The following is a 57671-nucleotide window of genomic DNA, read 5'->3' on the forward strand; positions in this document are numbered from 1 at the left end:
CGGTTCCCGGAAGGTGTCGGGTGAGGAGGACGGCAGTTACAACTGGGGTGCCCGGGACGCGCTGCGCAGCGCGATCAATCGCTGGGAATGGCCGTTGGACTGGTCCAACACCCGACCCGAACGTTTCAGCGGGGTGGTCCTGCCCCGCATCGGTGAACTGGCCGACGAGCGGATGCGCCTGAAGCACGGCGTCACCCGCGAGTCGGATCCGGCCCGCGCCCGCGCCCTGCTGGGCGACCGGCTCTGGACGTTCCTGGAGACCCCGCCTCGCCGCACCCTGTCGCCGCGCGACCTCGCGGTGATCGTCGCCGAACTGGAGAAGATCTGATGAACGACGTGGACCGGACCATTGCCCCCGCCGAGGTCGGCCATCTGGCTCGGGCGGTCCTGGACGCGGTCGGCACCGTCGTGGTCGGTAAGCGGGACGCGTTGGAGCTGGTCCTCGCCGGCATCCTCGCGGGCGGGCACGTGCTCCTGGAAGACCTGCCGGGGCTGGGCAAGACGCTGACCGCGCGCTCGTTCGCCCAGGCGCTCGGGTTGGACTTCCGCCGGTTGCAGTTCACCCCCGACCTGCTGCCCGCCGACGTCACCGGCTCGTTCCTGTACGACCAGCGCAACGGGGACTTCACCTTCCGGGCCGGCCCGGTCTTCACCAACCTGCTCCTCGCCGACGAGATCAACCGGACGCCGCCGAAGACGCAGTCCGCGCTGCTGGAGGCGATGCAGGAGAAGCAGGTCTCGGTGGAGGGTGTGACCTACAAGCTGGACGAACCGTTCCACGTGCTGGCCACTGCCAACCCGATCGAGTACGAGGGCACGTACCCGCTGCCCGAGGCCCAGCTCGACCGGTTCCTGCTGCGGGTCTCCTTCGGTTACCCGCAGCACGAAGAGGAGTGGGAGGTGCTGCGCCGTCGGATGAGCCGTCGCCGCGAGGAGGCGGAGATCAAGGCGGTCGTCGACGCGGCAACGCTGCGGGCCATGCAGGCCGCCCTGGAGGACGTGGTGGTGGAGGACTCCATCGGCCACTACATCGTGTCCCTCACCGCGGCGACCCGGGAGCACCCGTCGGTGCTGGTCGGCGCTTCGCCTCGCGGATCGTTGGCGCTGCTGCTGCTGGCCCGGGTGCGTGCGGTGTTCGGCGGACGCGACTACGTGGTGCCGGAGGACGTCAAGGATGTCGCGGCACCTGCCCTGGCCCACCGGATCACCCTGCGCCCGGAGATGTGGTTGCGCCGGGTCGACCCGGCGTTCGTGGTCGGCGAGGTGCTGGAAGCGACCCCCGCCCCGGCCAGCGGCGCCCTGCCCAGCTACGCCGCCGGTGGGCCCCGGAACTGATGACCGGACCGACCGTGCCGACATCCACCGAGCCGGAACCGGCTGCCGGCTGGGCACCCACCCCGGCGCTCGGCCGGGCGGTCCTGGTCGCCGGCCTGCTGCTGGTGGCGGGGGTGCTGCTGGGGCGGGTCGACCTGATCGTGCTGGCTGCCCCGTTCGCGCTGGGGACCGCGTACGCGCTGCGCCGACGCCCCACGGCGCTGCCGCAGGTGTGGATCAGTCAGGGGGACGACGGGCCGCTGGTCGAGGGCGGCGACGTGACGGCGGCGGTGAGCGTCGGCAACCCGGACACTGTCGACTACGACCTGGTCGTGCTGCGTACCCGCGTGTCGCCGTGGCTGCGGATCTTTCGGGCCGGTTTCGCCCGGGACGGGGTCGCCGCCGACGTGCCACCCGCGGCGACGACGCCGACCGGCAGCCAGGGTCCGGCCAGCGGCGCGAGTCGTTCGGCCGCCGATCGGCCGTTCGTGACGTCGGTGCCCACCGGGTCGGCGGTGGACCTGGAACTGGTCGGCCGTGCCCTGCGGTGGGGCCGGCATCCGGTCGGTCCGGCCGGTGCCCGGGTCGCGACGGCGGGCGGGCTGCTGGTCTCCCGCGCGGTGATCATCGAGCCGGTCCGCGTGCGGGTGTACCCGCGTACCGAACCGTTCGAGGCGGTGGAGGCGATGCCCCGCGCCGCCGGCCTGGTCGGGGCGCACCACTCACGGCGGCCCGGTGAGGGTGGCGAGCTGGCGGGCGTACGCAGATTCGGTCCCGGGGACCGGCTGCGCCGTATCGACTGGCGGGTGTCGTTACGGGCCCGGCAGTTGCACGTGGCGGCCACCCTCTCCGACCGTGACGCGGAGGTGGTGGTGCTGCTCGACGTGCTCGCCGAGGCCGGCCGTTCCGGTGGGGTGAACGGCGCCGCCTCGGTGCTGGACACCACCGTCCGGGCCACCGCTGCGATCGCCGAGCACTACCTGCACCGCGGCGACCGGGTCTCCCTGCTGGAGTACGGCCCGTCAGCCCGTCGGCTGCGACCGGCGGCCGGGCGACGGCAGTACCTGACCGTCCTGGAGTGGCTGCTCGACGTACGCGTGACGTCGTCCTCCCATGAGCCGTACGACCAGGTGTTCGGCCCGCAACTGCTCTCCTCGGACGCGTTGGTGGTGGTGCTCACCCCGCTGCTGGACGAACGGTCGGCGCAGATGCTCGCCCGGCTGACTCGGGCCGGCCGGTTCGTGGTGGCTGTCGACACGTTGCCTACCGACCTGTCGTCACCGAAGGACCGGGGCTGGGCCGAGGTGGCGTACCGGCTGTGGCGTCTGGACCGGGAGATCATGATCGGGCAGCTCCGGGAGCACGGCGTCCCCGTGGTGCGCTGGGCCGGCGCCGGCAGCCTGGACCAGGTGCTGCGGGACGTGGCCCGGCTGGCGACGGCCCCAAGGGTGGGTGGCCGGTGAGCGAGCTCGCGAGCCCCGCGGTCGCGAACGAGCGGAGGCGCAGATGATCGACGTTGTCGCCGGGCGGGTCCGGTCCTTTCAGAATGCGGTCAGCCGGATCAGCGCCGCTCCACTGCTGGTTCGGGCCGCGATCTTCGTCACTGTGCTTGCCGGGTTCGTCCTCGCCTTCCCCGCTGAGGTGCTGCCCGGTCGACCGATCCTGTTCCTGACTGTCGCCGCACTGTTGCCGGCTTTCGGCCCGCGCCGGGTCTGGGCGACGTTCACGGCGCTGGTCACGATTGGTGGCTGGTTGGTCGCCACCGATGGGTACGGCCGCCCGGTCGCCCTCTGGCGTCTTCTTGCCCTCGCGGCCCTGCTCTATCTGGCGCACACCCTCTGCGCGCTGGCCGCGCTGTTGCCCTACGACGCGGTGGTGGACCCGGAGATGATCACCCGTTGGTTGTTGCGGACGGCGGCCGTCCTGCTGGGCACCGCCGTGCTGGGGGTGCTGTTGTTGCAGGCCGGGGACACCGGTGGGGAGGCCGGATACCAGTGGGTCACGGTGCTTGGCCTGCTGCTGGCGGTGGGTACGGCAGCGTTGCTGGGCTGGCTCCTGCGACGGCGGTGACTGCTGCGACCTGAGGGTTACGCATGTCACATGGGTTGTGCTCCGTCACAGATGGGGGCCGCGAGCGGGATTACCTGAGCCGGCCGGGGAAAGATAGACAACGTGAATCCGAAGCGGATCCTTGTGGTGGGTGCCGGGCACGTCGGTCTGTACGCGGCGCTGCGCCTGTCGAAGAAGCTCAGCTCCCGTGAGGCTGAGGTCATGGTGGTGGATCCCCAGCCACACATGACCTATCAGCCGTTCCTGCCCGAGGCGGCGGCGGGCAACATCTCCCCGCGGCACTCCGTGGTGCCCCTGCGGCGGGAGTTGCGTCGCTGCAAGATGGTGGCCGGCACTGTCACGCGGATCGAGCACGGCCGCAAGGTGGCCACCGTGCAGCCGATCAGCGGCCCGGCCCGGGAGATCACCTACGACCACGTGATCGTGGCGCCGGGTTCGGTCTCCCGCACTCTGCCGATCCCCGGCCTGCACGAGCAGGGCATCGGATTCAAGACCATCGGCGAGGCGATCTACCTGCGCAACCACGTACTGGACCGGCTCGACGTGGCTGCGGCCACGCCGGATCCGGACGTCCGTCGTGCGGCGCTGACCTTCACCTTCGTGGGCGGTGGGTACGCCGGCATCGAGGCGCTCGCCGAGATGGAGGACATGGCTCGCGACGCCCTGCGTTACTACCCGGAGCTCAAGCAGGACGAGGTTCGCTGGGTGCTGGTCGAGGCCACCCAGCGGGTGCTGCCCGAGGTCGACCGGGACATGGGCGCGTACACCGTCCAGCAGTTGATGAAGCGGAACATGGACATCCGGCTGGACACCCGGCTCGAGTCCTGCGTCGACGGGGTGGTCAAGCTCTCCGACGGTGACAGCTTCCGGTCCGACACGATCGTGTGGACGGCCGGCGTGAAGCCGTCGCCGATGCTGGACTCGACCGACTTCCCGCGCGACGACCGTCGGCGGATCACCTGCCTGCCCACTCTCCAGGTGGTCGACGGCGACCAGGTGGTCGAGGGCGCGTGGAGCGCCGGCGACTGCGCCGCTGTGCCGGACCTCACCAAGGAGCCGGGCAACTTCTGCTCGCCGAGCGCCCAGCACGCGGTGCGCCAGGCCGCCAGGATGGCCGACAACATCACGGCCGTGATCCGGGGCCGCGAGCCGGTCAACTACAAGCACAAGCACGTCGGCAGCGTCGCGAGCCTCGGCCTGCACAAGGGCGTCGCCCAGGTGTACGGGATCAAGATGACCGGCTGGCCGGCGTGGGTCATGCACCGGACGTACCACATGAGCCGGATCCCGTCGTTCAACCGCAAGGTCCGGGTTGTCGTGGACTGGTCGTTGGCGTTCTTCCTCAAGCGTGAGGTGGTGGCCCTCGGGCAGCTGCACGACCCGCGCGAGGAGTTCGTCGAGGCGTCGCAGCCGGTCGGCGCGCCGCGCGTCTGATCTCAGGTCTGCGAAAGGGCCCCTCCCAGTCGGGAGGGGCCCTTTCGTGCTGCGGTGCCGAAAGCACCCAGCCGATCATGGAGTTGTGGTGCCGGTTTGGTTCCACAGCGGGCGCTTTGTCACCCCCCCAACTGCATGATCGACCCGGGCGGGGCGGGGCGGGGTGCGGGTGGGGGTGGGGCGGGTGGCGTCAGACTCGCCAGATCCAGGCGTCGGCGATCCGGGTGGCGGGTCCGTAGAGCTGTTCCAGGGTCGCGCGCAGACTCTCGGCGTGCGGGGCGTCGTCGGCCAATGCGATGCAGGAGGCACCCCAGAACTGGGCGTCCCGTGCGGCCTGGCGGCGCTGCTCGTCGCCGATGGCTGGTTGGTCACCGCGCCGGGCGACGTCCGCCAGCAGCGCGGAGGTGGGCTGCTTGAAGGTGCCCATCGCCGCGGTGCCACCCCGCCCGTACGGGCCGATGAAGAACCCTTCCGGCAGACCGAAGGCGGCGTCGGCAGCGGTCGCCCAGCGCATCGGCCAGGGCTCTTTCGGCGTGGGCAACGGCACCGGGACGAGCACCCCGCCGGGGCGTACGCACTGCCGCCAGTGGCCGCCGCTGACGAATTCCGGCACGGCGGGTCGTTCGGCGGTCGGCAGCGGGGTCGGGAAGATCGGCAGCAGTGCCGCGCCAACGGCCAGGGGCACGAACCGTCGCGCCCGTCCGGTGCTGCGCAGAGCCCGGTCGACGGCCAGCACCACCAGCGTCGCGATGATCGGCAGCAGCGCCAGCGCGAACCGCATCGGCAACGCGCCGTCCACCACCGGCAGCCCGCCGATCAGGGCGTACGGGCCGGGCAGCGCTGTCCTGGTGCCGCCGAGCACCACCTCCGGGCCGAGCGAGAGCGCACCCATCACGAGGCCCGCCGCCACGCAGGCGAGGACCAGTCGGTGTCGCCCGGCCCAGATCGCGCAGATCGCGGCGACCAGCAGCAGGGGCCAGCCGAGGAAGGTGTTGTACTCGGCCGGGCCGGTGGTCAGCCGGGCGGACTGGTCGCTGCCGGCAACCGACAGGGGAGAGATCGTCCACCAGCTGCTCAGGTCGGCGGAGAAGTAGGCCGGCGTGAACATCCCGTCGGCGACCCCCTGCGGGCCGGCGAACTGGAACCACAGCGGGTAGCCGAGCACCAGTAGGGCGAGCCCGGCGGCGACCGCCAGCCCGCCGGCGAAGCCGGGCAGCGCCCGCCGGGCCAGGTCCCGGTCCGCCACGGCGTAGCTGATCGCCATCACCAGCAGCGTGACGGCGGCGAGGAAGAGCACCTCCTCGCCGATGAAGACCTGCGCGGTGACCGCGGCGGCCAGTCCCGCCGCCGAGGTGAGCATCCGCCGGCGATCCGGCCCGGGCGACCGGTCGCGACCGGTCCGGTCGAGAGTCGTGGGCCCCGGGTCGGATGCCCGCAGCAGTCGGGCCACCAGCCAGACGATCACCGGCACCAGCCACTGGGCGGTCATGTGCAGGTGGCTGTTGGTCTGCGAGATCATGCCCGGGCCGAACCCGCAGAGCCCTCCGCCGAGCGCGGCGGCGAGCCGGCGGGCGCGCAGCGTCCGGTGGAACAGCAGGTACCAGGCGAAGGCCGTACCAGCGAGGTTGGCGGCGGCGAGCAACGCGAAGGTGACCGGCGCGCCCAGCAGCAGGGTGACCGGCGCGAAGACGATGCCCAGCGCGATCACAGTGGTGTTGGCCATCAGGTTGACGCCGTCGGGGGCGTTGAGACGGTCGGTGAGCAGGCCGAAGTCACCGAGCAGCGCGCGGGCGTCGACGGCCAGGAACCACTCGTAGAGGGCCTGGTCCTCCGGATTGAGGGCCAGCGTGCGGCCAGCCGGGTCGGGCCACAACCCGTGGGTGACCCAGCCGGCCAGCACCGCGCAGACCAGAGCGGCCAGCAGATCCAGCCGGTGCCGACGGACGGCGGCCAGGAGCCGAACGGCCCGGGGCCGGCGGTTGACCTGATCGGCGAGGCGGAAGGCCTGCTCAGGGGCGGCGTCGGGGGCCGTGGGGGCTGCGCTGCTCACGGCATCGACCCTAATGTGACCGGCCCCACGGGGTACGTCGGGTCGCCGCAGACCCGCTACGGTGACATTGCATCGTGCGTGTCGGCGCGCCGGTGCCACCCGCCCGGGTGGTGGAAAGGCAGACACGGCCGCCTTAAAAGCGGCTGCCGAAAGGCGTGCGGGTTCGACCCCCGCCCCGGGCACCGGTCGGCTCCCACGCATTCTCATTCGTGATCACCAGGACTTGGCTGCGCCGTTTACTCTTGGAGGGCACGTTCACGTGCAAACGACCCCCTGAGGGAGGCCAGACAGTGAAGACCTCGAACCCGGTGCTCGCCCGGCTCGGCCAAGCGGCCGAGCGGGAGCGCTCCGCCGGGTACGCCCCGGCCGGGCCGTACGGACAGCCCGGCATTCCCCAGCAGTACCCGTCCCAGGCCGGTTACCCGGCTGCGCCGCCCACCGTGGCGCCCATGACCGTCGACGACGTGGTCGTCAAGACGGTCGCTCTGCTCGGCATCCTCGGCATCACCGCCGCGGCCGCCTGGGTGCTCGTGCCCGACTCGCTGGTCAGCACCGCCTGGATCGGCGCTGCGGTGGTCGGCCTGGTCCTTGGCCTGATCATCTCGTTCTCCCGGATGGCCAACCCGGCACTCGTCATCGCGTACGCGCTCGTCGAGGGCGTTTTCGTCGGCATGGTGAGCAAGGCCTTCGAGACGCGCTACGACGGCATCGTGCTCCAGGCCGCCGTGGCCAGCTTCGGCATCTTCTTCCTGATGGCGATGCTCTACAAGGCGAAGGTCATCCGGGCCACCCCGGCCTTCGTCAAGGGCATGATCGCGGTGATGGTCGGCCTCTTCGCCGTCATGCTGATCAACTTCGTGCTGGCCATGTTCGACGTCAACACGGGCCTGCGTGACGGCAGCCCGCTGGCGATCGGTTTCAGCCTGGTCTGCATCGTGGTCGCCTCGTTGAGCTTCGTGCTCAGCTTCAAGGAGATCGAGGACGGCGTCCGGATGGGCCTGCCGCAGCGCTACTCCTGGGTGGCCGCGTTCGGCATCCTGGTCAGCCTGGTCTGGCTCTACATCGAGATCCTGCGCCTGCTGAGCTACTTCCAGGGCGACGACTGACCTCGTCCGCTCTGCCGACCGGCGCCCGCTCCCGCTCTTGCGGGGGCGGGCGCCGTCGTTCGCACCGGGCCCGCCGTTTCGCCGCCAGCACCGGGCCGCCCGGGGCAGAGTGACTGCAAGGGCGTGTGTCAAAGCCTCGGTCGAGCCGAGGCGGAGTCCCAACGCGGCCGGTCGTCGTCTGGGCCCGTCGCAGGCCGGCCAGGGGCTTTGACACACGCCCTGGGGGTACGCGGGCGAAGGAGGCGGCGGTGCGCAGCAACAACCCGGTGCTCAACCGGCTGGACGAGACCGGCCGGGTGGAGGCCCGGGTGCTCGGCTCCCGCGACGTCGAGCCGATGACTGTCGACGACGTGGTGGTCCGTACCGTCGGACTGCTGGTCGTCACCGGCGCGACCGCGGCGGTGTCCTGGGTGGTGATCCCCGACGTGGCCTGGTTGGGTGCCGCACTGGCCGGCAGCGCCCTCGCCTCGATCGCGTTGGTCCTGGTCATCTCGCTGCGGGGGATCACCAACCCGGTGCCGATCGTCGGCTACGCCCTGCTCCAGGGCCTGCTGCTGGGGGTGGCGAGCCGCGCGTTCGAGCAGGTCTATCCGGGCATCGTGGTGCAGGCGGTGGCCGGCACCTTCGGCGTCTTCCTCGGCATGGCGGCGCTCTACCGGGCCCGGGTGATCCGGGCGACGCCCCGGCTGGCTCGCCTGGTGATCGGCACGTTGCTCGGCATCGCCGTGCTCAGCGTCGTCAACCTGGTGTCGTACCTGATCTCCGGGCGACCGGGGCTGGAGGTCTACAGCGTCAGCGGGGAGGTCGGCTGGCTGCCGTACGCCTTCTCGGTGGTGGCCATCATCGCCGGGGCGTTCAGCTTCATCCTCGACTTCGATCTCGTCGAGCGTTCGGTGCTCGACGGTCGACCCCGCCGGTACGCGTGGCTGAGCGCGTTCGGCCTACTCACCGGGTTGGTCTTCCTCTACTGGCAGCTGCTGCGGCTGCTCAGTTACCTGCGCCGCTGACCGGCCCGAACAGGCGCGGTCGGTGTCGGCCGTAGACTCGGCGGCGATGAGCGCAGCGGAGTTGGACAAGGCCATGCAGTTGCTGGTCCGTCAGATCGTGCACTGGCAGCAGCCGCGCTGGTCGGCCATCGCGACCGCCGGCAACGTGTCCCGCGCCGACCTGGTGCACCGTCTGGTGCAGGAGATCGCCAACCTGGCCGCCGACGCCGAGGGAGAGCCGCGTCGGGTCGTGCCCCGGCTCGACAACGACCTTGCCCTGCCCGATCAGCTACGGGTGGTGACAGCGGACCTGCTGGCCGCCGACCCGGGGGCCGAGGCGTTGGCCCGGGCCGCCGCCGAGGTGGCGGCGACCCGCAGCGCGCTCTGAGGTCAGTTCAACCGTTCGAGCACCATGGCCATGCCCTGGCCGCCGCCGACGCACATCGTCTCCAGACCAATGGTCTTGTCGTGCCACTCCAGGGCGTTGAGCAGGGTGCCGGTGATCCGGGCGCCGGTCATGCCGAACGGGTGACCGACCGCGATCGCGCCGCCCATCACGTTCAGCTTCTCCTCCGGGATGCCCAACTGGCGGTAGGAGGGGATGACCTGCGCGGCGAACGCTTCGTTGATCTCCACGAGGTCGACGTCGTCGATGGTCATGCCGGCCCGCTTCAGAGCCTGCCGGGACGCCTCGACGGGGCCGAGGCCCATGATCTCCGGCGACAGGGCGGTCACACCGGTGGAGACGATCCGGGCCAGCGGGGTGAGCCCGAGCTCCTCGGCCCGCTGGGCGCTCATCACCACCACGGCGGCCGCGCCGTCGTTGAGCGGGCAGCAGTTGCCCGCGGTGATCCGGCCGTCCGGGCGGAACACCGGCTTGAGACCGGAGACCGCGTCGAGCGTGACGCCGGCACGGGGACCGTCGTCGGTGCTCACCACGGTGCCGTTCGGCGTGGTGACCGGGGTGATCTCCCGGGCCCAGAAGCCGTCGGCGATGGCCTTCTCGGCGAGGTTCTGGCTGCGTACGCCGAACTCGTCCATGTCGGCGCGGCTCACGTCGTGCACCTGGGCCAGGTTTTCCGCGGTCTGCCCCATGGTCAGGTAGATGTCGGGCAGCTCACCGGCCTCACGCGGATCGGTCCACACCTCGGCGCCGCCCTGTGCGCGGCGCTTCGAGCGCTCGGCCGCCGCGCCGAAGCGCGGGTTTTCCCAGCCGCCGCCGACGAGGGCCTGCGCCTCGGGAGGCAGCCCGTCGGAGCTGCCCCGGGCGTAGCTGGAGACCATCTCCACGCCGGCGGAGACGAACACGTCGCCCTCGCCGGCCCGGATCGCGTGCATCGCCATCCGGGTGGTCTGCAACGACGAGGCGCAGTAGCGGGTCAGCGTGGCGCCGGGCACAGTGTCCAGACCGAGCAGTGTGGACACCACCCGGGCCATGTTGAAGCCCTGCTCGCCACCGGGCAGGCCACACCCGAGGTAGAGGTCGTCGATCGTGGTCGGGTCGAGCTGGGGGATCTTGTCCAGGGCGGCCTGGACGATGGTCGCGGCGAGGTCGTCGGAACGAACGTCGCGCAGGGACCCCTTGTGCGCCCGGCCGATGGGGGAGCGGGCGGTGGCGACGATGACGGCGTCGCGGGACGACTCAATCGGCATGGACCAACGTTAACCCGCCGGTAACATGCGCGGAAGAAGCCGGCGCGGCGGGAAATGTCACCCTGACCGGGAACGATCTAGCGCCGGGTGGCGACCGTCGCGGCGGCGGCGACGGCGGGCAGCAGCGCGTGCGCCCACACCCGGTAACCGTCGGCGGAGGGGTGGAAGCCGTCGTGGCACAGCGTCCCCGCGTCAGCCCGGAACACCGGCCCGGTCTCGGTGCCCAGGTCGACCACCGAGCCGCCAGCGTCCAGCACGGCCGTGGTCTGCGCACGGGCCATCCGCCGCCCGGACCAGCCGACCACCTGGCGCAGCGGAGGCGCGATGGCACGCACCGCGCCGAGATCGGGGCACGTGCCCACCACCACCTCGACCCGCGCCTCCCGCAGGCGGTGCACCGCGGCAGCGAGATAGGCCGCGGAGTCGACCGGCCGGCGCAGCCCGGTGGCGTCGTTCGCGCCGATCAGGATCAGCGCCACGTCGGGCCGCTCACCGAGCAGGGCCCGGGCGACCTGGGTGGCCAGGTCGGTCGAACGGGACCCGGAGACGCCGACGCTGGACAGGTGCACCCGCCGGCCCGTCGGGCCCTCGGCGAGCAGGTTGGCCAACTGCCCGCCGATGGTGTCCTCAAGCCGGTCGACGCCCACGCCCAGCGCTGACGAGTCACCGAGCAGCACCAGCCGCAACGGCGGAGCGCCAGCCCGGCCGATCGTGGCCCGCAGGGCCAGCCCCAGTTCCGGTTGGGCGTACCGCCGGTGCCGGGCCACGAACGCCTCGCCGGCCAGGACGGCGGCACCGCCCACGGTGCCGGTGAGCAGCGAGAACGCCGCCGCCCGACCCAGTCGGCCGGCGAGGCCGGAGATCACGCCCCGCTCGCTGCGCTCGTTCATGCCAGTCCCTCCACTGTCGAGGTGTCCGAGGCGGACCCGTGCGGCACCGCACCGACACCGAAGAACGCCCGCCGGCGCAACTGCGCCCACCGGCCCGCCGGCCCTCGGTCGCGGCCCCGGACCTGGGTGCCGCTGACCTCCGTGCCGGCGTGCCGGGCCGCCTGCTGCGCGGCCTCCGGCAGCGACCGTACGCCCTCGCCCCGGGTCGGTGTGGCCCGTCGTTCCTGCCCAGCGCCGAGCGCGGAGAGCATCGTCGGCAGGAGCGCCGCAGCGGCCATCGCGTACCCCTCGGCGGAGGGATGGAACCGGTCCCAGGCGAACATCCGGGTCGGCTCGGCGGTGAACCGGGGGCCGAGCAGATCACCGAGGGAGACCGTCCAACCGCCGGCCTCGACCACCGCGACCGTCTGGGCCGCGGCGAGTTGACGGCTCCACCGGTGCGCCAGCCACCGCAGCGGCGGTTGGATCGGGCGGATCGCGCCCAGGTCGGGACAGGTGCCGACGACCACCTCGCAGCCGGCGTCGCGCAGCGTGTGCACCGCCTCGACGAGGTAGCGCACCGCCAGCCCACGCGGGGTGCGGTTGGTGATGTCGTTGCCGCCGATGAGGATCACCGCGATGTCGGGTCGGCACTCCAGCGCCGCCTCGACCTGGTGCCGCAGCGCCGAGGAGATGGCACCGACCACCGCGAAGCGGTGCAGTCGCACCGGTCGGTGCAGCCGACGGGACAGGCCGGTGGCGAGCAGTGCGCCAGGTGTCTCCCTGCGACGGTGCACCCCGTAGCCGGCCGCCGAGGAGTCACCGAGCACGACCATGGTGAGCGCGGGACCAGGGAACTTCGCGCCGTACGTCCCGTCGCAGCGTGGCGGCGGTGCCTCTGCCATCGGGATGGTGCGTCGGGCCTGCCGGGCCTGGCCGAGCAGCACGCCGCCGGTCGCCACCGCGGCCGCCGCGGTGGCACCCGTCCCGATGGCCGCCAGGCGGGCGAACCGCCGGGCCTGCCGCCAGTGCTCTCCGCCGGGTACGACGGAATCAGCCACCCCCATACCACGACATTATCGCGCCGGTCCGACACGCCGCTGTCGTCGCGACGCCACTCCGGTGCCTGGAAACCGACGCGACGGGGTATCTGTCCAGGAGAGGCCGGCCGACTTGCGCCGACCCGCCACGCTGATCCGGCGGAGAGGAGCGCGACGATGGGGAAGACACTGAAGCGCAGCGCGGCGTTCACGGCCCTCGCGCGGGCACTGGCGGCTGGGGCCCGTGGTGGGCCGTCGTTGGGCACGCGGTTGGCCGCGCTGCCCCGGATGATCCGGGCCACCACCAAGGGGGAGTACGACGGCGGCCTGCGACTGGCCCTGATGACCGCCGCCACGGCGTACATCGTCTCGCCGATCGACCTGCTGCCGGAGATCCCGCTGGCGATCTTCGGGCTCGCCGACGACGCGGTCATGATCACCTGGCTGGCTGGCAGCGTGCTCGCCGAGACCGATCGCTTCCTGGAGTGGGAAGCCCGCCGCAGCTCGGTCATCCCCGGGGGGCTGGTGCCCTGACGGCACGTACGCTGGACGCGAGGAAACGTCTGCCCGGCCGCGGTCGCCGGCGCCGCAACGAAGGGCACACCGTGCAGTACTACGACAACGTCGTCGACATGATCGGCAACACCCCGCTGGTACGTCTGCGTAACGTCACCGAGGGCATCCAGGCCACCGTGCTGGCCAAGGTGGAGTACGTCAACCCGGGCGGCTCGGTGAAGGACCGGATCGCGCTGCGGATGGTGGAGGACGCCGAGGCCGCCGGCCTGCTCAAGCCCGGCGGCACCATCGTCGAGCCGACCAGCGGCAACACCGGCGTCGGGCTGGCCCTGGTGGCCCAGCTCAAGGGCTACAAGTGCGTCTTCGTCTGCCCCGACAAGGTCAGCCAGGACAAGCAGGACGTGCTCCGGGCATACGGCGCCGAGGTGGTGGTCTGCCCGACCGCTGTCGCTCCGGAGGACCCGCGCTCGTACTACAACGTCTCCGACCGGCTGACCCGGGAGATCCCCGGCGCCTGGAAGCCCAACCAGTACAGCAACCCGGCCAACCCGCGCTCGCACTACGAGACCACCGGCCCGGAGTTGTGGAAGCAGACCGAGGGCGGGCTCACCCACTTCGTGACCGGCGTGGGCACCGGTGGCACGATCTCCGGCATCGGGCGCTACCTCAAGGAGGCCTCCGAGGGTCGGGTGCGCATCATCGGAGCCGACCCGGAAGGTTCGGTCTACTCCGGGGGCACCGGCCGTCCGTACCTGGTGGAGGGCGTCGGCGAGGACTTCTGGCCGGAGACGTACGACCAGGGTGTCGCCGACGAGATCGTCGAGGTGTCCGACAAGGCGTCCTTCGAGATGACCCGGCGGTTGGCCCGCGAGGAAGGGCTGCTGGTCGGTGGCTCCTGCGGGATGGCGGTGGTCGCCGCGCTGGAGGTCGCCCGCAAGGCCGGCCCGGACGACGTGGTGGTGGTGCTGCTGCCGGACGGCGGCCGGGGCTACCTCTCGAAGATCTTCAACGACTCGTGGATGGCCCGGTACGGCTTCCTCGACAACTCCGGCGCCGAGCCGACAGTGGCCGACGCGCTGGCCAGCAAGCCTGGCGGGCTGCCCGAGCTGGTGCACGTGCACCCGACCGAGACGGTCCGTGACGCGATCGACTACATGCGGGAGTACGGCGTCTCGCAGCTGCCGGTGCTCAAGGCCGAGCCGCCGGTGGTGACCGGTGAGGTCGCCGGCTCGATCGCCGAGCGGGACCTGCTCGACGCGCTCTTCACCGGCCAGGCCCACCTGCACGACACCATCGAGCGGCACATGGGCGATCCGCTGCCGATGATCGGTGGCGGTCAGCCGGTCAGCGAGGCCGTTGGCCTGCTGGAGAAGTCCGACGCCGCGCTCGTCCTGGTGGACGGCAAGCCCAAGGGCGTCCTGACCCGCCAGGATCTCCTGGCCCACCTCGGCGCCCACTGAGCCCCGTCCCCGGTGCCCCGCCTGCGGGCGGGGCACCGGGCCACCCTGTCGCGCCCTTTGCTCTGCATACGCATACGCACCACCACCCACCGTCACGGTCACGGCCACCGCTGGTGCCTATTGGTAAGCAGAGCAAAGGCGCCGGCGAGGACTGCTCAGAGAGGGCGGGCGTAGCGCAGTTGGAGGGTGGGGGCAAGGCCGATCTGCTCCTCACGCTCCGCTCCGGTCGGGGTCCAGCCGCCGCGCTGGTAGAAGGCGCGGGCGTGGGCGTTGTCCCGGAGCACCCAGAGCACCGCCCGCTGCCATCCTCGCGCCCGCATGGCGTCCAGCGCGTCCACCATCAGCGCGCGGCCGACGCCCCGGCCCTGCTCACCGGGGTCGAGATGGATCGCGTTGAGCAGCCCGGTGGCCGGGTCGTCCTCGTCGTCCGGGCCCAGGTAGCTGAACCCGGCCAGCGTCCCGGCCCGTTCGGCCACGAACATCCGGTGGGTGTCCCGCTCCCATTGCCACCGCTCGACCCAGTAGCGCCCCATCGCCTCCGGCGTCGGGTCGGCCAGCGCCTCGGCCGGCAGGAACGAGGAGTACGTGGCGACCCGGGAGCGTTGGTGCAGGGCGCCCACCGCCATCAGGTCGTCACCGGTTGCTGGGCGGAGCGTGACGGTCATCCGGCCGAGGCTACCCGGCGGGGTGGGAGCTGCACCACGGTCAGGTCCTCGGCGACGATCAGATCACCGTCGAAGTGCGCGCGTGCCTCGTCGTGGAACCGGCGCGGGTCGGAGTAGCGCTGGGAGAAGTGGGTGAGCACGAGCCGGCGTACACCGGACTCGGTCGCCACCCGGGCGGCCTGCGCCGCGGTCAGGTGGCCGACCTCGGCGGCGAGCGCGGCTTCCGACTCCAGGAAGGTCGACTCGATGACCAGCAGGTCGGCGTGCTCGGCGAGGGCGTACACCCCGTCGCAGAGGCCGGTGTCCATCACGAACGCGAACCGCTGCCCCGGCCGGGGCTCGCTCACCTCGTCGCGGGTGACGCGACGTCCGTCGAGGTCCAGGTGCCCGACCCGGATCAGCTCGCCGACAGCCGGCCCGGCGATGCCGTACGCGGTCAGCTTCTCCGGCAGCATCCGGTGGCCGTCCGGCTCGACCAGCCGGTAGCCGTACGTCTCGATGGGGTGCCGCAGTCGGCGTGCCTCCAACGTGCCGCAGCTCAGCGCGATCCGTTGCCCGTCCGTCTCGATCGGGGTGACCTGGAGTTCGGCGGTCTCGTAGAAGGAGGTCGCGTGCCGGAGCCGGCCGAAGTATTCGGCCCCGCCGGCCGGGAAGTGCACGGCGACCGGGTGTGGCACCCGGTCCAGGGAGAGTCGCTGGATGGTGCCGGGCAGGCCGAGGCAGTGGTCGCCGTGGAAGTGGGTGATGCAGATCCGGGTCAGGTCGGTGGCGGTGACAGTGGTGTGCAGGAGCTGACGCTGGCTGCCCTCACCCGGGTCGAAGAGGATCACCTCGTCGTCCCAGCGCAACACGTACCCGTTGTGGTTGCGCTGACGGGTCGGCGCCTGGCTGGCCGTCCCGAGCACCACCAGCTCGCGCATGGACATCGCCGGTCCTCCGGATATATCGCCGGTCCTCCGGATATGGAGCGACCCCCGGGGCGCTCCGCGCTGTTGCGCGGGCCGGCTGGACTTGGCCGGCACCCCGGGGGTCGGGTGGCTGTCGTGGATTCGCCGCACCGCTGCCACACGGTCTCGACGATGGTGCTGTTGCCCACCTCGCGGCGAGCCGATCACTGTCGAGGACAGCGGCTAGCTGACAGCCACCTCACGAGTCCGATTGCTATACAAGTCTGGACCACCTCCCTTCACGTGTACGGCCACGTTATCGAGTTCCCGGCGGGCTCGGCAACGGATTTCGATCACACGGTCAGATGGGAATGCCCGGCCACCTCATCGGCGGCCGGGCATCACGCTGGTGCAGGTGGCGGTGGTCAGCCGGCGACTCGAGCCACGCCGACCGGGCAGCTCAGCCCGTTCGGGCCGTGGTTGCAGTAGCCGTTCGGGTTCTTGGTCGGCGCCAGATACTGCTGGTGGTAGTCCTCGGCGAAGTAGTAGCTGCCGAGCGGGGCGATCTCGGTGGTGATCTCACCCTTGCCGGCGCGCGTCACGATCGGCTGGAACGCGTCCCGGGACGACTCCGCGATGGCCCGCTGCTCGTCGGTGGTCGTGTAGATCGCCGACCGGTACTGGGTGCCCACGTCGTTGCCCTGGCGCATGCCCTGGGTCGGGTCGTGGTTCTCCCAGAAGACCTTCAGCAGGTCCTCATAAGTGATCTTGCTGGGGTCGTACACCACCTGGACGACCTCGGCGTGCCCGGTCCGGCCGGAACACGTCTCCTCGTACGTCGGGTTCCTGGTGACGCCACCCGCGTAGCCGGCGGAGGTGGTGTAGACACCGGGCAGCGTCCAGAACAGCCGCTCGGCGCCCCAGAAACAGCCCATGCCGAAGACCGCGACCTGCAGGCCCTCCGGGAACGGGCCCTTCAGCGGGGTGCCCAGCACCTCGTGGCGGTCGGCGACCGGCATGGCGATCGGACGGCCCGGCAGGGCCTGGTCGGGCGAAACCATCTCGGCGTTCATACGGCGCAAAAACACGTGGGGATCTCCTCTCGTACCTCTCCCAGCGTGTAACACCGGTGGGTCCACCTTCCTTACCCGCGCCGGTGTGAGTCAGGCCCCGCCCGGGAGTGCGGCGGCGACCCGGTCCGCGTGCGTCCGGGCGTCGGCGTCGTCCTCGTAGCGGGTACGTGGCCAGAAGAAGCCCCGCAGCCCGTCGCCCTTGGTCCGTGGAACCACGTGGGTGTGCAGATGCGGGACGGACTGGGACACCTTGTTGTTCATCGCCACGAACGTCCCACCGGCCCCCAGGCCGGTCTCCACCGCCACCGCCAGGCGCTGGACCAGCGCGAAGTAGCCGGGCAGCAGGTTGGACGGCAACTCGGCGAGGGTCACCAGATGAACCCGGGGCACCACCAGCACATGCCCCTTGAACACCGGCCGAGTGTCCAGGAACGCCACCCCGTCCGGGGTGTCGGCGACCTTGAAGGCCGACACCTCACCCGCCACGATCCCGCAGAACACGCACCCGCTCATCCGCCCAGGCTAGGTGGCGGGGCCGGCGACGCGCGGGCCCCCACGCCCGCACCGCCTGTGGTACTCATCTATCGAAATAAATCAGTGCAGGTGTGACCTGCGCTCCGAAAGGATGAACCTTGCAGATCAGAAGAGGCGCCACCGTGGCCCTGGCGGCACTGACCGCCGGGCTGCTCACCGGCGCGTTCCCGGGCCCCGCCGTGGCGGCTGCCACGCCGACCGCCACCCCGCTGCCGCTGACCCAGGTGGCCGACGTGGTGTCCGCCGGCGACCGGGTCTTCGTCAGCGGTGGCCGCTCCTCCACCGACGTCGTGGTGGCCAGCGCGACCGGCGCTCTCGTCGGCACCCTGGCCGACCTGCCCGGCCCCACCGACCTGCTGCTCAGCGCCGACCGGCAGACCCTCTACGTGGCGCTGCCCAGCGCCAACGCCATCGCCGCCTTCGACACCGGCTCCCTGATCGAGTCGGCCCGCTACGACACCGGCGTGGGCGAGTGCCCGTCGTCACTGGCGTTGACCGGCCGGTACCTGTGGTTCGGCTACGGCTGCGACCAGTGGGGTGGCAACATCGGCCGGATCGACCTGGGACGCCAGCCGGCCCGGGTGACCACGGGGATGGCCACCACCCAGGACTTCTACGGCGCTCCGCTGCTGGCCGCTGCCAGCCAGAACCGTTCGGTGCTGCTGGCCGGGCAGGCGGGGTTGAGCCCGGCGTCGGTCTACGCGTACGCGATCGGAGCGGGGGGAGCACTGACCCTGCTGCGGGCGAACGACTGGACGGCGATCGGCAGCAACCTGCAGGACATCGCCCTCGACCCGACCGGTACCACCCTCTACACCGCCTCCGGTGCCCCGTACGAGGTGCAGGCGTTCCCGTTCGCCGACATCAGCATCCCCTCGGCGACCTACCAGACCGGTGCGTACCCGAATGCCGTCGAGGTGTCCCGCGACGGCAGCCGGATCGCCGCCGGAGCGGACGCCACCTACGCGCCGGACGTGTTCCTCTTCCGGTCGGACGGCACCGCGTTGGCCCAGTTCGAGCTGGGCGACGAACTCAGCCCGGGCGCGTTGGCCTGGGCGCCCAACGGAGCCCGGGTCTATGCGGTCTCCTACGACTGGACCGGGGCCAACCCGGCCACCCTGCACGTCCTGCCCGTTCCGGCCACCTGACCGGGCCTCGGAAGCACGGGGGCCGGGCCGGTTGGTCCGGCCCCCGCCTGGGAGCGCGGGTTCCGTTCCAGTCCTCGGGACGGGGGATTAGCCTCACGAGCATGAACCACGGCTTCGAGACGCTCGCCATCCATGCCGGCCAGGACCCTGAGGCCCGTACCGGCGCGGTGATCCCACCGATCTACCAGACCAGCACGTACGCGCAGGACGCCGTCGGCGCGCCCCGGCTCGGCTACGAGTACAGCCGCTCGGGCAACCCGACCCGCGACGCGCTCCAGGAGTGCCTGGCAGCGCTGGAAGGCGGGCCGGTCGGCCTCGCCTTCGCCAGCGGCCTGGCGGCGGAGGACACCCTGCTGCGCGCCGTGTGCCAGCCGGGCGACCACGTGGTGATCCCGGACGACGCGTACGGCGGCACGTACCGGCTCTTCGCCCGGGTCGCCCAGCGCTGGGGCCTGGAGTTCACCCCGGCCAAGGTCTCCGACCCGGACGCGATCCGGGCGGCGGTCCAGCCCGGCCGCACGAAGATCGTCTGGCTGGAGACGCCGACCAACCCGCTGCTCGGCATCGCCGACATCGCCGCCCTGGCCGGTGTCGCGCACGACGCGGGCGCGCTGCTGGTGGTCGACAACACCTTCGCCTCGCCGTACCTCCAGCAGCCGATCGCGCACGGCGCGGACGTCGTGGTGCACTCCACCACCAAGTACATCGGCGGGCACTCCGACGTCGTCGGTGGCGCGCTCATCGTCGCCGACGCCGCACTCGGCGAGGAGCTGCGCTACCACCAGAACGCGATGGGCGCGATCAACGGCCCGTTCGACGCCTGGCTCACACTGCGCGGCATCAAGACCCTCGGGGTACGGATGGACCGGCACTGCGACAACGCCGAGCGGCTCGCCGCGTACCTCGACGGGCACGCCAAGGTTGCCCAGGTGATCTACCCGGGGCTGCCCTCGCACCCCGGTCACGAGGTGGCCGCGAAGCAGATGCGCCGGTTCGGCGGCATGATCTCGTTCCGCGCCGCGGGTGGTGAGGACCACGCCGTCGAGATCTGCAACCGCACCAAGCTCTTCGTGCTCGCCGAGTCGCTGGGTGGCGTGGAGTCCCTGATCGAGCACCCGGGTCGGATGACACACGCAAGTGCTGCCGGCTCGCCGCTTGAAGTTCCCGGCGATCTCGTGCGACTGTCTGTCGGCATCGAGACGGTCGACGACCTGCTCGCCGATCTGGAGCAGGCGCTGGGCTGACCGCTGGGGAGGATGGCCGTGCAGGACATCAAGGCGACCTGGGTCGGGACGACCGCCAAGCAGATCGCCCGGGGCGTACGCCGGGGTGACGTCTCGGCCACCCAGGTCGTCGCCGACCACCTCGAGTACATCTCCCGAGCCGACCGCGAACTGGCCGCGTTCCGCGCCGTTCGCGGCGGCGAGGCGATCACCGAGGCGGAGAAGGTCGACGAGCAGGAGGACCTGGCGAACCTGCCGCTGGCCGGGGTGCCGGTGGCGGTCAAGGAGAACACTCCGGTCGCCGGCCTGCCCACCTGGAACGGGTCGGCGGCCGCCCGCAGCGACGTCGCCGAGGCCGACCACGAGGTGGTGCGTCGGCTGCGTGGGGCCGGCGCGGTCATCCTCGGCGTGACCCGCATGCCGGAGCTGGGGCTGTGGGCACTCACCGACGACGACAGCGCGGTGACCCGTAACCCGTGGGACAGCACGCGTACTCCCGGGGGGTCCTCCGGCGGCGCGGCCGCCGCGGTGGCGGCGGGGCTGGTGCCGATCGCGCACGGCAACGACGGCCTCGGTTCGATCCGGATCCCCGCGGCCTGTTGCGGCCTGGTCGGGCTCAAGCCCGGTCGCGGCGTGGTTCCCTGCCAGCTCGGCGCGGACGACTGGTTCGGTCTCACCGAGCACGGCATGCTGACCAGCACCGTCGCCGACGCGGCGGTCGGCTTCTCGGTGCTCGCTGGTCGGCGTCCCGAGAAGCTGGTCCCGCCGCAGCGGCTGCGGGTGGGCGTCTCGCTGCGCTCGCCGGTGCGCGGTGTCGCACCCGACGCGCCGAACCGGGACGCGGTCGCCGCCGCCGGCCGGCTTCTCGCCGCCGCCGGGCACGACACGGTCCCCGCCGACCCGGTCTACCCCACCGCGCTCGGCCTTCAGGGCATCGCCACCTGGTTCGCCGCCGCCGCCACCGACGTCCGGGCCTCCGGGCTGGACCGGCGTGGCCTGCAACGGCGTACCCGGAGGCACGTCGCGCTGGGTGAGTGGGCGCAGCGCCGCGGCTACGTGCGGGAGGCCGACCGTGCCGCGTGGCGGCAACGGTCGGTCGACTTCTTCACCGACCACTCGGTCGACCTGCTGCTCACCCCGGCGCTGGCCACCGCGCCGCCCGAGGCGGCCCGCTGGTCGGAGAGGTCCTGGCGGGCGAACATGACAGCCAACATCCGGTACGCCCCGTACGCCGCTCCGTGGAACATCGCCGGCCTGCCGGCGGTCGTGGTGCCGGTGGGTCGACGCCCGGACGGCCTGCCGGTCGCCGTGCAACTGGTCGGTCCGCCCGGTTCGGAGCTGCTGCTGCTCGGTGTGGCCGGCCAGTTCGAGATGGCCGCCCCGTGGGCGCGCCACGCCCCCGGCTATCCCCGCGTCGGAACGGGGTCGCCGGCGACCGCATGATCGTCTACGGTGTGCGCGCATCGACGCGCGGACCCGGGGGCTCTCATGCACTGCCAGACCTGTGGGGGCGCCACGTCCCCCGAGCACAACGAATGCCAGCGGTGCTACACACCGCTGGGCCAGCCCGCCGTCACTCCCGGGCTGCCGACCTACCGGGTGCGCGGGCTCGGTCTGGCCGCCCGCATCGCGGTCGGCGCGACCACCGTGCTGTACCTGGCGGTGGCGCTCTCCCCGCTGGTGGGGATGGCTCTGGCTCGGCAGGCCCGGGTCGACAACGAGCATGAGCTGCTGCTCGCCGCGTTGATCGTGCAGGTGGTGCTGTCGCTGCCCATGGTGGCCGCGTACCTCACCGCCGCCGTGCTTGTGATCATCTGGACCTGGCGGGCGCGGAAGAACATCGAGGCGTTCCCAGGTGCGCTGCCGACGCTCGGTGCAGGGTGGGCGATCGCCGGTTGGCTGGTGCCCTTCGCGAACCTCGTGATGCCGGTCCGGGTGATCGCCAACGTGGCGCGGGACAGCCTCTGGCGGCGCTTCACCCCAACCCTGGTGACCGTCTGGTGGAGTGCCTGGCTGGTCTTCAGCATCGGCGAGCGGGTGGTCAGCCGCCTCGACAGCCGGGCGTACGACAAGCTGCCGGAGACACCATCCACCAACGGCGACTACCAGGCGTACGGCGACTACTACCGCGACTCGCTCCTGCGCAACGCCGTGCCCGCGGTGGCCTGCGTGATCGCCGCGGTGGCGCTGTACCTGCTGATCCAGCGGATCTCCGCAGCCCAGGAGGCCCGCATCGCCCGCGCGACGCCAGCGTGGCCGAACGGCCCGGTCTGGCCGAACGCCCCGGTCTGGCCGGCCGGGTCGGTCCCGGCGGGGTTCGCCCCGGGGACGGTCCCGCCCGCCTCGGTCCCTGCCGCCTCGGTTCCGCCAGCCTCGGAGCACCAGTCGAGGCCGGTGTCGCCGCAAAGGACTCCGGAGGCGGGTGGCACGATCGGGGCATGACGGAACTGGTCAGTCTCGACGACGTGCGGGCCGCACGGGAGTTGCTCGCCGGCGTCATCCGGACCACTCCGCTGGAGCCCTCCCGTCCGCTCAGCGCGGCACTGGGCGGGCCGACCTGGCTCAAGTGCGAGAACGTGCAGCGTGCCGGCTCGTACAAGGTGCGGGGCGCGTACGTGCGGATCTCCCGGCTGTCGGCCGAGGAGCGGGAGCGGGGCGTGGTCGCGGCCAGCGCTGGCAACCACGCGCAGGGCGTGGCCCTCGCCGCCGGCCTGGTCGGCACGCACGCCACCGTCTTCATGCCGGTCAACGCGCCGCTGCCGAAGGTGGCCGCCACCAAGGGGTACGGCGCGCAGGTCGAGCTGGCCGGCAACACCGTCGACGAGTCGCTGGTCGCCGCGCACACGTACGCCGAGCGCACCGGCGCGGTGCTGATCCACCCGTTCGACCACGCCGACGTGATCGCCGGTCAGGGGACGGTGGCGCTGGAGATCCTCGAACAGTGCCCGGAAGTGAAGACGATCATCACCGGGGTGGGTGGCGGCGGGCTGATCTCGGGCATGGCGGTGGCCGCGAAGGCGTTGCGACCGGACGTCCGGATCATCGGCGTCCAGGCCGCCGGTGCGGCGGCGTTCCCGCCCTCGCTGGTGGCCGGGGAGCCGGTCCGGCTGCCCACCTTCTCCACCATCGCCGACGGCATCGCGGTCGGTCGGCCGGGGGAGATCACCTTCAACCACGTGCGGAAACTCGTCGACGAGATCGTCACGGTCTCCGAGGAGGACATCTCCCGGGCCCTGCTGATGCTGTTGGAACGCGGTAAGCAGGTCGTCGAGCCGGCCGGGGCGGTCGGCGTCGCCGCGTTGCTGGCGGGCGTGGTCGAGGTGGAGACGCCGGTGGTCGCGGTGCTGTCCGGCGGTAACATCGACCCGTTGCTGATGCTGCGGGTGATCGAGCACGGGTTGGCCGCCGCGGGTCGCTACCTGCGGGTGACAGTGCGCTGCTCGGACCGGCCGGGACAACTCGCGTCGCTGCTCAGCCAGATCGCCGAGCACCGGGCCAACGTCGTGGACGTGGAGCACCAGCGGGCCAACCCACACCTCGGCCTCGGCGAGGTGGAGGTGGCGCTGTCGGTCGAGACCCGGGGCGTGGAGCACTCGGACACGCTGATCAGCGCCCTGCGGGCCAGCGGCTACCAGGTGGTTTTCGCCGCCGAGGCGTGACACCGGTGGGTGCCACGCCTCGAAAGCGGTGCTGGGGAGCTGCTCGTAGGGCCGCCGCCGATCAGCCGGAGAACGGCTCGAAGCTGACCACTGTCACCTTGATGTCGGCGCCGCTCGGCGCCGTGTAGGTGCAGGTCTGCCCGGGCCGACCACCCAGGATGGCCTTGCCGAGCGCCGACTCGGGGCTGTAGACGGTCAGGTCGGTGGTGGCCGCGATCTCCCGCGAACCGAGCAGGAAGGTCTCGGTGTCGTCGGCGTCGTCATCGAAGTAGATCGTCACGACCATGCCGGGCGAGACCGCGTCCGCCGTCGGCGCCTCGCCGACCTTCGCAGTGCGCAGCAGCTCCTGGAGGTAGCGGATGCGACCTTCGGCCTTGCCCTGCTCCTCGCGGGCGGCGTGGTAGCCGCCGTTCTCCCGCAGGTCGCCCTCCTCGCGCCGAGCGTTGATCTCGGCTGCGATGGCCGGGCGGTTGGCGATGTGCTCGTCGAGCTCGGCCTGGAGGCGGTCGTGCGCGTCCTGCGACAGCCAGGTGGCGGGCGCCTCGTTGCCAGTGGACACAGGCGTTCTCCTCAGTTGTGCGTGGCTGGCTGACAGGTGAACTACCAAGTTACCAGTGCAGTACGACACAGGGTGTCGGCCATCACCGCCGGTGCCCGGATCCGACACCGCGCGTAGGTGCTTCCCGGCCCTCGTGGCCGGGGCTGTTATGGCAGGTCAGGACACCGGTTGGCAGCGCATGACCTCGCCGATGAACGGCCGTGCGGTGGTGGCCAGGCGGTGCCGGGTCGTCACGTGCCGGCTGCCGGGCTCGGCGGTCACCGTGACCTGTTCGCGAGCCACCTCGGCGCCCGCGCGGTCCCGGGCACGCAGCAGGCAGACCGCCGATCCGCCCGACGGCACTGTCACCCGAAAGTCGACCAGCACCTGATTGTCCGTGATGTCGGTGTAGGTGATCACCTGGGCGTCATAGACCGGGTCACCGTACTGGCGGTAGAGCCGGACGGAGATCACAGTCAGCGTGGCCACGAGCGCCAGCAGCACCACCGCCGCCAGCAACGTGCGTCGCCGCCGTCCGCCCGGTGCGCGGCGGCGGCCGTAGCGCCCGGCCGGGAAAACCGGAGCACCTCGTGAAATTGTGGCGTGCGTCTCGGTCACCGGCGGGTATCTCCTGGCGTTGTTGTCGGCGGCATCAGCAAGAATGACAGAGTCCCATCCTCCCACCCGGTCCAGCGGCAGGAATGGCAGGTCATGCCCGCGCTGCTGACCGACGACTGGGGTGCGGTGAGGAAAGATCCCGGCAGGTCAGCCGGTCGAGCCCGGTCGGGTCCACCGTCCGGCACAGACGAGGAGCGCCGAAGTTGGCAGAGCAACTGCGTCTCATGGCCGTGCACGCGCACCCGGACGACGAGTCGAGCAAGGGCGCAGCGACGATGGCGAAGTACGTCGCGGAGGGGGTGGACGTCCTGGTCGTGACGTGCACGGGCGGCGAGCGCGGGAGTGTGCTCAACCCCAAGCTCGACCGGCCGGACGTGTGGGCCAACATCGCCGAGATCCGGCGTGCCGAGATGGACGCCGCACGGGCGATCCTCGGCGTCGACCAGGCGTGGCTCGGCTTCGTCGATTCCGGCCTGCCCGAGGGTGACCCGCTGCCGCCGCTGCCCGAGGGTTGTTTCGCCCTGCAGGACGTCGAGGTGGCCGCCGGGCCGCTGGTGCGGCTGATGCGTGAGTTCCGTCCGCACGTCGTCACCACGTACGACGAAGAGGGCGGCTACCCGCACCCGGACCACATCATGTGCCACAAGGTGAGCATGGCCGCGTTCGAGGCCGCCGGTGATCCGGAGCGCTACCCGGAGCTGGGCGCGCCCTGGCAGCCGTTGAAGCTCTACTACGACATCGGCTTCTCCAAGGGCAAGATCATGGCCCTGCACGAGGGCATGCTGGCCGCCGGTCTGGAGTCGCCCTACGAGGAGTGGCTCAAGCGGTGGGAGGACCGGCCCGACAAGGGCCCTCGGATCACCACGCGGGTGGAGTGCGCCGACTACTTCACGGTTCGCGCCGACGCGTTGCGCGCCCACGCCACCCAGGTCGACCCGGACGGCTTCTGGTTCCAGGTTCCGATGGAGCTGCAGCAGCGTGCCTGGCCGACCGAGGACTACGAGCTGGCCCGCTCGATGGTCGACAGCCCACTGCCCGAGTCGGATCTCTTCGCCGGGGTGCGGGAGACGGCCCACGCACGCTGATTTCCGTCGGGTCTACCCTGGTTACCAACCGCACATCGGAGGAACGCCATGCTGACCGCTGCCCAGGTGCTCGCGGAGAACAACTTCGGGGACACCCGCACGGGTGGTCTGGCCGGGCCGATGGGCCTGTTCCTCATCCTGCTGCTGGCCACCGCGACCATCCTGCTGATCCGCAACATGAACACTCGGCTGCGCCGCCTGCCCGACCGGTTTCCGCAGCAGGCGGGGCCGACCGACCCGACCAGGGCCGATGCGGCAGTCGTCGATCCGACAGACGGGACCGGGGGGCGTGATTCATCCACGCCCGCTCCCAATGGGCACCAGCAGCAGCGGAACGGGTAGTCCGCGCATGAATCACGCCGAACCGGTTGGTCGCCCCCTGTTGCGGCCACCCGGTTTGGCTTAGCCTTCCGCCGGGGGGACCAAAAGTCCCCGAGCCGTGTGCGGGAGGGGGCGCCGATGACCAGCACAGCAGCGGCCGCCCACCGTAACCTCGGTCGGTCGGCTGACGGGGGAGGTCGATGACCTCCGGTCCAGCCGGTGACTCGTTCGACCGGCTCGGGGTGCGGGGCACACCGGTCCGGTTGCTCGTGCTCACCGCCGCCGTCGCGCTGACCGCCGTGGCCGCCGCCGCAGTCGGGCTGACCCTGCCGGTCAGGCTGCCGGTCGACGACCCCCTCGGTGGTCCGGCCCGCTTCGGCATCGCCGTCGCCGTCCTCGCTCTCGCCCAGCTCGCCCGACTGCGGTTCCGTTCGTCCGCGGGCATGGTCAGCATCACCTGGGGCGAGGCCGCGCTGATCGTCTGCCTCTACCTGGCTCCCGCCGGCTGGCTCCCGTCCGCCACGCTGCTCGGCACCGGGCTGGCCTGGACGATGCTCTCGCTGCACAACGACCGCCGCCCGGTCCTGGAGCTCGTCCGGATCGCCGCGTCGCTGGCCGCCGCGTCGGCACTGGCCGTCTCCGTGACCACCGCACTCGGGCGACCGCTGCTCGCCCCGCCCACCCCGAAGCTCGCGCTGGCCCTGATCGCCGGGTCGGTGACCTATCTCCTGGTGACCGCCTGGCTGGGCGGGGTGACGCTGGGCCTGCGGCACGGCCTGCCGATCGGGCCGCCGCTGCTCGCCGCGCTGCGCGGCAAGCTGTTGATGTTCGTCGGCAACGTGGCGGTCGGCCTCGTCGTGGTCGCCCTCCTGGAACTCGACCCGCGCTGGTTGCTGTTGCTGCCGCCGCTGCTCTGGCTGCTGCAACAGACCTACGGTTACCGGCTGCGCTCCGATCAGGAGCGCCGCACCTGGAGAGCGTTCGCCGAGGCCACTGCGGCCCTCAACCAGCTCGACGAGCGCGGCGTGGCCACCGCGGCGGTCACCGGAGGGCTGACGCTGTTCAACGCCGAGCTGGTGGACGTCGACGTGGCGCGGGCCGACGGCCGGTGGCACCGGTACCGGGGCGATGCCGGCGGTCAACTGGTCGACCGCGAGACGGACCCACCGGACCAGTCGGAGCCCGACGAGCACGAGCTGAGCCGGGCACTGTCGGTCGGCGCCGCACCGGTCGGTCGGCTGCGGGTGCGGTTCCCCCGCTCGGCCCCGCCCACCGCGCGGGAGCGCGACGCGGTGGCCGCGTTCGGCGACGCGCTCGCCGCCGCGCTGCACGACGCCGCAACCCACCGCGAGCTGCGGCTGGTGACCGCCCGTTCGTCGTACGAGGCGGTGCACGACCCGCTCACCGGGCTGGCCAACCGGGCGGCGATGCTCGGCAAGGGCGACCAGTCGCTGCGGCAGCTCGCGCACGATCACCCGGTGGCGCTGCTCCTGCTGGACATCAACCAGTTCAAGGAAGTCAACGACACCCTCGGTCACGCCGCGGGCGACCAGTTGCTGCGGCTGACCGCGAACCGGCTCGACGCGCTGGTCCGCCCCGGTGACCTGCTCGGTCGGCTCGGTGGCGACGAGTTCGCCATGCTGCTCACGGCGGTGCCGGTGCTCGGTGACCGGGCCGCGCCGATGGCCCATGCACTGCGCCAGGCCCGCGAGATCGCCGAACGGCTGGCCGCGCCGACCGAGGTGGCCGGCGTACGGATGTCGATCGAGGTTTCCGTCGGGGTGGTGGTGGCCGACGCCGGCACCGCCGACCTGACCGAGCTGCTGCGCCGGGCCGACATCGCGATGTACCAGGCCAAGGAGGGCGGCGGCAACGTCGCCGTGTACGACGGCACCCGGGACGCGGCCAGCACCGACCAGCTCGCCCTGCTGGCCGAGCTTCGCGAGGCGCTCCTGGTCGACGACCAGCTGGTGTTGGCGTTGCAACCGGCGGTCGACCTGGCCACGGGTGCGCCCACCGGCGTGGAGGCGCTGATCCGCTGGCAGCATCCGCGGCGCGGGTGGCTGAGCCCGGCCGACTTCATCCGGCCGGTGGAAAACAGCGAGCAGCTCGGCACCTTCACCCGGTACGTGCTGGACAAGGCGCTCAGCGTGGCCGCCAGTTGGGCGCGTGAGGGGCTGGACGTCCCGATCTCGGTCAACCTGTCGGCCCGCAGCCTGCTCGACCCCCGGCTGCCGGCGGAGATCGCCGACGCGCTGCGCCGCCACCAGGTGCCGCCGCACCGGCTCGTTCTGGAGATCACCGAGACGGTGGTGATGAGTGAGCTGGAGGTCATCGACGAGGTGCTGGCCACGCTCCGGTCGATGGGCGTGCAGCTCGCGGTCGACGACTTCGGCACCGGCTTCTCGTCGCTGACCTTCCTCACCCGGATCGCCGTTGACGAGTTGAAGGTGGACCGCTCGTTCGTGATCCGGATGACGGACTCGCCGGAGGCGGCGGCGATCGTACGGACGACAGTGGGGCTCGCCCACGAGTTGGGCCTGCGGGTGGTCGCCGAAGGGGTCGAGACCGCCGAGCAGCGGATGGCCCTGGCCGAGCTGGGATGCACCTCCGCGCAGGGCTACCACTTCTTCAAGCCGATGCCGGCCGACAAGATCGGCGCGGTGCTGGGTACGCTGCGCGACTCGGCGGAGTCGAACGTGTTCCGGCTGCGCGCCGACGGCGCCTCCTGACCGTTCCGCACTAGTCGGTCCCGACGCCGACACCGCGGTGGTCCGGCTGAAGAAGGGCTGACGGGTCCCGGCCCGGGCCGGAGGCCCGGGCCTCCGCAACCCGGTCCTGAGGCTCCGGCCGCCGGACCATCCGGGTGGAGCCCGCGCGGTCCGCGCCGGGGCTGGTTATGGTCGTGGGCGTGAACCGACTCGTCGACGCCACCAGCCCGTACCTGCTCCAGCACGCGGACAACCCGGTCGACTGGTGGCCCTGGTCGGACGAGGCGTTCGCCGAGGCGAAACGGCGGGACGTCCCGGTGCTCATCTCGGTCGGCTACGCGGCCTGCCACTGGTGTCACGTCATGGCGCACGAGTCGTTCGAGAACGAGCAGGTCGGCGCCCTGATGAACGACAACTTCGTGTCGATCAAGGTGGATCGGGAGGAGCGCCCGGACGTGGACGCGGTCTACATGACCGCGACGCAGGCGATGACGGGCCAGGGTGGCTGGCCGATGACTGTCTTCGCCACCCCGGACGGCACCCCGTTCTTCTGCGGCACCTACTTCCCGCGGCCCAACTTCGTCCAGTTGCTCCAGTCGGTCACCACCGCCTGGCGGGAGCAGCGCGAGGAGGTCGTGCGTCAGGGCGCCGCGGTGGTCGAGGCGATCGGCGGTGCGCAGGCCGTGGGCGGCCCCACCGCCCCGCTGGACGCGCCGCTGCTCGACGCCGCGGCCGGCAGGCTGGCCAGCGAGTACGACGCCACGAACGGCGGCTTCGGGGGCGCCCCGAAGTTCCCACCGCACATGAACCTGCTCTTCCTGCTGCGCCACCACCAGCGCACCGGCGACCCGCGCAGCCTGGAGATCACCCGGCACACGGCCGAGGCGATGGCCCGTGGCGGCATCTACGACCAGCTCGCCAGCGGCTTCGCCCGATACTCGGTGGACGCGCACTGGACGGTTCCGCACTTCGAGAAGATGCTCTACGACAACGCGTTGCTGCTGCGGCTCTACACCCAGCTGTGGCGACTCACCGGTGACCCGCTGGCCCGGCGGGTGGCGCGGGACACCGCCCGCTTCCTCGCCGACGAGCTGCACCGGCCGGGCGAGGGCTTCGCGTCCGCACTGGACGCCGACACCGAGGGCGTCGAGGGGCTCACCTACGCCTGGACACCCGCGCAGCTCGTCGAGGCGCTGGGTGAGGAGGACGGCCGCTGGGCCACCGACCTCTTCGCCGTCACCGACGAGGGGACCTTCGCCCCTCATTCCGCCTCCGCGCCGCAAGACGGCACTCCGGACGGAAAGAAGGGCGTCGAGCACGGCATGAGCGTGCTCAAGCTCGCCCGGGACGTCGACGACGCCGCGCCCGAGGTGCGGGCCCGCTGGCAGCAGGTCGTCGGGCGGCTGCTCAGTGCCCGGGACACCCGGCCGCAGCCGGCCCGCGACGACAAGGTGGTGGCTGCCTGGAACGGCCTGGCGATCACCGCCATCGTCGAGTTCCTCCAGGTGGCCGCGTTGTACGCGTCTCCGCAGGACGAGGACGCCAACCTGATGGACGGCGTGACGATCGTCGCCGACGGCGCGATGCGCGACGCGGCCGAGCACCTGGCCACCGTGCACCTGGTGGACGGCCGGCTGCGCCGGGTCTCCCGGGACGGCAAGGTCGGCGAGCCGGCCGGCGTCCTGGAGGACTACGGCTGTGTGGCCGAGGCCTTCTGCTCGCTGCACCAGCTCACCGGCGAGGGCCGTTGGCTCACGCTGGCCGGCGAGCTGCTGGACACCGCGTTGGCGCACTTCGCCGCGCCTGGTGGTGCCTTCTACGACACCGCCGACGACGCGGAACGGCTGGTGGCCCGGCCCGCTGACCCGACCGACAACGCCACCCCGTCCGGCCGGTCGGCGTTGATCGCCGGGCTGGTCGCGTACTCGGCGCTGACCGGGGAGACGCGCTACCGGGAGGCCGCCGAGGCGGCGCTCGCCACTGTCGCGCCGATCGTCGGTAAGCACCCCCGATTCACCGGCTACGCCGCCATGGTCGGTGAGGCGTTGCTCTCCGGGCCGTACGAGATCGCCGTGGTGACCGACGACCCGGCTGGCGATCCCCTGGTGGCCGCGGCTCGACGGCACGCCCCGCCCGGGGCCGTGGTGGTCGCCGGGCAACCGGACCAGCCCGGTGTGCCGCTGCTCGCCGACCGTCCGCTGGTCGACGGGCGGTCCGCCGCGTACGTCTGCCGGGGGTTCGTCTGCCAGCGGCCGGTGACCTCGGTCGAGGAGCTGGTCGCCGAGCTCAGCTGAAGGCACCGCCACGCCCTGTAGTGCCCGCGCTCCCTGCACCGCCCGTCCCCGGACCGGGTCGGCGGCGCGGGTGCCGGCCCTCCGGGTGGGCGTGCCGATGGCCCGGATAGGCTGGCCGCGCTATGGATTCCCGTACCGGTCTGCCTGTTGTCGGCATGGTGGGTGGCGGCCAGTTGGCCCGGATGACCCACCAGGCCGCGATCGCCCTCGGCCAGTCACTGCGTGTGCTCGCGACCGCCCCCGACGACGGCGCGGCGCTGGTCGCCGCCGACGTTCAGTACGGCGACCACACCGACCTGGCCGCCCTGCGCACCTTCGCCAAGGGCTGCGACGTCGTCACCTTCGACCACGAGCACGTGCCCTCGGAGCACATCCGCACGCTGGCGGCGGAAGGGGTGACCCTCTACCCGCCGGCAGACGCGTTGCTGCACGCCCAGGACAAGCAGGTCATGCGGGAACGCCTGACCGAGCTGGGCGCCCCCAACCCGCTGTGGCGGCCGGTCGGCGAGCCCGCCGACCTGGTCGGCTTCGGTGAGCAGGTCGGCTGGCCGGTGGTGCTCAAGGCGGCGCGCGGCGGCTACGACGGCCGGGGCGTGTGGATGGTCGACGACGCGACCCAGGCCGGCGAGCTGGCAGCAACGCTGCTCGCCGGCGGCACCCGGCTGATCGTCGAGGAGCGGGTGCCGCTGCGCCGGGAGCTGGCCGTGCAGGTCGCCCGGTCGCCGTTCGGTCAGGTGGCCGCGTACCCGGTGGTCGAGACGGTGCAGCGGGACGGCATCAACGTGGAGGTGCTGGCCCCGGCGCCCGGCCTGGACGAGGAGCTGGCGGTCTCCGCCCAGCAGCTCGCCATCGACCTGGCCACCGCGCTCGGCGTGATCGGCCTGCTGGCCGTGGAGCTGTTCGAGGTGCGCGACGAGGCCGGCCGCCCCGCCATCGTGGTCAACGAGCTGGCCATGCGCCCGCACAACTCCGGGCACTGGACCATCGAGGGCTCCCGCACCTCGCAGTTCGAGCAGCACCTGCGGGCGGTGCTGGACTACCCGATGGGCGACACCTCGCTGACCGCGCCGGTGGTGGTGATGGCGAACGTGCTCGGCGGAGAGCCGGGCGGAATGTCGATCGACGAGCGGCTGCACCACCTCTTCGCCGCCGAGCCGGGCGCCAAGGTGCACCTGTACGGCAAGCAGGTGCGACCCGGCCGGAAGGTCGGGCACGTCACGGTGCTCGGCGACGACCTGGATGACGTACGGGCACGCGCGGCGCGGGCCGCGCGTTGGCTGCGTGAGGGGCACGAGTGACCACCTCGGTCGAGAAGGAGACCCCAGTGACCACGGTCGGGCTGATCATGGGCAGCGACTCGGACTGGCCGACCATGCGGGCCGCCGCCGAGGTGCTGGACGACTTCGGCGTGGCGTACGAGGTGCGGGTGATCTCGGCGCACCGGACTCCGGTCGCGATGATCGAGTACGGGCGGGACGCCGCAGACCGGGGCCTGAAGGTGATCATCGCCGGGGCTGGAGGTGCCGCGGCGCTGCCGGGCATGGTCGCCTCGGTGACGCCACTGCCGGTGATCGGCGTGCCGGTGCCGCTGAAGCACCTGGACGGCATGGACTCGCTGCTGTCCATCGTGCAGATGCCGGCCGGGATCCCGGTGGCCACCGTGTCGATCGGCAACGCCCGCAACGCCGGCCTGCTCGCCGTACGGATCCTCGGCGCGAGCGACGACGGCCTGCGCGCCAGGATGACGACCTACCAGGAGGACCTGGAGAAGCTGGTGGCGAGCAAGGAAGCCGCCCTCCAGGCAACCCTCCCGTAGCTCGCGTCAGACCCCAGCCGCGAACCCGGCCCACTCACCGCGCCCACTCACCCACGCCGCACGGCCCCTCCGATTCACCTCATGCCGCGTAGCGCGGTCTGTAGGCGTTCCTGGGCGCGGCGGCGGCGCTCGTTGCTCGCGCCGAGCACGAGCAGCAGGATGCCGACCGGGATGAGCGCGAGCCACGGGCCGACGCTGAACAGGGCGTGGATCGCGGTGATCGCGGTCACCGACGCGCCGACGATCACCGGTGCCTGCTGTTGGGTGGACGAGCCGAAGATCAGCACCGCGACCGCGCCGAGCAACAACAGCATCTGCCGCAGCGTGCTGGACTCGGTGGCCAGCACGATGGCCAGCGTCGGTACGAAGGCGGCGACCAGCGCCGGCCCGTACGCCACCCAGCTGCTCAGGTCCGCTCGGTGGCGCAGCTCCAACACCCCGACGAGCAGGGCCAGGGCGGCGAACGGCAGCGTGTACGCCTCGGGCAGCGCCACGTCGGCGACCCGCATCATGATCCACCACGCGGTGATCTCGCAGACCACCACGGCCCAGAACAGGATGCGGCGTTCCACCGGCCGACGACCGGGTCGGGTCGCCGCCACCCCGAGGACCGCACCCCAGGCCGCCAACAGGGCGGCGATGTGTCGGGGCGAGTCGAAGGCGAGGGCCAGGGCGATCAGCGCGGCAGCGTAGCCGCTCCATTCGACTGTGGAGGCCTCGCGCTGCGCCTCGGGGCGGCGCAGCCGGGGCAGGGTCGCGGCGAGCACCTGCAGGACCGCTCCGACGGCGAGCACCCCGAACGCGGACCAGACCGCGGCCAGCCCGGCGACCAGGCCGGCGGTGAGCACGAAGAGCTGCGCCATGAGTGAGGCGAAGAGCCAGCCGAGGATGCGTGCCCGCTGGGTGGTGCCGAAGAACGCCCCGACCGCGCCCACCCCGACGGCGCTGCCGAGGGTGAACAGGGTCAACTGCCGGTCGGCCAGGCTGCCGGCGAGCCCGGCGCTGCCACCGGCCAGACCGATGGCGAACACCAGCACCCGGGCCAGCCGCAGTGAGCGGGCCCGCTCGGCCAGCGGCGGCGGTGGGGTCAGCGCGAGACCGAGCATCGCGATGGTGAAGACGGAGAGCGCGGCGACGCTGCTGGCCGGCCAGCCCCGGCCCAGCGCGGTGGGCGCGATCAGCAGGGTGACGGCTGCTCCGGGCAGCACCACCGGGACGGCCCGGGAACGACGCCCACCGCTGAACCCGGTGGCGGCCAGCGCGGCGGTCGCGGTGAGCAGCAGGGCCGTCAGCACGTGGGTCGGGTTGACCACGTCCGGCGGTGGGGTGAGCAGCTCCGGCGGAGGGCCCTGCCAGATCCGGGTCAGTGTGCGGTGCGGCTCGACCAGGGCGGTGACCAGCGCGGGCGTGATCGAGGCGAGCGCCAGGGCGGTCGGAAGGGCCGCCGCGGCCAACGCGCCGGCGGCCGGATTGAACCGCCACCGCCGTCGCTCCGGGTCGTCCGGCAGTCGACGGAGTGCGCCGTCGAGCCGTACCGCCCAACGCCGGACCGGCTGGGCGGCGCCGGTGGGCGGCACGGTGGCCGCGCGGATCAGCTCGGCCAGCACGCCGAGCAGGGCGGCGGCGGCCGCGTAGACGCCCGCGGCGAGGCCGGTGGGGATGGCGGCGAGGGCGCTGATGCTGGCACCGCCGACCACCGCCGCGCTGACCCAGGGCAGATATTGCGGCACCTCCCGGCGGACCGCGGCCACGGCGGCCAGGCCGAGGCTGGACGCGGCCAGCGCGGCGGTCAGCACCACCTCCGCCGAGTGGTCGAACTCTGCGGCCAGCGCCGCCACCGAGCCGGGGAGGGCCAGCAACGCGGCGCCGATCGCCGCACCGCCGATCTGCGCCAGGTGCGGTGGCATCCCCTCGGTCTCGATGTCGGTCACCTGCGGGCCGGCCAGCACACGGGCCAGCGCGGCCACCACCACGCCGATCAGCGCGATGCTGCCCAGGGCCAACGCTGTGGTCCAGGGTCGGACCAGGCCGGCTCCGGCGGCGTGCAGTGCGACCACCCCGGCGACGGTGGCCCGGGACAGGGCCGCGCGGGCCTCCTCGGTGGCGACCGCGGCGATGCCGTACACGGCGGCGACCATCCCGCCGATCAGGACCGGCGACCACCAGGCCAGGTCGAACGCGGCCGGCGCGCCGATCGTGGCGAGCACCGCCGCCACGCCGGACACGTCCCACCGCCAGGGCGGCGGGAGCAGGATGCCTGCCGCGACGGCCAACAGCGCCAGCGCGACCGGAGCCTGCCAGGTGGAGCCGCCGACCGGCGCGGCGGGCCAACCGATCAGGTCGCCCTTCCAGATCGGACCGGGTGTGGCGAGCACACCGACGCCACCGCGCACCGCGGACCAGCCGGCGAGTACGCCGATGAGGGCACCGCCGACGGCGAGGCCGAGGATCGGCCCGCGTCGCCACTCCTCCGGCATGGTGCGTGCTGCCACGGCGACCACCAGGACCAGTGCGGCGGCCACCGCCAACTGCCCGCCCGGGGCGAGCACCGCACCGATCCGCACCAGGGTGGCGATCAGGGCGGTGGTGACCGCGGCGGCGGCCAGGTCCGAGCCGTCCAGGGTGAGGTCGGCGCGTCGGCCGGCGTCGATTGACGGGGCCAGGAAGAGCAACACCGCCGCGACCAGCAGCAGCGCGCCGACCCAGGCGTCGGCGACGGTCGCACCGGGTGCGCCGAACGCGGCGGCGGTGACCACCAGCGCGCCCAACCCGGTGCCGACCGACAGCGGCGCGGGGATGCGGCGCTGGGAGACCTGCACGACGGCGGCGTAGCCGAGGGTCACGCAGACCGCCAGGAAGCTGGCGGCCAGGACCGGGACGGTCACCTCCCGGAGACTGGCCGGGGTGGGGGTCGGGTCGGTCGGCATGGTGGCGGCCACGAACGCGGCCACCGCCCCGGGTAGCGCGAACGCGGCGCCTCCGGCCGCCCAGGCGGTGACGGTGTCGGAGGCGGCCGAGGCGATCCGGACCCGGGGTGCCAGGGCGACCAGCGTGCCGGCCGCGAACAGGGTGAGGAGGACCGCGGCGGTGAGGGTGGGGCTGGCGAGGCTGGCGCCGGCGCCGAACAGGCCCACCACGGCCGCACCGACGGCGTGTGCCACCGCGGCTCGGTCGGTGCGGGCGGAGAGCCCGATGACGCCGATGCCGATCGAGGTGGCCACCATCGGCCAGGGTGCCGCCGCCCAGCCGAGACCGAACGAGGCGGGAACGGCGAGTGCGGTCAGCGCCGCGCCGGCGACCGCGAACTCGCGGCGGATCTCCGGGGGCAGCGCCAGCACCGCCGCGATGGTGAGCAGGAATGCGGCGCCCGCGAGCTGCCAGGTGTTCGGCCCGACAGCGGCGGCCAGCTCGGCCGGGTACTTGCTGAGGTCGGCACCCCAGGCGGGCAGCGCCGCCCGGACCGGCGCCACCCCGGCGCGTAGCGCGCCTCCGGCGACCACCACACCGCTGACGGTCAGTGCCACCGCCGAGGCGATCTGTGGGCCACGCCGGGCGGTCTCGGGGACGGCGCGCACCGCCAGCCCGGTCACCGTGATGACCAGCGCGATCAGCAGCAACGCCCGGTCGGGCAGCGCCACCGAGGCGACTCGGCTGAATGCGCCGATCACGGCCAGGGTGAGGATGCCGGCCGCGACGTCGGGCAGCGGTGGTCGACGCAGCACCAGCGCGCCGGCCAGCCCGACCGCGGCGGCCAGCAGCAGCACCATCCCGGCGCCGGTCGCGGTCGGCACGGTCTGTGCCCGCAGCAGGGCGGTGACCGCGTACGCCAGGGCGACGGCGACCGCCACCGCGTGCAGCAACGAGGTCAGCTCGCGTAGCCCGGGCACCGGGCGCAGCGGCAGGGTGTCGGCGGAACCCGCGCTGGCGTCGATCAGCTCGCCGGCCTCCTCCGGGTCGCCCTCCGGTCGGCTCTCAGCGCTGCGCTGGCGGGGCGCCGACGGGGTGCCCGGCACCGGCAGGTCCTGCCGGACGGGGCGTTCCAGGGCCACGCCGGAACGGGCCAGCCAGAGGTCGACAAGGGCGACCAGAGTCAGCACCAGCGCCCAGCCGCCCGGCCCGGTGATCCGGTCGTACGCCAGCAGCGGCAGCACCGGCTGCGCGGCGAGGACGGTGGCGAAACGGGGTGCCCGCAGGCCCGTCAAACGGGCGTAGCCGAATGCGACGGCTGCCGTGACCGCGAAGATCACTCCGCTGAAGACCGTGGCGGAGCCGCCGCCGGTGCCGATCCGGTCCACTGCCCAGAGGGCGTTGCCGGCGAGCGGCACCAGCAGCAGGCCGACCGCGGCGATGGTCTCGGCGGTCGAGGTGAGCCCGCGCCGGGCCAGTGCCGGCGGGGCGAGCAGCATCAGCACGGTGGCCAGGAGCAGGATGCCCAGCCGCGCCACCGCGTCCATCGAGCTGGTCGCCACCGCGGCGAAGACCACCGCGGCCACCCCGAGCAGCAGCGCGCCCAGCCCGAGGGGGATGTTCTGCACCTCGCGCGACGACGCCTCCGGCGGGTGCTCCGGGTCGTCCGCGTCCAGCCACCTCGCTCGGGGCGGGGGCGGCGGCGGGTCCTCCGGGGTGGGCGGGGTGTTCTGCCGGGGCACCCGGGGTGGCGCTCCGTTGGTGGCGGTCGGTGGCCGCCGGCCGGCGCGGCGGCGCAGCACCCGACGTGGCCGGGTGGCCTGCTTGAGTCGCTCCTCTCCGGCGTGGGCGAGGATGTCGCGCTGGAAGAGCGCAGCCTGCATCTTGGCGGCGATCTGCCGTTGCTCGCGGGCGATGGCGGCGTCGCGGGCCTTCATCTCCGCGATCGAACGCTCGATGTCCGCCAGGTGCTCGACCCACTGCGGCTGATCAGCCCCACAGTGCGGGCATCGCACGGCCGGCTTGATCTCCCGGCCGCACGAGGAGCATTGAAAGGTCGCCACGACACACCCCTCCACCCGCACTGTGGACTTCCACTGTCGCAGCATGCCCAAAGCTGGCGCGGATTTCGACTCTTGTCGGCGGGTCCGGGGCAAACAACGACACCGGCCGGCCACCGAATGCTCGGTGGCCGGCCGGTTGGGGTCGTGCGGTCAGGGTCGGCCCATGCCCCGGTACTCCCAGCCAGCCTGGGTCCACAGTGCCGAATCGAGACAGTTCCGGCCGTCGACCACCATGCGGCCGTTGACCAGCTCGCCAAGGGCGACCGGGTCGGCGTTGCGGAAGTCGGCCCACTCGGTGAGGACGCAGACCAGGTCGGCGCCGGCGACCGCCTCGTTGATGCCGGCCTCGTAGGTCAGCTCGGGGACCGCGCGGCGGGCGTTCTCGGTGCCCTGCGGGTCGTACACGTGCACTTCCGCGCCGGCCTTGTGCAGCAGCGCGGCGACGGCGAGCGCCGGGGCGTCCCGGACGTCGTCGGTGTTGGGCTTGAACGTGGCACCGAGCACGGCGATCCGGGTGCCGGAGAAGTCCGGGCCGGCCGGCCCGGAGCGGCGGCCGAGCAGATCGGCGGCGAGGTTGAGCACGCGGGTACGGCGGCGGAGGTTGATCAGGTCGACCTCGTGCAGGAAGCGCAGCGCCTCGCCGGCGCCCAACTCCTGGGCCCGCGCCTGGAAGGCGCGGATGTCCTTGGGCAGGCAGGCGCCGCCGAAGCCGAGGCCGGCCTGGAGGAACCGGTTGCCGATCCGCGGGTCGTACCCGATCGCGCGGGCCAGTTGGGTGACGTCGCCACCGGACGCCTCGCAGACCTCGGCCATCGCGTTGATGAAGGAGATCTTGGTGGCCAGGAAGGCGTTCGCGGCGACCTTGACCAGCTCGGCGGTGGCGAAGTCGGTGACCACCAGGGGCACCTCGCGGTCCTCCGTGGCGGCCAGGTCGAACACGCCCTTGTGCGCGGCGTAGAGCATGCCGTTGGCCCACTCGCTCTTCACGCCGACGACGATGCGGTTGGGGCGCAGGACGTCGTCGACGGCGAAGCCCTCCTGGAGGAACTCAGGGCTCCACGCCACCTCGACGTCAATGTCGCCGGGGGTGTGCTTGCCGACGAGCTGCTCCACCCAGTCCGCGGTGCCGACCGGCACTGTGGACTTGCCGACGATCAGTGCCTTGCGGGTCAGGTGCTGCGCGAGGCTGGTGACCGACGCCTCGACGTACGACAGGTCGGCGCCCATCCCGTCGGCCCGCTGGGGGGTGCCCACGCAGATGAAGTGCACGTCACCGAACTCGGCGGTCTCGGCGATGTCGGTGCTGAACCGGAGGCGTCCGGCGGCGAGGTTGCGCCGCAGCAGCTCGTCCAGGCCGGGTTCGTGGATGGGCACCTGACCGGCGTTCAACATCGCGATCTTGTCCGCGTCGACGTCGAAACCGAGCACGTCGTAGCCCAGCTCGGCGTAGCAGATGGCGTACGTCGCACCGAGGTAGCCAGTCCCCAGGAACGTCACACGCGGCCGAGGAGCGCCCGAGGGCGGTGTCACCGCGGCGATGGCGGGGGTCGGCTGGATGGTGGGATAGGGGATCGTCACGCCTGTTTCTCCGCTCGCACTGGCGGCGCGTCGTCGCGTCGCATTCTGCCGGGGCGCCTAAGCGGGGCACCGAAGGGGTGGCTCACTGTCTGTCCTCCATCATCGCCCAGCGGCGTGGGTGCACCCGCATGGCCCATGCCTACGCGCCGGTAACATCACCTGAACTGCAGTCGCTAGTCTTCAGTCTGCGCGGTCGGCGGTCAGGAGTCGTCACAGACTGCGCATGATAGCGGTGAAGGGGAGGGGCCGACATGGCCGCAGGCGAGTCGTTCGACGTCTACCGGTTGCCCGAGGAGCACGTGGCGATCCGGGACGCGGTCCGGGAGGTCTGCACGGCGAAGGTGGCGCCGCACGCCGCCGAGGCCGACGAGACCGGAGAGTTTCCCAAGGCGTCCTACGACGCGCTGAGGGGGGCCGACTTCCACGCACCGCACATTCCCGAGGAGTACGGCGGCGCGGGCGCTGACGCGCTGGCCACCGCCATTGTGATCGAGGAGGTCGCCCGGGCGTGCGCGTCCTCCTCGCTGATCCCGGCGGTGAACAAACTTGGCACGATGCCGCTGTTGTTGTCCGGTTCCGAGGAGCTCAAGCGCCGCTACCTGACGCCGGTGGCGGCGGGTGAGGCGATGTTCTCGTACTGCCTCTCCGAGCCGGAGGCGGGCAGCGACGCGGTGTCGATGACCACCCGGGCGGTGCGTGACGGGGATCACTGGGTGCTCAACGGCGTGAAGCGCTGGATCACGAACGCCGGCGTGTCGGAGTTCTACACCGTCTTCGCCGTCACCGACCCGTCCGCGCGGTCCCGGGGCATCTCGGCCTTCGTGGTCGAGAAGTCCGATGCCGGGGTGAGCTTCGGCGCGCCGGAGAAGAAGCTCGGCATCAAGGGCTCGCCGACCCGCGAGGTCTACCTCGACAACGTGCGGATCCCCGCCGACCGGATGATCGGCGCGGAGGGCACCGGCTTCGCGACCGCGATGAAGACCCTGGACCACACCCGGGTCACCATCGCCGCGCAGGCCGTCGGGATCGCGCAGGGCGCGCTCGACTACGCCAAGGGGTACGTGGCCGAGCGCCGGCAGTTCGGCAAGGCCGTCGCCGAGTTCCAGGGCATCCAGTTCATGCTCGCCGACATGGGCATGAAGCTGGAGGCTGCCCGGCAGCTCACGTACGCGGCGGCCGGCAAGTCGGAGCGCGGCGACGCCGATCTGACCTACTTCGGCGCGGCAGCCAAGTGCTTCGCCTCGGACGCCGCCATGGAGATCACCACCGACGCGGTGCAACTGCTGGGCGGCTACGGCTACACGCGGGACTACCCGGTCGAGCGGATGATGCGCGACGCCAAGATCACGCAGATCTACGAGGGCACCAACCAGGTGCAGCGCATCGTCATGGCTCGGCAGCTGCTCAACGGTCTCGTCTAGGTTCTTCTCCCGCCTGGCTCCGCCCAGACTGACGTGACATGACGAAGGCCGGCACCGCCTTGGCGGTGCCGGCCTTCGTCCGTGGCGACTACGTGAGCCAGGGCAGTCTCCGGACCAGGGGAGTGTTGGCCCACCAGCGGCCGAGGCCGAAGGTGGCGCCGGCTCCGGCGGCGGCGATCCCGATGAGCAGGGCGGCCAGGATGAGGTGGTCGTCGATGATCGGGTTGGTCTTGGGAGGCAGCACGACGGTGTACATCATGATGAGCATCAGCGCGCCGGCTCCGGCGGCGATTCGCATCCCGATGCCCAGCAGCAGGGCGACGCCGATGGCAGCCAGGCCGACCATGAAGGCGATGTCGGCGAACGTGGTGCCGGCGAGGTTGTGGTAGAAGCCGGCGAAAGGCCCTTCCGCTCCAGCGAGGAAGCCCTTCGTGGGGTGGCCGCCGTCGACCCAGCCCTTACCGTCCGGGGTCGCGTAGCCCAGGCCGAACAGCTTGTCGACGAATGCCCATAGGAAGGTGAAGCCCATCCCGATCCGGGCGGCGAACCAGGCGTACCTGGCCACTGTCCGGGCGGTGGTGCCGCCACCGGTGGCCGGCGTGTCGGTGGTGCCTGCCGCCGGCTCGGTCCCCGACGCGCTGCGGGGAGTCCGGTCGAGACGCGGGGGGACGATGGCGTTCATGGCATCCTCCATCTTTGCCGCCAGCCTGGTCGACCGGCGCTCAACTACAGTTCACGGCAACCGGCGCGGTGCCAGTAGGACCACAGGGCATCGATGTGACGGGACCAAATCCCTGTCCGGTGGGACCTCTGTCCTGCTCCCACGAGCGACACGTGACACCCGGGCGGCGTCCTGCGGTCAGGCGAGGTCGATCGTCTCGTCGACGTCGCGGCGAGGGGCGGAAGGCCCACCCGGCTGCCCGTACCCGATCCGCATGACCATCTGAGGCGTGCCGTACCTGCCGAGGGCCAGTCGCAGCTGCTCGCGGGCTCGGGGTACCTCGATGGGCTGGGACAGCATGGAGACGGCGAGGCGGCTGTCGGTGGCGGTGAGGAGCACGCGTTGCAGCGCCTGGCCGGCGGTGATCTGGTCGGTGGCGCTGTCGCCCTGGACACCGAGCACAGCGACGAGTGGTTCAGGTTCGAAGTCCCGGCCGGGCGCGCGGGTGCGTACCCCGAAGGCCCGTTGGGGTAGCAGGTCCTGCGGTTCGGGGACCGGCCCGCCCGCCTCGACCGGGATGCCGTCAACGGCGGGCGAGGTGCGGATCCACCGCGTCAGCTCCGCCCGGTAGGCACAGTCGCGTTCCAGCACCCGGTTGGCGCTGCGGGCGATCTCGGCGACAGTCTGGACCGCGCCCGCTCCAATGACCATCTCCAGCCATGCGCCCTCGGCCCGGGCGGCCTCGATCAGACGCCACCGTGCGTCCGCCGCCACCGGGTTCGGCCAGAACGGCCTGCGGTTGCTGTGCCGTCGGGGGATCGCGGAATACAGGTCCTGCTCGGCCGGAGTCGCGGGCCGTGGTCGGGCGGGGACCAGCAGGGCCACGGTATCCAGATCATGTGGATGCGGACGCAGCCGCACCTCCGCCGGAGTGCCAGCGACGGCGAGCGCCAGGCGAAGGTTGAACACGGCGGCGCCGCAACTGAGCCGTGCCGCCCAGCGGTTGGGGTCACCGACCTGCGGCAGCCGGTCCGGATCGATCCGCACCTCGATGCCACCGTCGGAGAGTCGGAAACGCCAGGGCTGACTGTTGTGCAGCGACGGCGCCCGAATCGCTGCGGCCACCGCAGCGCGAAGCCCGGCAGGTGTGAACGTGGTGCTGATCATCGCGGCACATCCTTCACGGCGCAGAGATGCAGGTCAGCCCGGCCAGGTCCCGGTGTGGGACCAGCCCTCACCATCGCGTCAGCCGGGGCCGGACCGGCAGGGCCGGACGTCCCAAGGGTGCGGGCCCCCGGTCCCTGTCCACCCGCGGGTGACGGGACCTTCGGCCCTGTGTCCACCGGAGCCGCACCTGTAGAAAGGGGAGATGATCCGTGTGTTCCTCCTCGACGACCACGAGGTCGTCCGCCGTGGTCTGACCGACCTGCTGCACGCCGCCGGCGACATCGAAGTGGTGGGTGAGTCAGGGTCGGCACGGGAGGCCACGGCGCGCATCCCGGCACTGCGGCCGGACGTGGCGATCCTCGACGCACGGCTGCCCGACGGCAGTGGCATCGACGTGTGCCGGGACGTACGCACCGTCGACTCGTCGATCCGGGGTCTGATCCTCACCTCGTACGAAGACGACGAGGCGCTGTTCGCGGCGATCATGGCGGGAGCTGACGGATATGTGCTCAAGCAGATCCGCGGCACCGACCTCGTCGACGGGGTCCGCCGGGTGGCGGCCGGCCAGTCGCTGCTCGACCCGGCGGTGACCCAGCGGGTGCTGGAGCGCATCCGCAACGGCGTCGAGCAGCCGCGCGAGCTGGAGATGTTGACCGAGCAGGAGCGCCGGATCCTGGGGTACGTCGCCGAGGGGCTGACCAACCGGGAAATCGCCGGAAAGATGTTCCTCGCTGAGAAGACCGTCAAGAACTACGTGTCGAGCCTGCTGGCGAAGCTGGGGCTGGAACGGCGTACGCAGGCTGCGGTGTTGGCCACCCGGCTCCTCCGCCCGCACCCCTGACCGTCAGTCGCCGAGCGGGACGCTCCAACACAGGCGCGTCCCGCGGGGTTCCGCTGGTTCCACAGCGAATTCACCACCCAGGCCGGCGGCACGCTCGCGCAGGTTGACCAGGCCACCGCGGGCGGCGTCGGGGCTCGTGCCGACCCCGTCGTCGTCGACGGTGAGGGTGAGCCGTGGCCCGCTGACCTCGACCAGCACCTTGACCTGGCTCGCGTGCGCGTGTCGGATCGTGTTGGACAACGCCTCCCGAAGCACCGCGAGCAGGTCCGGGCGTACGGCGTCCGGCACGGCACTGTCGATCGGCCCGGAGATCTCGAGTGCCGGGCGGAACCTGAGTGACCTGGCGGCGGCGTCGACGGCGTCGCGGATCTCGGTCCTCAGGGCCGCGCTCATCGGGGTCCGTAGTTCGAAGATGGCTCGCCGGATGTCCCGGATCGTGGAGTCGAGCTCGTCGACTGCGGCGTTGATCCGCTGGCTGACCTCGGGCCGGGCGATCAGCGGCGCGCTGCTCTGCAACTGCAGCCCGGTGGCGAACAGCCGCTGGATCACCACGTCGTGCAGGTCCCGGGCGATCCGCTCACGGTCCTCCAGGACGACGAGGAGTTCCCGTTCCTCCTGAGCCCGGGCGCGCTCCATGGCGAGCGCCGCCTGCGCGGCAAAGCTGGCCAGCAGTGGCACGTCGTCGTCGCTCTGCCGCACCTGACCGGCCGGGTACGCCACGACCAGGACGCCGTGCAGGGTCTCGCCCGCCGACAGCGGGGACACGACGGCCGGGCCGTCGGTGACCGGGGCGAGCCAGGGTGCCGCCTTGGCCAGACTCTCGACGACAGTGTGCCGTCGGTCCGTCACCGAGGCGGCGAAGGTGGTCTCGGCGGCCGGCAGCACCGTGCCGACCAGCGGGGGAGCCGCGCCGTCGATCGAGTCGACGACCTCGACGGTGAACTGGCCGGCCTCCTCGTCGTAGAGCAGGACCAGCACCAGTTCGGCGTCCGCGACCTCGCGGGCGTGGCGGGCGACGAGGCCCAGCGCGTCAGTGCGGCGGACCTCGCCCAGCAGCACACTGGTGATTTCGGCGGTGGCGGCCAGCCAACGCTCACGACGGTTGGCGACGGCGTACAGCCGGGCGTTCTCGATCGCCACGCCGGCGGCGGCCGCCAACGCGACGGCGATCTCTTCGTCATCCTCGGTGAACTCGGCGGCTCCCCGCTTCTCCGCGAGGTAGAGGTTGCCGAAGACCTGATCCCGGATGCGGATCGGAGCACCGAGGAAACTGTGCATCGGAGGATGATTCGGTGGAAAACCGTATGACTGGGGATGCTTCGTGATGTCCGGCATCCGCACCGGCCGCGGGTCGGCGATCAGCAGGCCGAGCACACCCCGACCGTGCGGCAGGTCGCCGATCCGGGCGTGCAGATCGGCGTCGATGCCGTGCGTGATGAACTCCGTCAGGAGCCGGTCCGGGCCGATCACACCGAGCGCGCCGTAGCGGGCGTCGAGCAGCTCACACGCGGCCTCGACGATGCGGCGCAAGGTGGTGCGAAGATCGAGGTCGGAGCCGATCGCCACCACCGCGTCGAGCAGGGCACGCAGCCGCTCACGACTGGTGACGACCTCGCCGACCCGTACGAGCATCTCCTGCAACAGCTCGTCCAGACGCACCCGGGACAGCGGACTCAACCCCAGCAGAGGGACGTCGCGCTGGTCGTCCTCGGACCTGTGGCGCCCGTCGTCAGCAACGTGCGAGGCATCCATCCCCTGATGCTACGGGCAGCCGAGGGACGCGATTGCCGCCGGTCAGGCCATCGGGCAACCGCCACCCGTGGTCCGGCGTGCCGGACCACCGACGGGTTCGTTCACCGGTCGGGGGCTGTCTCGGTGACGGGTCGCAGCGGGCCGCCCCGCAGCGCGTACGCCAGCAGGCCCGTCACCGCCAGCACGGTGGCGCAGACGGTGGCGGCGGTGGTGCCGGCGGGCTGGATGAGCCAACTGGCGACCTGCGTCCGCACGTCCCTGCTGGGGCCCATGACGGGCAGGACCGCGATGAGGGTCCAGATCAGCGGGGCGATCCACGACAGTGCGGCACCGACCAGGGCGGTGCCGAGGGCGGTCAGCCCGAGCAGACCGGCGGTGTTGCGCAGCACGAGGGCGAGCGGCTCGTAACGCGCGTCGGTGAGCGTGCTGAGCGACAGCAGGGCGGTGATCGCGGCACCGGCGAGGAGCAGGTGAACGGCACGTCGCAGCGGCCAGTTGACCGACGCGGTGTGGTCGAGGGCGTCGTCCGCGCCGCTGAGGGTGGCGCCGAACGCGACCACCGCCAGCATGATGGTGAGGCTCGCGGTCCGGGCGTTGATGGTGGTCGAGTCCGTGTAGACCAGCGACAACACCCAGGCCAGCGTGATCAGCGCCGCCGCGCTGCCGAGCGCGAGAGGGACGCGGCGCGACCGTAGGTGGAGCCGGAACCATCTCATGGCTTCTTCTCCGCCAGGATCGCCAGGAGGCCGTCGCTGCGACAGTCCATCGCCGCCGCGCGGGCCGCCGCCATCCGATCTCGCTGCTCGGCCTGCGGCAAGCTCACCAGCGCCTGGTAGGCGTTCCGCACCCGCTCGATGTCCGCCGGTTCCCACCAGCGCTGCGGGGTTGGTGGCTGACCGTTCAGCCAGGCCGTGGCGACCGTCCGGGCCAGGGATTCGTCGATCTCCGGCTGGTCGCCGCAGTCCTGCCGCCACGCGGCCTCGAGCAGTGACGGCAGGAAGTAGCCGTCGGACAGGTCGGCGCCGCCGGCGGGGTCGATCGCGGGAGTGTCGAAGACGATCGTGTCGTCGGCGTGCCGGGTCGGTGTCGTGCTCACACCCAGTCGCCCCCAGTAGGCGATCTGTCGGGACTGCACCGCCCGGACGGGTGCGTTGGGCAGCTTCGCCGCCATCATTCCGAGTGCCTGGCGGGCGGGGCCGACGACGTCGGGCAGCAACGCGGCGTGCGCCCGTGCCACGCAGACCTGCGGGCCGTCGTCGTCACAGACCAGCTCGATGGCGACCGGGTCGACGACCGCCGCCCCGCGGGTTCCGCCGACGGGCAGGAGCGGTACGGCGACCGCGCCGCCGAGCACCGCCGGAAGCACGGCGAACGCGATGGCGCGGCGGCGGACCGCGCCGAGCAGCAGCAGGCCGGTCGCGGCGAGGGACACCAGCCACAGCGTCTGGAGCACGCTGACCCGGGTCGCGATCGTCTGGAAGTCGTCCAGGCCGTTGAAGGTCGGTACGAGCAGCAGCGCAGACGGCTCCGGCCGGACCCTGGTGAAACTCGCGTCGGTGTGGGCCATCGTGACGAGGTCCGGGACCAACCCCACCAGGACGAAGCCGACCACGGCGAGGATGGGCGCGGTGACCACCCGGGGCACGGCGCGGCCGGCGGCCATGCCGAGCCAACCAGCGGCGACCAGCGCCGGGACGCCCACCGCGGCGACGACGATCGCGCTGGCCGGGAAGTATCCCGCCGTCGGCACCACCCATCCGGCCGCGATGAGGAACACCAGGACGTACGCGGTCGCCACCGCGACGGCCAGCGCGCTGGCGGTTGGGACGACGCGCTGCCAGCGCGGCCGGACGGTGCTGGCGAACAACTCGTTGACCCGGTAACGCGCGTCACGCTGACCCAGCCATGCTCCGCCGGCCAGCGCGAAGGGCAATGACACCATGAGCATCGACCGCGAGAAGATCGCCAGTTGCATCCACCGCCCGACGAAGAACTGGGTGGACGTGAGCAGCAGCACCGTGCCGGCCACCAACGACAGCAGGCCGATGCTCAGCGCAGCCGAACGGCGCAGCTCGATGCGAAGGATGCGCCCGGTCATGCCGACACCCGGCCCCGGTGGGCGCGCAGCAGCGACGAGTAACCGCGTTCGGTGGCGCTGTCACCGGCGTCGTCGGTGCCGCCCTGCTGGGCCAGTTCGCCGGCGCTGCCCTGCCACACCAGCCGACCCTCGCTGACCAGCACCACGTCGGTGCAGGCCACGGCGACGTCCTCGACCAGGTGGGTGGAGACGAGCACGCAGCTGTCCAGACCGATGTCGCGCAACAGCTCGCGGAAGTCGAGGCGCTGCTCGGGGTCCAGGCCGACCGTCGGCTCGTCGAGCAGCAGCACCTCCGGGTCGTTGACGATCGCCTGGGCGATGCCGGCGCGGCGCAGCATCCCGCCGGACAGCGTCTTCATCCGGGAGTCGGCGCGGTCGGCCAGGCCGACCCGTTCGATGGCCCGCTGCACCGCAGCGGGGATGACCGTCTTCGGCATCTCCTTGAGCCAGGCCAGATATTCGACGAATTCCCGGACCGTGAAGCGCGGGTAGAAACCGAAGTGCTGCGGCAGGTAACCCAGGCCACGTCGTACCCGGCGCAGGTCCGCGCCGGCGGTGACGTCCTCGCCGAGCAGGGTCAGTCGCCCGGCGGACGGCTTGACCACCGTGGCCAGGGCGCGCATCAACGTCGTCTTGCCGGCGCCGTTGGGGCCGAGCAGCCCGTGCACACCGGTGCCCAACGTCAGGTCCAGCTCGTTGACCGCCAGGTGTCGGCCGGCCCGGACCTGCAACTTCTCGGCGTGCACCGCCCACGGGTGGGTCGACGGCCTGGTCTCCGCCACGCTGACCGTACGCATCATGAGGTCTCCATTCGGTCCTGGCTCGGTGTCGTCATCGGAAGGTCCTGGTGAGTTCCCGTGGCCGTCGTCGGGCCCGGACGAGCAGCACGGCCGTCAACACCACGGTGGTGACCGCCCATCCGGGCAGGCTGTTGCCCGTGAGGACGGTCGGGAGCTGTCCGCCGGCCAGGCTCGGCGCCACCACACCCGCGGACCAGGTGACCGCCAGCGCGAGCGCGGCCCGGTCGATGCCCACCACGGTGCCCAGCGCCAACGTCCCGGCGGTGAAGCCCAGCGCCGGCAGCAACCAGAGGCCGACGGAGTGCCCGGTGCCCCAGCCGGCCACCGCCAGCACCGGTACGACCGCGATGAGCACCCCCAACGTGCGGCGCATCAGCAGCGGCAGGCCGGTGCGCGGAGTGGCGGCCGTCAGCTCCCAGGCTGGGTCGAGTCGCCGGCTCCAGACGGCGGCCACCGGCACCAGCGGCGCGACCGGCGCGAGCAGCAGCACCAGCGACGGCAGGCTGGCGAAGGTCTTCTCGAACAGCACCGCGGCCAGCATCAGCCCGGCGGCGGTGGCCAGCCAGGGCAGGACCCGTGCGGCGACCCCGGTACGCCTGCGCCGCCGACGACGCGCCGGGCCGGGGCCGGCGGTGATCCCGGCGGCGAGCTCGTCGGCCACCCGGTCCAGCAGGTCCCGGGTGCCCGGGTCGACGGCACCGGTCAGCACCGCCCGGCACTCGGCGCAGACCTCCAGGTGTGCCTCCACCGCCCAGACGGTCGCGTCGTCGACGCCGGCGCCACCCGACGCGTACCGGGAGATGAGAGCGGGCGTGGGATGAGTGGTCATGACAGCGCCTCCCGGAGTGCGATGCGGGCTCGTCGCGCGCGGGTCTTCACGGTCCCCTCCGGCATGCCGAGCAGCAGCGACGTCTCCCGGGCGGTCAACCCGTCGAGGACCATCGCGCGGAGCACCTGGCGTAGCTCCGGGGGTAGCGCGTGCAGGGCCTGTTCGAGGTTGGCGTCCATCCCGCCGGCCAGTGCCTCGTCCTCGGCGGCCGGGGCCATGGTCTCGAAGGTCTGCACCGACGGGATCCGCTCGCGTCGGGCCCGGTGGCGGAACGCGTCGATCAGCCGGTGTGCGGCGATCGTCCACAGCCAGCCGACGGCGCTGCCGGAGGTGGAGGACGACTGCGCCTGACTGCCGGCCGAGCGCCAGACCGCCAGGTACGTCTCCTGCAACACCTCGGCCACCATGTCCTCGTCGGCGCAGCGCCGACGCAGTCGGGTGGTCAGCCAGGGGGAGGTACGCCGGTACAGCGCGTCGAACGCGCGCCGGTCACCCCGGGCGACCCGGCGGAGCAGCTCGCCCTCGTCGAGTCCGTCCAGACTTCGTCTCACGTCAGGCAAGACGACGCGCACCCCCGATCCGGTTCTGTCCTGGCTGTGGCCGTCGTCACATTCCGCCCGTGTCCGCGCCCGACCGGCGCGGCGTGACACCCCACACACCGGGAACGTCGTTCGCCTGCGGGGCGTTGGCGAGCGAGAGAATCACCCTCGGGTGATCGCCGCACCCGGCCACCCCCACCACGACCCCTGCCTCGTCACTTCCTCGCCTCCATGGGCGGGCACCCCGCACCGCGCCCGCCGAGATCTGTGGACGCGGTGACGCCCCAGCACCGCACGTGACGACGCACCCGCTTCCGCAGAGAGACCGAGATGATGAAGCAGTTGGTGGACAAGACCGGCCCCGGCACCAAGGTGGGAGACCCCACCGAGGAGGTCCTGCCCGGTGACCTGATGACCAACCGTCAACGGGCACAACTCGTCCTCGTGCTCGGTGCGTTGATCGCGATCGGGCCGTTGACCATCGACATGTACCTGCCCGCGCTGCCCGCCATCACCACCGGGCTGCAGACCACCGAGACCGCTGTGCAGTTGACCCTGACCGGCACGCTGGTCGGCCTCGCGTTGGGCCAGTTGCTGATCGGGCCGCTCTCCGACGTGGTCGGACGACGGGTGCCGCTGCTGGCCGGGCTGGTCGCGCACATCGTGGCCTCCGTGCTGTGCGTCTTCGCGCCCAACATCGAAGTGCTCGGCGCGCTGCGCGTACTCCAGGGTCTTGGCGTGGCGGCCGCCACAGTGGTCGCGACGGCCGTCGTCCGTGACCTGTTCAGCGGAGCCTCCTTCGCCCGGATCTTCTCCCGGCTGATGCTCGTCATGGGTCTGGCGCCCATCCTCGCGCCGACCCTGGGCAGCGGCCTGTTGAGCTGGACGGACTGGCGGGGCGTCTTCGCGGCGCTGGCGGTGCTGGGCGCGTTGCTGATCGTCGTGGCCGCGCTGAAGCTCCCCGAGACCCTTCCGGTGGCGCGTCGGCGACACGGAGGGATCGGCGCCACCATGCGCGACTACCGGGGGCTGCTCAACGACCGGGCGTTCGTCGGCCTGGTGCTGGTCGCGGGGCTGGCGATGGCGGCCCTGTTCGCGTACGTCTCCGGGTCGTCGTTCGTTCTCCAGCGGGAGTACGGCCTCGACGAGCAGGAGTTCGGCCTGGCCTTCGGGGCCGGCGCGGTGGGTCTGATCGCGGCCACCCAGTTCAACGTCCGGCTGCTGCGCCGCTTCACCCCGCAGCAGATCCTGGTCAGCGCCCTGATCGCCGGCACAGCGGCGGGGCTGCTGCTGGTCATGTTCGCCGCGACCGGCTTCGGTGGTCTGGGCACCCTGCTCGCGTCGCTGTGGCTCGTCCTGGCTGCCACCGGCCTGGCAATGCCGAACGCCCCGGCGCTGGCCATGAGCCGGCACAGCGAGGCCGCGGGCACCGCCGCTGCGCTGCTCGGCGCCGTGCAGTTCGGCATCGGTGCGTTGTCGGCGCCACTGGCGGGCCTGTTCGGCACCGGGAGCGTGCCGATGGCGGTCGTCATCGCGGGCGGCATGGCCGCCTCGCTGCTGGTCATGCTTTTCGTCGTGCCCCGCGCCAGCCTGGGCACTGTCGACCCGGACCTGGCGGTCGCGCTGCACTAGGGCTCGCCGCGGGCAGACAGCGGGCGGGCCGGTCACCCGGCCCGCCCGACGATTTCAGCGGATCTCGGTGGTGTCCTCCGGGCGCGACTGACCGCGCGGCGGGGCGGACCAGGGCGACTCGCCGCCGACCCGGCGCGGCAGCGGCTCGGTCGGTGTCGAATCGCCCGGGTAACCGAGAGTGAGGGGCGCGGTGTCGCGCTCAGCGGGCGTGGGAGACGGCCAGTCGGTCAATGTGAAGTCGTCGTTGCGGGGGCCTCCGTCGGGCACGGGGGTCGGCGTCGCGGCCGGCTCGGTCGCCGCGCGTGGCCACTGCCGCCACCGCTGCCCGCTGAAGGTCGCCATCAGCAGCAGCAGACCGATCACGAACAGCGTGCCGTTCTCGACCGGCAGCCGCAGCGGCAACGGATCGCCGAGCATCTTCCACTCGTGCGGGATCGCGTCCCGCACCGCGAAGGGTGCCACGAACATTCCGACGTACGGCGTGACCAGCAGCAACCCGGCCGCCAGGGGGCCCAGCGGCGAGAAGCGCAGCGTGCCTACCAGGCCCAGCAGGACTCCGCCGACGGCGAGGTACACGGCCGGCTCGATCAGGTTCGCGGTGTTGAACGTGCCGGTCTCCACCCAGCGGTCGACTGTCCGGCTCGACCCGTCCTGCCCCAGTGTGACCAGCACCCAGGTGATGGGCGCCACCACCAGCCCGGCGAGGAAGCTCCAGAGATGTCGCATCCGCGCACCGTACCGTTTTCGACATGACTGAGCACCTCTCCGCCGCACCGATCGGCAAGCCGACGTCGTACTCGCGCGTCACGCTGAGCAAGATCATGACTGCCGTGGACGTGAACCTGTACGGCACCGTGCACGGTGGGGTTCTGATGAAGTTCGTCGACGACGTGGCGGGTGCCGCCGCGGCCCGGCACAGCGGCGGAACGGCGGTCACCGCGGCGATCGACGAGATCGTCTTCTCCGAGGCGGTCCGGGTCGGCGACCTCGTGCACGCCCACGCGCAGGTGAACTGGACCGGCCAGACCTCGATGGAGGTGGGCGTACGGGTGGTCGCCGAACGGTGGGACTCGGCCGAGGACGCGGCGGTTCGGGTGGCCACCGCGTACCTGGTGTTCGTCGGCGTGGACGTGGGCGGGGCGCCGCGGGTGGTCCGCCCGGTGCTGCCGGAGACGGCGGAGGACGAGCGCCGGTACAAGGAGGCGGAGATCCGCCGGGCCCACCGCCTCGCCCGCCGTCGCGCCATCCAGGCACACCGAGCGGGCTGACCCACATGAGGTGGGTGGGTGCAGTGTGGGGCGGGCACGCGTCGGTTGGCGCACCCGGTGCGCAGAATGGCGCTTCGAGGTAGGGCAAGATGGCGCCACGGCCCATTCACAATGTCGTGCCGGGCCAGGGGAGGGTGAAGCAGTGGGTGACATGCTGTGGGCGCCGCCGGCGGACGTACGCGAGCATTCCCGGATCGGCGGCTACCTGCGCTGGCTGCGGGAGCACCGCGGGTTGGACTTCGCCGACTACGACGCGTTGTGGCGCTGGTCGACCACCGATCTGGACGGGTTCTGGCGTTCGATCTGGGACCACTTCGAGGTGGTCGCGCACACCCCGCCGACCGCGACCCTGGCCGAGCGGGGGATGCCCGGCGCACGCTGGTTCCCCGGCGCCACGCTCAACTACGCCGAGAACGTGTTGCGGATGCCGGGGCGGCTCGACGACGACCCGGTGGTGATCGCACACGGGCAGACCCGAGCGCCCGTCACGCTGACCGCCGGGGAGTTGCGCGAGCAGGTCCGCCGGGTGTCGGCCGGGCTGCGCCGGCTCGGCGTCACCGCCGGTGACCGGGTGGCGGCGTACGCCCCGAACATTCCTGAGACGTACGTCCTGCTGCTGGCCACCGCCAGCCTGGGCGCGATCTTCTCGTCCTGCGCGCCCGAGTTCGGCACCCGCAGTGTCACCGACCGGTGGCAGCAGATCGAGCCGACGGTGCTGGTCGCCGTGGACGGCTACCGCTACGGCGACAAGCCTGTGGACCGCCGCGCCGAGGTCGCCGCGATCCGGGCGGCCCTGCCGTCGCTGCGGCACACCGTCAGCATCGGTTACCTCGACCCGACCGGCCCCGTGCCCGAGGGCGTGCTGGGCTGGGCCGAGCTGGCCGCGCCCACCGACGAGCCGTCGACGTTCACGCCGGTGCCGTTCGACCACCCGCTGTACGTGCTCTACTCCTCGGGCACCACCGGGTTGCCCAAGCCGATCGTGCACGGCCACGGCGGCATCCTGCTGGAACACCTGAAGATGCTCGCCCTGCACCACGACCTGGGCCCGGCCGACCGGTTCTTCTGGTTCACCACCACCGGCTGGATGATGTGGAACTTCCTGGTCTCCGGGCCGGCGGTGGGCGCGACCATCGTGCTCTTCGACGGCAACCCGGCGGTCCGGGCGGAGCCCGGCCGGCCGGCCGAGCCCGACCTGGGTGGGCTGTGGCGGCTGGCGGCGGAGACCGGCACCACGTACTTCGGCACCTCCGCGCCGTTCCTGCTGGCCTGCCGCAAGGCCGGGCTGGTGCCCCGGGACATCGCCGACCTGTCGGCGCTGCGCGGGGTGGGTTCCACCGGTGCGCCGCTGCCCGCCGAGGGCTTCGAATGGGTGTACGAGACGGTCGGCGACCGCCTCCAGCTCCAGTCGCTCTCCGGCGGCACCGACGTGTGCACCGGCTTCGTCGGCGGCGTGCCGCTGCTGCCGGTCTACGCCGGCGAGATCGCCTGTCGCGCGTTGGGCGCCAAGGTGGAGGCCCGTTCCGCCGACGGCACCCCGGTCATCGGCGAGCTGGGTGAGCTGGTCATCACCGAGCCGATGCCGAGCATGCCGGTGGGCTTCTGGAACGACCCGGACGGCACCCGCTACCGCGAGGCGTACTTCGACGTCTACCCGGGCGTCTGGCGGCACGGCGACTGGATCACCATCAACGAGCGGGGCGGCTGCGTGATCACCGGCCGCTCCGACGCCACGCTCAACCGCGGTGGGGTGCGGCTGGGCACCGCCGAGTTCTACTCGGTGGTCGAGGGGCTCGACGAGGTGCTCGACTCGGTCGTCGTGCACCTGGAGGACGACGAGGGCGGCGCCGGTGAGCTGCTGCTCTTCGTGGTGCTGGCCGAGGGCCTGGAGCTGGACGACCCGATGCGCGCGAGGATCTGCCGCGAACTGCGGACCGCGCTCTCACCCCGGCACGTGCCCGACGAGATCCACCAGGTGCGCTCGGTGCCCCGCACCCTGTCGGCGAAGAAGCTGGAGGTGCCGGTCAAGAAGATCCTCACCGGCGTCCCGGTCGACCAGGCCGCGGCCAAGGGCGCTCTGGCCAACCCCGAGTCCCTGACGGCCTTCGCCGCCCTGGCCCAACGCCGAGCAATAGACAACACCCACGCCTGACAGCCCGGCCCGCCGGGCGGGCGGGTTATGGGAGGGTCTGGGTGACCTTTTCGGTGGCTTGGCGGCTGGTCAGCCGGGCCGGGTCCAGGTTTGCGCAGAGGACCACGGTGGCCGCCCGGGTCAGGGGGGCCAGCAGCCAGTCGACCGGGTCGGGGTGGCGGCTGGCGTCGACCAGGACCCGCGCGCCGGGCTCGATGCCCAACTCCGCGGCACGAGCCTCGGCGCGGGTCAGCAGTCGCGCGTCGGCGGGGCCCGGACCGGGCTGCGGGGTGAAGTGGTCGCCGTGTCGGCGTACCTCCACCACGTAGTCGGCGAACCCGGGCGGCACCTGCCGCAGCGGGGCGGCGAGCGGGGCCAGCGCGAGGGCGTACCGCTCGTCGGCGGACCAGGACTGCGCCTCGTCGAGCTGGTCGGCGGCGGCGAAGAGCACGTCCACGTCACCCGGTGTGTCCACCACGTTCAACTTGGCCGACCAGCAACCCAGCAGCACCGCCGCGGTCTGCCAGTGCGGCGGCAGCAGCACGCCGGCCGGGGTGCCCGCAGCGAGGCCGACCTCGTCGACGAGGAGATTGGCGGTCTTCGCCACCCAGTTCGCCAGGGTGGTGCCGGAAAGTTCGGTGCGGTCACCACTGGCATCGTCGTACCAGGTGAGCAGCGGTCTGGTCGGGTCGGTCGCGATCGCGTCGGCGAACACCCGGGCAATGTTGTCGGCCATCGGCGCGAACGATACGCCCCCGCCGGCCGTACTCGTTGACGATGACAAGTCGGCGTACCGTCGGGTCGCAGTCAGCGCCGCTGCCGCGCCCCGGCGTAGGCTTGACCCCCGGAGTGTTGTTCCCCACAGACGCCAGTGCAAGGAGTCGCCCCGTGACCGCCGGTCGCCCGCCCCGCGTGCTCATCGACGCCACGAGTGTCCCCGCCGACCGTGGTGGTGTCGGTCGATACGTCGACGGTCTGCTCGGAGCCCTCGGCAAGGTGTGCGGGTCGGGGGTGGACCTGGCGGTGGTCAGTCTTCGCACCGACCTGGAGCGTTACACCCGGATGCTGCCCGGCGCGGAGATCATCCCCGCTCCGGCCGCCGTGGCGCACCGCCCGGCCCGGCTCGCGTGGGAGCAGACCGGCCTGCCGCTGCTCGCGCAGCAGGTGGGCGCGCACGTGCTGCACTCGCCCTTCTACACCTGCCCGCTGCGGGCCGGGTGCCCGGTCACGGTCACCGTGCACGACGCGACGTTCTTCACCGAGCCGGAGCATTACGACAAGTCCCGCCGCACGTTCTTCCGCAGTGCCATCAAGACCTCGCTGCGCCGCGCCAACCGGGTGATCGTGCCCAGCAAGGCCACGCGGGACGAGCTGATCCGGCTGCTCGACGCCGACCCGACACGCATCGACGTGGCCTACCACGGTGTCGACCAGGCTGCCTTCCACGCGCCCACCGAGGAGGAGAAGGCCCGTGTGCGGGCCCGGCTGGGGCTGGGCAACAGCAGCTACGTCGCCTTCCTCGGGGCCAAGGAGCCACGGAAGAACGTCCCCAACCTGATCCGTGGTTGGGCGCGTGCGGTGGCCGACCGCGTCGACCCGCCGGCCCTGGTGATCGCCGGTGGTCAGGGGCACGACGACGACATCGACCGCGCTGTCGCCGAGGTCCCCTCGCATCTGCGCCTGCTGCGCCCCGGCTACCTGCGCTACGGCGACCTGCCCGGCTTCCTCGGTGGCGCGCTGGTCGCCGCCTACCCGTCCTACGGCGAGGGGTTCGGGCTGCCGATCCTGGAGGCGATGGCGTGCGCCGCCCCGGTGCTGACCACTCCTCGGCTCTCACTGCCCGAGGTGGGCGGCGACGCGGTCGCCTACACCTCCGAGGACCCGGAGCAGATCGCCACCGACCTGGCCGCCCTTCTCGACGACGAGCAGCGGCGGTTGTCGCTGGCGAAGGCGGGGTTCGACCGGGCGAAGGAGTTCACCTGGGAGTCCAGCGCCGAGGTGCACATCGCCGCCTGGAGTCGCGCCAGTTCCTGACCCTCCGGGGCCCGGCTGGTGACCCATGCCACTTCCGGCAGGCACGTCGGGCATGATGTGCGGATGCTTTATGCGGTCATTCCAGCAGGTGGCAGCGGCACGCGGTTGTGGCCGTTGTCCCGCGCCGGCCACCCCAAGTTCCTCCACCCGCTCACCGGCACCAGCGCCTCGCTGCTCCAGGCGACAGTGGAACGGCTCGCCCCGCTGACCACACCGGATCGGACCCTTGTGGTCACCGGTGCCGCGCACGTCGCGGCGGTGGCTCGGCAACTGACCGGTCTGCCGGAGGAGAACATCCTGGTCGAGCCCTCCCCCCGGGATTCCTGCGCGGCGATCGCGTTGGCCGCTGCCGTGATCGCGATACGCGACCCGGACGCGGTGATGGGCAGCTTCGCGGCCGACCACCTGATCCGCGACCCGGAGAGCTGGGTCCGCACTGTCCAGGAGGCGGTTCGCGGGGCCGAGCAGGGCATGCTGATGACCGTCGGGATCACCCCCACGCGGGCGGAGACCGGCTACGGCTACCTGGAGACCGGCGACCCGACCGAGGGCACGCCGTGGCGGCCGGTGGCCGAGTTCAAGGAGAAGCCGGGCGCCGAGGTCGCCGAGGCGTACGTCCGTTCGGGCCGGTACCTGTGGAACGCGAGCATGTTCGTGTGGCGGGTGGACGTCTTCCTCGCCGAGCTGGCCCGCCAACAGCCGGCGCTGCACGCCGGTGTGGCAGCGATCGCCGCCGCCTGGGGCACCCCGGAGCAGGACGAGGTCCTCGGTGCGATCTGGCCGACCCTGCCGAAGATCTCCGTGGACTATGCGGTGATGGAGGGCGCGGCCACGGCGGGTCGCGTCGCGACAGTGCCGGGCGACTTCGGCTGGAACGACG

The 57671-nt window shown here is 72.1% G+C and carries 49 protein-coding genes, 1 tRNA gene and 1 pseudogene (2 of these 51 running past the window's edge); 29 read left to right on the forward strand and 22 right to left on the reverse strand.

The window, feature by feature from the left end:
• The 5 genes from FBZ33_RS03015 to FBZ33_RS03035 all read left to right on the forward strand — a co-directional run.
• A protein-coding gene (locus FBZ33_RS03015) for a hypothetical protein (RefSeq protein WP_141907918.1) crosses the window boundary here: on the forward strand, positions 1-328 show its 3' portion. The gene continues 257 nt to the left of window position 1, outside the view; 328 of the gene's 585 nt are visible here — the last part of the coding sequence; its start codon lies off the left edge, out of view; its stop codon occupies positions 326-328.
• Positions 328-1335: a MoxR family ATPase gene (locus FBZ33_RS03020; RefSeq protein WP_099850592.1), complete on the forward strand. Its 1008-nt coding sequence runs from the start codon at positions 328-330 to the stop codon at positions 1333-1335. Before FBZ33_RS03015 ends, FBZ33_RS03020 begins: the two co-directional genes overlap by 1 nt.
• Entirely contained in the window at positions 1335-2777 is a 1443-nt protein-coding gene (locus FBZ33_RS03025; RefSeq protein WP_141907919.1) for a DUF58 domain-containing protein, read from the forward strand. Before FBZ33_RS03020 ends, FBZ33_RS03025 begins: the two co-directional genes overlap by 1 nt.
• A gap of 46 nt (positions 2778-2823) precedes the next feature.
• Complete coding sequence (locus tag FBZ33_RS03030) at positions 2824-3384, forward strand: hypothetical protein (RefSeq protein WP_370453070.1); 561 nt, start codon at positions 2824-2826, stop codon at positions 3382-3384.
• A 102-nt stretch (positions 3385-3486) separates the two neighbouring features.
• On the forward strand, positions 3487-4818 hold the full coding sequence (locus FBZ33_RS03035; RefSeq protein WP_088946248.1) for an NAD(P)/FAD-dependent oxidoreductase: 1332 nt from the start codon (positions 3487-3489) through the stop codon (positions 4816-4818).
• Between the two features lie 190 nt (positions 4819-5008).
• Here FBZ33_RS03035 and FBZ33_RS03040 read toward each other — a convergent pair whose 3' ends face one another.
• Positions 5009-6868, reverse strand: coding sequence for a hypothetical protein (locus FBZ33_RS03040; protein ID WP_185755191.1), 1860 nt, complete (start codon positions 6866-6868; stop codon positions 5009-5011).
• Positions 6869-6969: 101 nt separating this feature from the next.
• Between FBZ33_RS03040 and FBZ33_RS03045 the strand changes: the two genes are divergently transcribed.
• From FBZ33_RS03045 to FBZ33_RS03060, 4 genes are all read left to right on the forward strand, one after another.
• Positions 6970-7050 (forward strand) — tRNA-Leu (locus FBZ33_RS03045).
• Positions 7051-7158: 108 nt separating this feature from the next.
• A complete protein-coding gene (locus FBZ33_RS03050) occupies positions 7159-7974 on the forward strand; it encodes a Bax inhibitor-1/YccA family protein (protein WP_141907921.1) in 816 nt (271 codons plus the stop codon).
• Between the two features lie 248 nt (positions 7975-8222).
• Positions 8223-8981, forward strand: a complete 759-nt coding sequence (locus FBZ33_RS03055; RefSeq protein ID WP_141907922.1) for a Bax inhibitor-1/YccA family protein — start codon at positions 8223-8225, stop codon at positions 8979-8981.
• A 46-nt stretch (positions 8982-9027) separates the two neighbouring features.
• On the forward strand, positions 9028-9348 hold the full coding sequence (locus FBZ33_RS03060) for a hypothetical protein (RefSeq protein ID WP_099850602.1): 321 nt from the start codon (positions 9028-9030) through the stop codon (positions 9346-9348).
• 2 nt (positions 9349-9350) lie between these two features.
• On the opposite strand, the gene FBZ33_RS03065 is transcribed toward FBZ33_RS03060, so the two are convergent.
• From FBZ33_RS03065 to FBZ33_RS03075, 3 genes and pseudogenes are all read right to left on the reverse strand, one after another.
• Positions 9351-10613 (reverse strand): acetyl-CoA C-acetyltransferase, encoded by a 1263-nt coding sequence (locus tag FBZ33_RS03065; protein WP_088946252.1) that lies wholly within the window; start codon positions 10611-10613, stop codon positions 9351-9353.
• Between the two features lie 77 nt (positions 10614-10690).
• Positions 10691-11479: an SGNH/GDSL hydrolase family protein gene (locus tag FBZ33_RS03070; RefSeq protein WP_370453071.1), complete on the reverse strand. Its 789-nt coding sequence runs from the start codon at positions 11477-11479 to the stop codon at positions 10691-10693.
• A pseudogene (locus FBZ33_RS03075) lies at positions 11471-12549 on the reverse strand (SGNH/GDSL hydrolase family protein); the annotation flags it as partial. The gene FBZ33_RS03070 and the pseudogene FBZ33_RS03075, both read right to left, overlap by 9 nt.
• A gap of 150 nt (positions 12550-12699) precedes the next feature.
• On the opposite strand from FBZ33_RS03075, the gene FBZ33_RS03080 reads away from it, so the two are divergent.
• Both FBZ33_RS03080 and FBZ33_RS03085 read left to right on the forward strand, forming a co-directional pair.
• Entirely contained in the window at positions 12700-13056 is a 357-nt protein-coding gene (locus tag FBZ33_RS03080) for a YkvA family protein (protein WP_088946255.1), read from the forward strand.
• Between the two features lie 71 nt (positions 13057-13127).
• Entirely contained in the window at positions 13128-14498 is a 1371-nt protein-coding gene (locus tag FBZ33_RS03085) for a cystathionine beta-synthase (RefSeq protein WP_088946256.1), read from the forward strand.
• 155 nt (positions 14499-14653) lie between these two features.
• Here FBZ33_RS03085 and FBZ33_RS03090 read toward each other — a convergent pair whose 3' ends face one another.
• The 4 genes from FBZ33_RS03090 to FBZ33_RS03105 form a co-directional block, all read right to left on the reverse strand.
• A complete protein-coding gene (locus tag FBZ33_RS03090; RefSeq protein WP_141907924.1) occupies positions 14654-15163 on the reverse strand; it encodes a GNAT family N-acetyltransferase in 510 nt (169 codons plus the stop codon).
• Positions 15160-16089 carry a ribonuclease Z gene (locus FBZ33_RS03095; protein WP_141907925.1) on the reverse strand — a complete coding sequence of 310 codons (930 nt, stop codon included), beginning with the start codon at positions 16087-16089 and terminating at the stop codon, positions 15160-15162. The genes FBZ33_RS03090 and FBZ33_RS03095 overlap by 4 nt, the downstream gene beginning before the upstream one ends.
• A 386-nt stretch (positions 16090-16475) precedes the next feature.
• The gene (msrA, locus tag FBZ33_RS03100) at positions 16476-17138 is read right to left on the reverse strand and encodes a peptide-methionine (S)-S-oxide reductase MsrA (RefSeq protein WP_141907926.1); all 663 of its coding nucleotides are present in this window, start codon (positions 17136-17138) and stop codon (positions 16476-16478) included.
• A 75-nt stretch (positions 17139-17213) separates the two neighbouring features.
• Positions 17214-17636 carry an HIT family protein gene (locus FBZ33_RS03105; protein ID WP_141907927.1) on the reverse strand — a complete coding sequence of 141 codons (423 nt, stop codon included), beginning with the start codon at positions 17634-17636 and terminating at the stop codon, positions 17214-17216.
• 119 nt (positions 17637-17755) lie between these two features.
• Here FBZ33_RS03105 and FBZ33_RS03110 point away from each other — a divergent pair, with 119 nt between their 5' ends.
• The 5 genes from FBZ33_RS03110 (at position 17756) to ilvA (ending at position 23687) form a co-directional block, all read left to right on the forward strand.
• Positions 17756-18805, forward strand: a complete 1050-nt coding sequence (locus tag FBZ33_RS03110; protein ID WP_141907928.1) for a hypothetical protein — start codon at positions 17756-17758, stop codon at positions 18803-18805.
• Positions 18806-18906: 101 nt separating this feature from the next.
• Complete coding sequence (locus FBZ33_RS03115) at positions 18907-20049, forward strand: cystathionine gamma-synthase (RefSeq protein ID WP_088946262.1); 1143 nt, start codon at positions 18907-18909, stop codon at positions 20047-20049.
• 12 nt (positions 20050-20061) lie between these two features.
• The gene (locus FBZ33_RS03120) at positions 20062-21471 is read left to right on the forward strand and encodes an amidase (protein ID WP_088946263.1); all 1410 of its coding nucleotides are present in this window, start codon (positions 20062-20064) and stop codon (positions 21469-21471) included.
• 45 nt (positions 21472-21516) lie between these two features.
• Complete coding sequence (locus tag FBZ33_RS03125) at positions 21517-22470, forward strand: DUF4328 domain-containing protein (RefSeq protein ID WP_141907929.1); 954 nt, start codon at positions 21517-21519, stop codon at positions 22468-22470.
• Entirely contained in the window at positions 22467-23687 is a 1221-nt protein-coding gene (gene ilvA / locus FBZ33_RS03130) for a threonine ammonia-lyase (RefSeq protein WP_088946265.1), read from the forward strand. The genes FBZ33_RS03125 and ilvA overlap by 4 nt, the downstream gene beginning before the upstream one ends.
• A 61-nt stretch (positions 23688-23748) precedes the next feature.
• Here ilvA and greA read toward each other — a convergent pair whose 3' ends face one another.
• Positions 23749-24246: a transcription elongation factor GreA gene (gene greA / locus FBZ33_RS03135; protein WP_099850624.1), complete on the reverse strand. Its 498-nt coding sequence runs from the start codon at positions 24244-24246 to the stop codon at positions 23749-23751.
• Between the two features lie 156 nt (positions 24247-24402).
• On the reverse strand, positions 24403-24843 hold the full coding sequence (locus FBZ33_RS03140; protein WP_141907930.1) for a DUF4307 domain-containing protein: 441 nt from the start codon (positions 24841-24843) through the stop codon (positions 24403-24405).
• A 203-nt stretch (positions 24844-25046) separates the two neighbouring features.
• On the opposite strand from FBZ33_RS03140, the gene mca reads away from it, so the two are divergent.
• The 6 genes from mca (at position 25047) to purE (ending at position 33070) form a co-directional block, all read left to right on the forward strand.
• Positions 25047-25928, forward strand: a complete 882-nt coding sequence (mca, locus tag FBZ33_RS03145) for a mycothiol conjugate amidase Mca (protein ID WP_141907931.1) — start codon at positions 25047-25049, stop codon at positions 25926-25928.
• 48 nt (positions 25929-25976) lie between these two features.
• Positions 25977-26270: a hypothetical protein gene (locus FBZ33_RS03150; RefSeq protein WP_141907932.1), complete on the forward strand. Its 294-nt coding sequence runs from the start codon at positions 25977-25979 to the stop codon at positions 26268-26270.
• Positions 26271-26449: 179 nt separating this feature from the next.
• Positions 26450-28981 (forward strand): bifunctional diguanylate cyclase/phosphodiesterase, encoded by a 2532-nt coding sequence (locus FBZ33_RS03155; RefSeq protein ID WP_141907933.1) that lies wholly within the window; start codon positions 26450-26452, stop codon positions 28979-28981.
• Between the two features lie 179 nt (positions 28982-29160).
• Positions 29161-31254, forward strand: a complete 2094-nt coding sequence (locus tag FBZ33_RS03160; RefSeq protein ID WP_141907934.1) for a thioredoxin domain-containing protein — start codon at positions 29161-29163, stop codon at positions 31252-31254.
• 122 nt (positions 31255-31376) lie between these two features.
• Positions 31377-32552, forward strand: a complete 1176-nt coding sequence (locus FBZ33_RS03165) for a 5-(carboxyamino)imidazole ribonucleotide synthase (protein WP_141907935.1) — start codon at positions 31377-31379, stop codon at positions 32550-32552.
• A 26-nt stretch (positions 32553-32578) separates the two neighbouring features.
• Positions 32579-33070 (forward strand): 5-(carboxyamino)imidazole ribonucleotide mutase, encoded by a 492-nt coding sequence (gene purE / locus FBZ33_RS03170; protein WP_088951467.1) that lies wholly within the window; start codon positions 32579-32581, stop codon positions 33068-33070.
• 74 nt (positions 33071-33144) lie between these two features.
• Here purE and FBZ33_RS03175 read toward each other — a convergent pair whose 3' ends face one another.
• Both FBZ33_RS03175 and FBZ33_RS03180 read right to left on the reverse strand, forming a co-directional pair.
• Entirely contained in the window at positions 33145-38040 is a 4896-nt protein-coding gene (locus FBZ33_RS03175; protein ID WP_141912369.1) for an SCO7613 C-terminal domain-containing membrane protein, read from the reverse strand.
• Positions 38041-38190: 150 nt separating this feature from the next.
• Complete coding sequence (locus tag FBZ33_RS03180) at positions 38191-39618, reverse strand: UDP-glucose/GDP-mannose dehydrogenase family protein (RefSeq protein WP_141907936.1); 1428 nt, start codon at positions 39616-39618, stop codon at positions 38191-38193.
• A 251-nt stretch (positions 39619-39869) separates the two neighbouring features.
• Here FBZ33_RS03180 and FBZ33_RS03185 point away from each other — a divergent pair, with 251 nt between their 5' ends.
• A complete protein-coding gene (locus FBZ33_RS03185) occupies positions 39870-41039 on the forward strand; it encodes an acyl-CoA dehydrogenase family protein (protein ID WP_088946274.1) in 1170 nt (389 codons plus the stop codon).
• 88 nt (positions 41040-41127) lie between these two features.
• Here the strand turns inward: FBZ33_RS03185 and FBZ33_RS03190 are convergent, their stop codons facing one another.
• Together FBZ33_RS03190 and FBZ33_RS03195 are read right to left on the reverse strand one after the other, a co-directional pair.
• On the reverse strand, positions 41128-41721 hold the full coding sequence (locus tag FBZ33_RS03190) for a DoxX family membrane protein (RefSeq protein ID WP_088946275.1): 594 nt from the start codon (positions 41719-41721) through the stop codon (positions 41128-41130).
• A gap of 177 nt (positions 41722-41898) precedes the next feature.
• Positions 41899-42867 (reverse strand): nitroreductase, encoded by a 969-nt coding sequence (locus FBZ33_RS03195; protein ID WP_247667668.1) that lies wholly within the window; start codon positions 42865-42867, stop codon positions 41899-41901.
• A 202-nt stretch (positions 42868-43069) separates the two neighbouring features.
• On the opposite strand from FBZ33_RS03195, the gene FBZ33_RS03200 reads away from it, so the two are divergent.
• A complete protein-coding gene (locus tag FBZ33_RS03200) occupies positions 43070-43708 on the forward strand; it encodes a response regulator transcription factor (RefSeq protein WP_088946276.1) in 639 nt (212 codons plus the stop codon).
• Between the two features lie 3 nt (positions 43709-43711).
• On the opposite strand, the gene FBZ33_RS03205 is transcribed toward FBZ33_RS03200, so the two are convergent.
• The 6 genes from FBZ33_RS03205 to FBZ33_RS03230 all read right to left on the reverse strand — a co-directional run bounded on the left by FBZ33_RS03205 (position 43712) and on the right by FBZ33_RS03230 (position 49738).
• Positions 43712-45340 (reverse strand): GAF domain-containing protein, encoded by a 1629-nt coding sequence (locus FBZ33_RS03205; RefSeq protein WP_255509102.1) that lies wholly within the window; start codon positions 45338-45340, stop codon positions 43712-43714.
• A 221-nt stretch (positions 45341-45561) separates the two neighbouring features.
• On the reverse strand, positions 45562-46176 hold the full coding sequence (locus FBZ33_RS03210) for a hypothetical protein (protein WP_141907938.1): 615 nt from the start codon (positions 46174-46176) through the stop codon (positions 45562-45564).
• On the reverse strand, positions 46173-47558 hold the full coding sequence (locus FBZ33_RS03215) for a hypothetical protein (protein ID WP_141907939.1): 1386 nt from the start codon (positions 47556-47558) through the stop codon (positions 46173-46175). Before FBZ33_RS03215 ends, FBZ33_RS03210 begins: the two co-directional genes overlap by 4 nt.
• On the reverse strand, positions 47555-48355 hold the full coding sequence (locus FBZ33_RS03220; RefSeq protein WP_141912371.1) for an ABC transporter ATP-binding protein: 801 nt from the start codon (positions 48353-48355) through the stop codon (positions 47555-47557). Before FBZ33_RS03220 ends, FBZ33_RS03215 begins: the two co-directional genes overlap by 4 nt.
• A gap of 34 nt (positions 48356-48389) precedes the next feature.
• Positions 48390-49187 carry a zf-HC2 domain-containing protein gene (locus tag FBZ33_RS03225; protein ID WP_185755192.1) on the reverse strand — a complete coding sequence of 266 codons (798 nt, stop codon included), beginning with the start codon at positions 49185-49187 and terminating at the stop codon, positions 48390-48392.
• A complete protein-coding gene (locus FBZ33_RS03230; protein WP_221629426.1) occupies positions 49184-49738 on the reverse strand; it encodes an RNA polymerase sigma factor in 555 nt (184 codons plus the stop codon). Before FBZ33_RS03230 ends, FBZ33_RS03225 begins: the two co-directional genes overlap by 4 nt.
• A 321-nt stretch (positions 49739-50059) precedes the next feature.
• Between FBZ33_RS03230 and FBZ33_RS03235 the strand changes: the two genes are divergently transcribed.
• Positions 50060-51358 (forward strand): multidrug effflux MFS transporter, encoded by a 1299-nt coding sequence (locus FBZ33_RS03235; RefSeq protein WP_370453072.1) that lies wholly within the window; start codon positions 50060-50062, stop codon positions 51356-51358.
• A 54-nt stretch (positions 51359-51412) separates the two neighbouring features.
• Here the strand turns inward: FBZ33_RS03235 and FBZ33_RS03240 are convergent, their stop codons facing one another.
• On the reverse strand, positions 51413-52084 hold the full coding sequence (locus FBZ33_RS03240; protein WP_088946281.1) for a hypothetical protein: 672 nt from the start codon (positions 52082-52084) through the stop codon (positions 51413-51415).
• Positions 52085-52107: 23 nt separating this feature from the next.
• On the opposite strand from FBZ33_RS03240, the gene FBZ33_RS03245 reads away from it, so the two are divergent.
• Together FBZ33_RS03245 and FBZ33_RS03250 are read left to right on the forward strand one after the other, a co-directional pair.
• A complete protein-coding gene (locus tag FBZ33_RS03245) occupies positions 52108-52626 on the forward strand; it encodes an acyl-CoA thioesterase (RefSeq protein WP_088946282.1) in 519 nt (172 codons plus the stop codon).
• Positions 52627-52768: 142 nt separating this feature from the next.
• Complete coding sequence (locus tag FBZ33_RS03250) at positions 52769-54778, forward strand: acetoacetate--CoA ligase (protein WP_141907940.1); 2010 nt, start codon at positions 52769-52771, stop codon at positions 54776-54778.
• A gap of 25 nt (positions 54779-54803) precedes the next feature.
• Here the strand turns inward: FBZ33_RS03250 and FBZ33_RS03255 are convergent, their stop codons facing one another.
• A complete protein-coding gene (locus FBZ33_RS03255) occupies positions 54804-55493 on the reverse strand; it encodes a TIGR03089 family protein (RefSeq protein WP_099850652.1) in 690 nt (229 codons plus the stop codon).
• 152 nt (positions 55494-55645) lie between these two features.
• Here FBZ33_RS03255 and FBZ33_RS03260 point away from each other — a divergent pair, with 152 nt between their 5' ends.
• On the forward strand, positions 55646-56791 hold the full coding sequence (locus FBZ33_RS03260) for a glycosyltransferase family 1 protein (RefSeq protein WP_099850654.1): 1146 nt from the start codon (positions 55646-55648) through the stop codon (positions 56789-56791).
• 63 nt (positions 56792-56854) lie between these two features.
• On the forward strand, positions 56855-57671 hold the 5' portion of the coding sequence (locus FBZ33_RS03265) for a mannose-1-phosphate guanylyltransferase (protein ID WP_141907941.1). 275 nt of this gene lie beyond the right edge of the window; only the first 817 of its 1092 coding nucleotides appear in the window; it begins with the start codon at positions 56855-56857; its stop codon lies beyond the right edge, outside the window.

It is taken from the genome of Micromonospora sp. A202 (assembly GCF_006715105.1).
Classification (GTDB): domain Bacteria; phylum Actinomycetota; class Actinomycetes; order Mycobacteriales; family Micromonosporaceae; genus Micromonospora; species Micromonospora zamorensis.

Bases quoted from the DNA above. Each gene is read 5' to 3' on its own strand.
- FBZ33_RS03165 (WP_141907935.1), top strand. From the start codon at position 31,377: ATGGATTCCCGTACCGGTCTGCCTGTTGTCGGCATGGTGGGTGGCGGC.
- FBZ33_RS03235 (WP_370453072.1), top strand. From the start codon at position 50,060: ATGAAGCAGTTGGTGGACAAGACCGGCCCCGGCACCAAGGTGGGAGAC.
- FBZ33_RS03090 (WP_141907924.1), bottom strand. From the start codon at position 15,163: ATGACCGTCACGCTCCGCCCAGCAACCGGTGACGACCTGATGGCGGTG.
- FBZ33_RS03115 (WP_088946262.1), top strand. From the start codon at position 18,907: ATGAACCACGGCTTCGAGACGCTCGCCATCCATGCCGGCCAGGACCCT.
- ilvA (WP_088946265.1), top strand. From the start codon at position 22,467: ATGACGGAACTGGTCAGTCTCGACGACGTGCGGGCCGCACGGGAGTTG.
- FBZ33_RS03120 (WP_088946263.1), top strand. From the start codon at position 20,062: ATGGCCGTGCAGGACATCAAGGCGACCTGGGTCGGGACGACCGCCAAG.
- FBZ33_RS03065 (WP_088946252.1), bottom strand. From the start codon at position 10,613: ATGCCGATTGAGTCGTCCCGCGACGCCGTCATCGTCGCCACCGCCCGC.
- FBZ33_RS03095 (WP_141907925.1), bottom strand. From the start codon at position 16,089: ATGTCCATGCGCGAGCTGGTGGTGCTCGGGACGGCCAGCCAGGCGCCG.
- FBZ33_RS03225 (WP_185755192.1), bottom strand. From the start codon at position 49,187: ATGACCACTCATCCCACGCCCGCTCTCATCTCCCGGTACGCGTCGGGT.
- FBZ33_RS03150 (WP_141907932.1), top strand. From the start codon at position 25,977: ATGCTGACCGCTGCCCAGGTGCTCGCGGAGAACAACTTCGGGGACACC.
- FBZ33_RS03210 (WP_141907938.1), bottom strand. From the start codon at position 46,176: ATGAGATGGTTCCGGCTCCACCTACGGTCGCGCCGCGTCCCTCTCGCG.
- FBZ33_RS03020 (WP_099850592.1), top strand. From the start codon at position 328: ATGAACGACGTGGACCGGACCATTGCCCCCGCCGAGGTCGGCCATCTG.
- FBZ33_RS03240 (WP_088946281.1), bottom strand. From the start codon at position 52,084: ATGCGACATCTCTGGAGCTTCCTCGCCGGGCTGGTGGTGGCGCCCATC.
- FBZ33_RS03125 (WP_141907929.1), top strand. From the start codon at position 21,517: ATGCACTGCCAGACCTGTGGGGGCGCCACGTCCCCCGAGCACAACGAA.
- FBZ33_RS03105 (WP_141907927.1), bottom strand. From the start codon at position 17,636: ATGAGCGGGTGCGTGTTCTGCGGGATCGTGGCGGGTGAGGTGTCGGCC.
- FBZ33_RS03060 (WP_099850602.1), top strand. From the start codon at position 9,028: ATGAGCGCAGCGGAGTTGGACAAGGCCATGCAGTTGCTGGTCCGTCAG.
- FBZ33_RS03185 (WP_088946274.1), top strand. From the start codon at position 39,870: ATGGCCGCAGGCGAGTCGTTCGACGTCTACCGGTTGCCCGAGGAGCAC.
- FBZ33_RS03215 (WP_141907939.1), bottom strand. From the start codon at position 47,558: ATGACCGGGCGCATCCTTCGCATCGAGCTGCGCCGTTCGGCTGCGCTG.
- FBZ33_RS03080 (WP_088946255.1), top strand. From the start codon at position 12,700: ATGGGGAAGACACTGAAGCGCAGCGCGGCGTTCACGGCCCTCGCGCGG.
- FBZ33_RS03025 (WP_141907919.1), top strand. From the start codon at position 1,335: ATGACCGGACCGACCGTGCCGACATCCACCGAGCCGGAACCGGCTGCC.
- FBZ33_RS03195 (WP_247667668.1), bottom strand. From the start codon at position 42,867: ATGATCAGCACCACGTTCACACCTGCCGGGCTTCGCGCTGCGGTGGCC.
- FBZ33_RS03220 (WP_141912371.1), bottom strand. From the start codon at position 48,355: ATGCGTACGGTCAGCGTGGCGGAGACCAGGCCGTCGACCCACCCGTGG.
- FBZ33_RS03155 (WP_141907933.1), top strand. From the start codon at position 26,450: ATGACCTCCGGTCCAGCCGGTGACTCGTTCGACCGGCTCGGGGTGCGG.
- FBZ33_RS03245 (WP_088946282.1), top strand. From the start codon at position 52,108: ATGACTGAGCACCTCTCCGCCGCACCGATCGGCAAGCCGACGTCGTAC.
- FBZ33_RS03205 (WP_255509102.1), bottom strand. From the start codon at position 45,340: ATGCTCGTACGGGTCGGCGAGGTCGTCACCAGTCGTGAGCGGCTGCGT.
- FBZ33_RS03200 (WP_088946276.1), top strand. From the start codon at position 43,070: ATGATCCGTGTGTTCCTCCTCGACGACCACGAGGTCGTCCGCCGTGGT.
- FBZ33_RS03190 (WP_088946275.1), bottom strand. From the start codon at position 41,721: ATGAACGCCATCGTCCCCCCGCGTCTCGACCGGACTCCCCGCAGCGCG.
- FBZ33_RS03255 (WP_099850652.1), bottom strand. From the start codon at position 55,493: ATGGCCGACAACATTGCCCGGGTGTTCGCCGACGCGATCGCGACCGAC.